General features: G+C 66.0%; 54 protein-coding genes, 3 pseudogenes and 2 riboswitches (1 of these 59 running past the window's edge). Of the genes and pseudogenes, 24 read left to right on the top strand and 33 right to left on the bottom strand.

Annotated elements, in window-relative coordinates; genetic code table 11:
- From HHL27_RS22235 to HHL27_RS20245, 6 genes are all read left to right on the top strand, one after another.
- Window positions 1-165, top strand: partial view of a hypothetical protein gene (locus tag HHL27_RS22235; RefSeq protein ID WP_206069744.1) — the 3' portion only. It extends 78 nt beyond the left edge of the window; only the last 165 of its 243 coding nucleotides appear in the window; its start codon lies off the left edge, out of view; its stop codon occupies window positions 163-165.
- A 299-nt stretch (window positions 166-464) separates the two neighbouring features.
- Window positions 465-617 (top strand): hypothetical protein, encoded by a 153-nt coding sequence (locus tag HHL27_RS20265; protein ID WP_169495212.1) that lies wholly within the window; start codon window positions 465-467, stop codon window positions 615-617.
- Window positions 618-974: 357 nt separating this feature from the next.
- A complete protein-coding gene (locus HHL27_RS20260) occupies window positions 975-2,129 on the top strand; it encodes a tyrosine-type recombinase/integrase (RefSeq protein ID WP_338114975.1) in 1,155 nt (384 codons plus the stop codon).
- The gene (locus tag HHL27_RS20255; protein ID WP_169495210.1) at window positions 2,126-3,316 is read left to right on the top strand and encodes a site-specific integrase; all 1,191 of its coding nucleotides are present in this window, start codon (window positions 2,126-2,128) and stop codon (window positions 3,314-3,316) included. Before HHL27_RS20260 ends, HHL27_RS20255 begins: the two co-directional genes overlap by 4 nt.
- A gap of 69 nt (window positions 3,317-3,385) precedes the next feature.
- Entirely contained in the window at window positions 3,386-3,778 is a 393-nt protein-coding gene (locus HHL27_RS20250; RefSeq protein WP_169495209.1) for a type II toxin-antitoxin system RelE/ParE family toxin, read from the top strand.
- Window positions 3,771-4,088 carry a helix-turn-helix domain-containing protein gene (locus tag HHL27_RS20245; protein ID WP_169495208.1) on the top strand — a complete coding sequence of 106 codons (318 nt, stop codon included), beginning with the start codon at window positions 3,771-3,773 and terminating at the stop codon, window positions 4,086-4,088. The genes HHL27_RS20250 and HHL27_RS20245 overlap by 8 nt, the downstream gene beginning before the upstream one ends.
- Before the next feature lie 261 nt (window positions 4,089-4,349).
- Here the strand turns inward: HHL27_RS20245 and HHL27_RS20240 are convergent, their stop codons facing one another.
- From HHL27_RS20240 to HHL27_RS20215, 6 genes are all read right to left on the bottom strand, one after another.
- Window positions 4,350-4,724, bottom strand: coding sequence for a copper-binding protein (locus HHL27_RS20240; RefSeq protein WP_225010877.1), 375 nt, complete (start codon window positions 4,722-4,724; stop codon window positions 4,350-4,352).
- Window positions 4,721-7,855, bottom strand: a complete 3,135-nt coding sequence (locus HHL27_RS20235) for a CusA/CzcA family heavy metal efflux RND transporter (RefSeq protein ID WP_169495207.1) — start codon at window positions 7,853-7,855, stop codon at window positions 4,721-4,723. The genes HHL27_RS20240 and HHL27_RS20235 overlap by 4 nt, the downstream gene beginning before the upstream one ends.
- On the bottom strand, window positions 7,852-9,087 hold the full coding sequence (locus HHL27_RS20230; RefSeq protein WP_169495206.1) for an efflux RND transporter periplasmic adaptor subunit: 1,236 nt from the start codon (window positions 9,085-9,087) through the stop codon (window positions 7,852-7,854). Before HHL27_RS20230 ends, HHL27_RS20235 begins: the two co-directional genes overlap by 4 nt.
- A complete protein-coding gene (locus HHL27_RS20225) occupies window positions 9,084-10,325 on the bottom strand; it encodes a TolC family protein (RefSeq protein WP_169495205.1) in 1,242 nt (413 codons plus the stop codon). Before HHL27_RS20225 ends, HHL27_RS20230 begins: the two co-directional genes overlap by 4 nt.
- Before the next feature lie 138 nt (window positions 10,326-10,463).
- Complete coding sequence (locus tag HHL27_RS20220) at window positions 10,464-10,730, bottom strand: hypothetical protein (RefSeq protein WP_169495204.1); 267 nt, start codon at window positions 10,728-10,730, stop codon at window positions 10,464-10,466.
- A gap of 70 nt (window positions 10,731-10,800) precedes the next feature.
- Window positions 10,801-11,172 (bottom strand): hypothetical protein, encoded by a 372-nt coding sequence (locus tag HHL27_RS20215; RefSeq protein ID WP_225010881.1) that lies wholly within the window; start codon window positions 11,170-11,172, stop codon window positions 10,801-10,803.
- A 762-nt stretch (window positions 11,173-11,934) separates the two neighbouring features.
- Here HHL27_RS20215 and ligD point away from each other — a divergent pair.
- Together ligD and HHL27_RS20205 are read left to right on the top strand one after the other, a co-directional pair.
- The gene (gene ligD / locus HHL27_RS20210) at window positions 11,935-12,102 is read left to right on the top strand and encodes a non-homologous end-joining DNA ligase LigD (RefSeq protein ID WP_169495203.1); all 168 of its coding nucleotides are present in this window, start codon (window positions 11,935-11,937) and stop codon (window positions 12,100-12,102) included.
- A 12-nt stretch (window positions 12,103-12,114) separates the two neighbouring features.
- A complete protein-coding gene (locus tag HHL27_RS20205; RefSeq protein ID WP_169495202.1) occupies window positions 12,115-12,303 on the top strand; it encodes a hypothetical protein in 189 nt (62 codons plus the stop codon).
- A 31-nt stretch (window positions 12,304-12,334) separates the two neighbouring features.
- Here the strand turns inward: HHL27_RS20205 and HHL27_RS20200 are convergent, their stop codons facing one another.
- The 17 genes from HHL27_RS20200 to cbiE form a co-directional block, all read right to left on the bottom strand.
- Entirely contained in the window at window positions 12,335-13,117 is a 783-nt protein-coding gene (locus HHL27_RS20200; RefSeq protein WP_169495201.1) for a DUF2182 domain-containing protein, read from the bottom strand.
- A 2-nt stretch (window positions 13,118-13,119) separates the two neighbouring features.
- Window positions 13,120-13,752, bottom strand: a complete 633-nt coding sequence (locus HHL27_RS20195) for a DUF1326 domain-containing protein (RefSeq protein WP_169495200.1) — start codon at window positions 13,750-13,752, stop codon at window positions 13,120-13,122.
- A gap of 170 nt (window positions 13,753-13,922) precedes the next feature.
- Complete coding sequence (cobU, locus tag HHL27_RS20190) at window positions 13,923-14,429, bottom strand: bifunctional adenosylcobinamide kinase/adenosylcobinamide-phosphate guanylyltransferase (protein ID WP_169495199.1); 507 nt, start codon at window positions 14,427-14,429, stop codon at window positions 13,923-13,925.
- The gene (locus HHL27_RS20185) at window positions 14,422-15,885 is read right to left on the bottom strand and encodes a cobyric acid synthase (protein ID WP_169495198.1); all 1,464 of its coding nucleotides are present in this window, start codon (window positions 15,883-15,885) and stop codon (window positions 14,422-14,424) included. Before HHL27_RS20185 ends, cobU begins: the two co-directional genes overlap by 8 nt.
- Window positions 15,885-16,826: an adenosylcobinamide-phosphate synthase CbiB gene (gene cbiB / locus HHL27_RS20180; RefSeq protein WP_169495197.1), complete on the bottom strand. Its 942-nt coding sequence runs from the start codon at window positions 16,824-16,826 to the stop codon at window positions 15,885-15,887. Before cbiB ends, HHL27_RS20185 begins: the two co-directional genes overlap by 1 nt.
- On the bottom strand, window positions 16,819-17,799 hold the full coding sequence (gene cobD, locus HHL27_RS20175; RefSeq protein ID WP_169495231.1) for a threonine-phosphate decarboxylase CobD: 981 nt from the start codon (window positions 17,797-17,799) through the stop codon (window positions 16,819-16,821). The genes cbiB and cobD overlap by 8 nt, the downstream gene beginning before the upstream one ends.
- Window positions 17,799-18,515, bottom strand: a complete 717-nt coding sequence (gene cobS / locus HHL27_RS20170) for an adenosylcobinamide-GDP ribazoletransferase (RefSeq protein ID WP_169495196.1) — start codon at window positions 18,513-18,515, stop codon at window positions 17,799-17,801. The genes cobD and cobS overlap by 1 nt, the downstream gene beginning before the upstream one ends.
- Window positions 18,512-19,078: a histidine phosphatase family protein gene (locus tag HHL27_RS20165; RefSeq protein WP_169495195.1), complete on the bottom strand. Its 567-nt coding sequence runs from the start codon at window positions 19,076-19,078 to the stop codon at window positions 18,512-18,514. Before HHL27_RS20165 ends, cobS begins: the two co-directional genes overlap by 4 nt.
- Window positions 19,075-20,091 (bottom strand): nicotinate-nucleotide--dimethylbenzimidazole phosphoribosyltransferase, encoded by a 1,017-nt coding sequence (gene cobT, locus HHL27_RS20160; RefSeq protein WP_169495194.1) that lies wholly within the window; start codon window positions 20,089-20,091, stop codon window positions 19,075-19,077. The genes HHL27_RS20165 and cobT overlap by 4 nt, the downstream gene beginning before the upstream one ends.
- Complete coding sequence (locus tag HHL27_RS20155; RefSeq protein WP_169495193.1) at window positions 20,088-20,495, bottom strand: DUF1636 domain-containing protein; 408 nt, start codon at window positions 20,493-20,495, stop codon at window positions 20,088-20,090. The genes cobT and HHL27_RS20155 overlap by 4 nt, the downstream gene beginning before the upstream one ends.
- 25 nt (window positions 20,496-20,520) lie before the next feature.
- Window positions 20,521-21,162, bottom strand: a complete 642-nt coding sequence (bluB, locus tag HHL27_RS20150) for a 5,6-dimethylbenzimidazole synthase (RefSeq protein ID WP_420874087.1) — start codon at window positions 21,160-21,162, stop codon at window positions 20,521-20,523.
- A 2-nt stretch (window positions 21,163-21,164) separates the two neighbouring features.
- Complete coding sequence (cobO, locus tag HHL27_RS20145; protein ID WP_169495191.1) at window positions 21,165-21,794, bottom strand: cob(I)yrinic acid a,c-diamide adenosyltransferase; 630 nt, start codon at window positions 21,792-21,794, stop codon at window positions 21,165-21,167.
- Complete coding sequence (cobF, locus tag HHL27_RS20140; protein WP_169495190.1) at window positions 21,781-22,548, bottom strand: precorrin-6A synthase (deacetylating); 768 nt, start codon at window positions 22,546-22,548, stop codon at window positions 21,781-21,783. The genes cobO and cobF overlap by 14 nt, the downstream gene beginning before the upstream one ends.
- Window positions 22,545-23,873, bottom strand: a complete 1,329-nt coding sequence (locus HHL27_RS20135; RefSeq protein ID WP_169495189.1) for a cobyrinic acid a,c-diamide synthase CobB — start codon at window positions 23,871-23,873, stop codon at window positions 22,545-22,547. Before HHL27_RS20135 ends, cobF begins: the two co-directional genes overlap by 4 nt.
- On the bottom strand, window positions 23,870-24,655 hold the full coding sequence (gene cobM, locus HHL27_RS20130) for a precorrin-4 C(11)-methyltransferase (protein ID WP_169495188.1): 786 nt from the start codon (window positions 24,653-24,655) through the stop codon (window positions 23,870-23,872). The genes HHL27_RS20135 and cobM overlap by 4 nt, the downstream gene beginning before the upstream one ends.
- The gene (locus HHL27_RS20125; protein WP_169495230.1) at window positions 24,652-25,017 is read right to left on the bottom strand and encodes a cobalamin biosynthesis protein; all 366 of its coding nucleotides are present in this window, start codon (window positions 25,015-25,017) and stop codon (window positions 24,652-24,654) included. Before HHL27_RS20125 ends, cobM begins: the two co-directional genes overlap by 4 nt.
- Window positions 25,014-26,222 (bottom strand): precorrin-6y C5,15-methyltransferase (decarboxylating) subunit CbiE, encoded by a 1,209-nt coding sequence (cbiE, locus tag HHL27_RS20120; RefSeq protein ID WP_206069743.1) that lies wholly within the window; start codon window positions 26,220-26,222, stop codon window positions 25,014-25,016. The genes HHL27_RS20125 and cbiE overlap by 4 nt, the downstream gene beginning before the upstream one ends.
- Between cbiE and HHL27_RS20115 the strand changes: the two genes are divergently transcribed.
- A complete protein-coding gene (locus tag HHL27_RS20115; protein WP_169495186.1) occupies window positions 26,221-26,982 on the top strand; it encodes a cobalt-precorrin-6A reductase in 762 nt (253 codons plus the stop codon). The two genes, cbiE and HHL27_RS20115, sit on opposite strands and share 2 nt — an antisense overlap.
- Here the strand turns inward: HHL27_RS20115 and cobJ are convergent.
- From cobJ to HHL27_RS20075, 8 genes are all read right to left on the bottom strand, one after another.
- Window positions 26,946-27,722, bottom strand: coding sequence for a precorrin-3B C(17)-methyltransferase (cobJ, locus tag HHL27_RS20110; protein ID WP_169495185.1), 777 nt, complete (start codon window positions 27,720-27,722; stop codon window positions 26,946-26,948). The genes HHL27_RS20115 and cobJ overlap by 37 nt on opposite strands.
- Window positions 27,719-28,444 (bottom strand): precorrin-2 C(20)-methyltransferase, encoded by a 726-nt coding sequence (cobI, locus tag HHL27_RS20105; RefSeq protein WP_206069742.1) that lies wholly within the window; start codon window positions 28,442-28,444, stop codon window positions 27,719-27,721. The genes cobJ and cobI overlap by 4 nt, the downstream gene beginning before the upstream one ends.
- Before the next feature lie 8 nt (window positions 28,445-28,452).
- Complete coding sequence (locus HHL27_RS20100) at window positions 28,453-29,082, bottom strand: precorrin-8X methylmutase (RefSeq protein ID WP_169495183.1); 630 nt, start codon at window positions 29,080-29,082, stop codon at window positions 28,453-28,455.
- A complete protein-coding gene (locus tag HHL27_RS20095) occupies window positions 29,082-30,212 on the bottom strand; it encodes a cobalamin biosynthesis protein CobG (protein WP_169495182.1) in 1,131 nt (376 codons plus the stop codon). The genes HHL27_RS20100 and HHL27_RS20095 overlap by 1 nt, the downstream gene beginning before the upstream one ends.
- Complete coding sequence (gene cobN / locus HHL27_RS20090; protein WP_169495181.1) at window positions 30,209-33,490, bottom strand: cobaltochelatase subunit CobN; 3,282 nt, start codon at window positions 33,488-33,490, stop codon at window positions 30,209-30,211. The genes HHL27_RS20095 and cobN overlap by 4 nt, the downstream gene beginning before the upstream one ends.
- Before the next feature lie 10 nt (window positions 33,491-33,500).
- Window positions 33,501-34,538, bottom strand: coding sequence for a cobalamin biosynthesis protein CobW (gene cobW, locus HHL27_RS20085; protein ID WP_169495180.1), 1,038 nt, complete (start codon window positions 34,536-34,538; stop codon window positions 33,501-33,503).
- Between the two features lie 184 nt (window positions 34,539-34,722).
- A riboswitch (cobalamin riboswitch) is annotated at window positions 34,723-34,948 on the bottom strand.
- Between the two features lie 69 nt (window positions 34,949-35,017).
- Window positions 35,018-36,082 (bottom strand): HoxN/HupN/NixA family nickel/cobalt transporter, encoded by a 1,065-nt coding sequence (locus HHL27_RS20080; RefSeq protein ID WP_169495179.1) that lies wholly within the window; start codon window positions 36,080-36,082, stop codon window positions 35,018-35,020.
- A complete protein-coding gene (locus HHL27_RS20075; protein ID WP_420874086.1) occupies window positions 36,082-38,058 on the bottom strand; it encodes a TonB-dependent receptor in 1,977 nt (658 codons plus the stop codon). Before HHL27_RS20075 ends, HHL27_RS20080 begins: the two co-directional genes overlap by 1 nt.
- A 172-nt stretch (window positions 38,059-38,230) precedes the next feature.
- Window positions 38,231-38,472, bottom strand: a riboswitch (cobalamin riboswitch).
- A gap of 595 nt (window positions 38,473-39,067) precedes the next feature.
- Between HHL27_RS20075 and HHL27_RS20070 the strand changes: the two genes are divergently transcribed.
- The 10 genes from HHL27_RS20070 to mobF all read left to right on the top strand — a co-directional run bounded on the left by HHL27_RS20070 (window position 39,068) and on the right by mobF (window position 51,173).
- Window positions 39,068-40,459, top strand: coding sequence for a porin (locus HHL27_RS20070; RefSeq protein WP_169495178.1), 1,392 nt, complete (start codon window positions 39,068-39,070; stop codon window positions 40,457-40,459).
- 16 nt (window positions 40,460-40,475) lie between these two features.
- The gene (locus HHL27_RS20065) at window positions 40,476-41,393 is read left to right on the top strand and encodes a DUF6662 family protein (RefSeq protein WP_206069741.1); all 918 of its coding nucleotides are present in this window, start codon (window positions 40,476-40,478) and stop codon (window positions 41,391-41,393) included.
- Window positions 41,394-41,404: 11 nt separating this feature from the next.
- Entirely contained in the window at window positions 41,405-41,956 is a 552-nt protein-coding gene (locus HHL27_RS20060) for an FMN-binding protein (protein WP_338114973.1), read from the top strand.
- A gap of 14 nt (window positions 41,957-41,970) precedes the next feature.
- Window positions 41,971-42,801 carry an FAD:protein FMN transferase gene (locus tag HHL27_RS20055; protein WP_169495176.1) on the top strand — a complete coding sequence of 277 codons (831 nt, stop codon included), beginning with the start codon at window positions 41,971-41,973 and terminating at the stop codon, window positions 42,799-42,801.
- Window positions 42,801-43,250: a hypothetical protein gene (locus tag HHL27_RS20050; protein ID WP_169495175.1), complete on the top strand. Its 450-nt coding sequence runs from the start codon at window positions 42,801-42,803 to the stop codon at window positions 43,248-43,250. Before HHL27_RS20055 ends, HHL27_RS20050 begins: the two co-directional genes overlap by 1 nt.
- A 232-nt stretch (window positions 43,251-43,482) precedes the next feature.
- Window positions 43,483-44,253, top strand: a complete 771-nt coding sequence (locus HHL27_RS20045) for a HEPN domain-containing protein (RefSeq protein WP_338114972.1) — start codon at window positions 43,483-43,485, stop codon at window positions 44,251-44,253.
- 286 nt (window positions 44,254-44,539) lie between these two features.
- A complete protein-coding gene (locus HHL27_RS20040; RefSeq protein WP_169495173.1) occupies window positions 44,540-44,953 on the top strand; it encodes a single-stranded DNA-binding protein in 414 nt (137 codons plus the stop codon).
- 561 nt (window positions 44,954-45,514) lie between these two features.
- Entirely contained in the window at window positions 45,515-45,805 is a 291-nt protein-coding gene (locus HHL27_RS20035) for a ribbon-helix-helix protein, CopG family (RefSeq protein WP_169495172.1), read from the top strand.
- Window positions 45,798-48,203 (top strand): type IV secretion system DNA-binding domain-containing protein, encoded by a 2,406-nt coding sequence (locus tag HHL27_RS20030; RefSeq protein ID WP_169495227.1) that lies wholly within the window; start codon window positions 45,798-45,800, stop codon window positions 48,201-48,203. Before HHL27_RS20035 ends, HHL27_RS20030 begins: the two co-directional genes overlap by 8 nt.
- A 3-nt stretch (window positions 48,204-48,206) precedes the next feature.
- Window positions 48,207-51,173, top strand: coding sequence for a MobF family relaxase (mobF, locus tag HHL27_RS20025; RefSeq protein WP_169495171.1), 2,967 nt, complete (start codon window positions 48,207-48,209; stop codon window positions 51,171-51,173).
- A 520-nt stretch (window positions 51,174-51,693) separates the two neighbouring features.
- Here the strand turns inward: mobF and HHL27_RS20020 are convergent.
- Window positions 51,694-52,326, bottom strand: coding sequence for a hypothetical protein (locus HHL27_RS20020; RefSeq protein WP_240960106.1), 633 nt, complete (start codon window positions 52,324-52,326; stop codon window positions 51,694-51,696).
- 465 nt (window positions 52,327-52,791) lie between these two features.
- On the opposite strand from HHL27_RS20020, the gene HHL27_RS22825 reads away from it, so the two are divergent.
- The 5 genes and pseudogenes from HHL27_RS22825 to HHL27_RS22965 all read left to right on the top strand — a co-directional run bounded on the left by HHL27_RS22825 (window position 52,792) and on the right by HHL27_RS22965 (window position 55,712).
- Window positions 52,792-53,391 (top strand): MucR family transcriptional regulator, encoded by a 600-nt coding sequence (locus HHL27_RS22825; RefSeq protein ID WP_169495170.1) that lies wholly within the window; start codon window positions 52,792-52,794, stop codon window positions 53,389-53,391.
- Window positions 53,392-53,488: 97 nt separating this feature from the next.
- Window positions 53,489-54,643 (top strand): anti-phage deoxyguanosine triphosphatase, encoded by a 1,155-nt coding sequence (locus HHL27_RS20010; protein ID WP_169495169.1) that lies wholly within the window; start codon window positions 53,489-53,491, stop codon window positions 54,641-54,643.
- A pseudogene (locus HHL27_RS22555) lies at window positions 54,573-54,875 on the top strand (IS110 family transposase); the annotation flags it as partial. The gene HHL27_RS20010 and the pseudogene HHL27_RS22555, both read left to right, overlap by 71 nt.
- A gap of 223 nt (window positions 54,876-55,098) precedes the next feature.
- Window positions 55,099-55,359: pseudogene (locus tag HHL27_RS20000) on the top strand (transposase domain-containing protein); the annotation flags it as partial.
- An 86-nt stretch (window positions 55,360-55,445) separates the two neighbouring features.
- On the top strand, window positions 55,446-55,712 hold the full coding sequence (locus HHL27_RS22965) for a transposase (protein WP_420874084.1): 267 nt from the start codon (window positions 55,446-55,448) through the stop codon (window positions 55,710-55,712).
- Window positions 55,713-56,010: 298 nt separating this feature from the next.
- Here HHL27_RS22965 and HHL27_RS19990 read toward each other — a convergent pair.
- A pseudogene (locus HHL27_RS19990) lies at window positions 56,011-56,212 on the bottom strand (IS110 family transposase); the annotation flags it as partial.
- Window positions 56,213-56,357: the final 145 nt, after the last annotated feature.

Here is a 56,357-nt window from a genome sequence, read left to right as displayed (position 1 = left end):
GGCGGCCAGGTTGACGATCCGCTAGGCCGCCACTTTTCCGGTTATGATCTGCTCGTGGTCGTGAACCTCGACGGCCTGAACGACAAGCTCCGGCTTGGCCGGTACTTCTTCATGGACATCCTCAAGGGTGGCATAGTGCTGCATCGATGGATCTCCGGCACCTGATGACGCGAAACGGCATCGGAACCGGTCATCCTGCGACACGCGGTCACGATACCATCCCGGAAGCGATCATAAGACCGCGAGACCGGCACCTGCAAGCACACATAACAACAGGTCCCCATAGCCGTCCCATCATGGCGGCGGAGCGCGGCCTCCCTCAAGGATGAGCGGTACCCCCAATTTTTCCTGGCGGAAAAATTGGCACCCCCCGCTCCCCGCTTCGCGGCGGCTTCGCCGTCCTTGACCGAGACCGCCCACCACCGCCGTCCGCCTGCCCGTCGATAGCGACACAGGAGGTCATCATGTCCATCACCGCACTTCAGCACGACGATCTGGAGGGCATCATCGCCAGCCTCGAACAGGGCTGGGTTGACGAGAGGCAGACCCTCGCAAGCACCTCCTTCCGGACCGACACAGACATCTCATCCGACACCGGGGAATGGTGGGGCGAATAGCCCCACGCCTCTCTCGCATCGGAACGCGACGGGTAGGCGGACGGCTCCGGGCACGCGCCGCGACGTGTCCCCAGCGCTCATCTGACCTGCCTTTTGACACCCCGGCTCGGACACTGGCGGTCCGCGATCTTCCCTCTGGAAACCCCCATTCTCATGCCTGACGCGCAAGCCCGCCCATGCGGCCGGGACAACCTGTGTTCTGCTGTTGGCGGGGCACACCGTACACGGAAAACCGTTGAGTAACAGTGATATATGCTTGATAATTCAGAAACCGTCGAGCCGTCAAGCAGCTTCAATCTAGCCCGTCCAGATGGCCATTTGGTCACCGCGAATCAGGCCGCAGAACGGGTATCAGCAGTGCCTGAAAACCGCTGCAGACTGACCGGCCATATCGCCCGGAGAAAGGCTCCAGCCCGCCACACCACGTTCTGGGATACTGACGTACCAGGCTTCGGTCTCCGGTGCCGTGCAAGCGGCACCAAAACCTGGATCGTCAAGTACCGGGAGCGCCGGATGATGCGTGTTCGGACGCTAGGCAGTCCGCAGACGATGAAGGTCGACGCCGCGAGGCGGGAAGCGCGCCGGGTTCTTGCCGAAGCCATGTTGGCGGGGCTGCCGACGCGTCCGGTTGCGACCGCTGACGACGCGCTGACTTTCGCCGTCTTCGCCCCGGAGTTCCTCGCATGCTCGGCTCGTCACTGGAAGCCGGCCACTTTGGTCCGCAACCGGCGTGCGATCGAGCGTGATCTGATCCCATTCTTTGGCGAGATGCGGCTGTCCGAGATCGAGCGAACCGATATCGCCCGGTGGCGCGACAGCATGGCTTCGCGCTCGGGGAACTTCAATCGCGCGGTCCCGGTCCTTTCGGCGCTGATGAATGAAGCCGAAGTTTTTGGCCACCGCCGCCGAGGCTCCAATCCCTGTCGCGGCATCGCCCGTTACAAGCGCAAGCAACCCCAACGTTACCTCAGCCCGGCCGAGTACCGCGCCTTGGGCGCGGCGCTCGAGAACGCGGAAGGGGAGATGCCGCGAGCGGTGCCGATTATCCGGTTGCTCATCTATACGGGCGCGCGGCTGAGCGAAATCGCAATGCTGCGCTGGGAATGGGTGAAGCCGCCGCGACTGTTTCTGCCTGACAGCAAGACCGGCCCCAAGGTCATCTACCTCAATGCTCCCGCACGCGCGGTTCTCGCGAAACTCGATACGGGGCAGGGCAAGGGACTGGTCTTTCCCGCGCCGCGTGATCCCGCCAAGTCCTTTGACCCGACATCACACTGGCATCAGTTGCGCGCCCGCGCCGGTCTTGCCGATGTGCGTCTGCACGACTTGCGCCACAGCTTTGCGTCGATGGCAATCCGCGACGGGATCTCGCTGACGTTGATCGGGCGATTGCTTGGTCATGCATTGCCGGAGACGACCGAGCGGTATGCCCATCTTGCTGACGATACTGTGCTGGAGGCGGCACAGCGCGTTTCCGGCGCGATCGCGGTGAAGCTGGGACTGGTCGCATGAACGCTCGCAGCCTTGCTGGTATCGTAGCCGAGGAACTCGCAACCATCGGCATCGAACCGAGTGGCTATCCTTCCGAATCCGACAGCGTACGCCGGACGGAATGGTCGGCGCGCTGGCCCGGATTTGGGGTGCGTCATTACCGCAGTGGCAGGCGCGTGTACGTCGTTCAGGCCCGGATGACGGGCAAGGTGCGCACGGTCACTATCGGCGATGCGCGTGTGGTTACCCGCGCTCAAGCTGCCGACGTTGCCCGGCGGGTGCTGCTGCGTGCTGAGGTTGGCGAGAATCCGGCGGAAGCGCGTGCCAAGGTTCGATCATGCCCGACGTACGAAGCCTTTCTGGACGAGTACTGGTCGAAGGCAGAGCCCACCTGGAAAGCAAGCACGCGAGCCCGCAATTGCTATTACCGGTGCCATCTGGACCGGGCCTTCCGTCGGCGTTTTCTCGATGAGATAACGCCGGCTGACGTCAAACGGTGGTTCGCGCAGATGACCTCCAGCGTGGGACCGGCCGCGGCCAACCGGACCTTCGAACTGCTCCGATCGATGTTTAACAAGGCGGAGGCATGGGGTGTTCTCGCCGAATGCTCTAACCCCTGCACGGGTGTGAAAGCGAACAAGCTGAAGCGACACCAGTGTGTCCTGTCCGAACAGGAATTGAACCGCTTCGGCGAGGCACTTGCCGAAATAGAGGACTCCGACCCGATGGCAGTCGCTGCCATTCGCGTACTGGCGCTGACCGGCTGCCGGAAAAGCGAAATCTGTGACCTTGCATGGAGCGAGGTGAGGGGGCGGCGCTTGCTGTTGCATGATGCGAAGACCGGACCTCGGACGGCCTGGCTCGGTGAGGCTGCGCAGGCGGTTCTGGCGAGGCTGCCACGCCATACCGATCTGGACCATGTGTTCTGGCGCGGCGATGCTCGCCTCACGATTTCCCGGTTGGACGAGTGCTATTATCGCGCTCGGGCCAGGGCGGGGCTTGCCCATGTCCGCTTGCATGACCTGCGACATAGTTTCGCGAGCCATGCGGCCTCCATGTCGGAAACTTTGCCCATGATCTCCAGGCTGCTGGGGCACACGAGCGTCAAGATGACGGCGCGATACGCCCATCTCGATGATGCCTGCGTTGTTGATGCGGCAGAGAGGCTGGGCGAACTGCTGCGCAAGGCGACCGGGGAGGGCTTGTGATCATCGATTTGAGATCATTGTGCCCTTCGTTGAAGGGTCACACTAAGTGTGATATATGGTGGTTTGACAATGACCGGTGAGCAGAAAACCCGGATCTACAAGAATCGCTGGTTTGCCAAGTATGCGAGCCGGGAAGGGATTAGCGACGCGGCGCTCATTGTGGCCGTCGATCAGGTTAACCGGGGCCTGGTCGATGCCGACTTGGGCGGCGGCCTTATAAAGCAGCGCGTCGCGCGCGAAGGCGGAGGTAAGTCTGGCGGTTATCGCACGCTGGTCTTCTTTCGCCATGAGGAGAGGGCCGTGTTCGCTTTTGGTTTCGCCAAAAGCAGCAAGGCCAATCTCAATGCGGTCGAACTGCGGACCTACAAGCAGGCCGCCAGGATCGTGCTCGGGCTGACACAGGCGCAGGTCGATACCGAGGTGCGAGAAGGTAGATTGTTCGAGGTGAATGACGATGCCTAAATCCTATAAGAGCGAGGCGCTGGCCGCCGTTCACGAAATGATGGAAGGCCTCCATGAGGCCGGAGCTATCGATAAACAGACTCTTCGTGAATTCGACGAGGCCTGCATTGCCCCTGTAATACCGTTCCAGCCCGAAGAAATCAGGGCAATCCGGGAGGCGCAGCACGTCTCGCAGCCTGTTTTCGCACGTTACCTCAATGTGTCGAAGAATCTCGTTTCTGACTGGGAGCGGGGCAAGAAGAAGCCTGGTGGACCTGCTCTGCGGCTACTTTCCATTGTTCAGCGCAAAGGGCTTGAAGCTGTGGCCTGACAGCAAAGGCGGTGGCGACTAATTTAGGCATGGACGTTGGCGTAGTGTTTAGGATCTGCGGCAGTCGAACCGAGAAAATCTCGGCGCCGACAGGCGCACTTCCGCTTCGTCGGCGATAATATAATGGATGCCCTTACGGTTTCTGAGAGGTTCAGGTTGATTGGACTGCACGTTGTTGTGCTGGGGCGAGGGTGTGGTCGGACCGATAACTCGCTACCAATCTCGACCACGCCTTTTTCTTCAACCTTCGCTCAATAAAGGTCAGGAGCCAAATTTCTGGATCATCGTGATGGCACCAAGTTTGCCATCCCAATCGATCTCGAATCTCACTTTGTCGCCGATCTTCAATCCCGAAATTTGCTCCGGCTTTGCCGAGAAGCTCATGGTCATCGCGGGCCATTTGAGTGCGGCGATTTCGTGGTGATCGAGCGTTACCGTGCCTTTGGCGGCGTCAATTGCCGCGACGGTGCCGGTACTCGCCCCATGCATCATCGGCCCGGCCATTGGCATGCCCGTCATGCTGCCGGTGTTGGTGGGGGCGGTTTCCGCAGGCTTCGTAGCTTCGGCTTCCTTCTTGCAGGCAGAAAGCAATGCCATCAGTGCCAGGCTGGTCGCAATCATCAGGGACTTCTTCACTGTACTTCTCCTTCAGGTTGAACTTGGGAATGGGATCTGCGGCGCATCAGCAAATAGGCAGCAGGGATGATCAGCATTGAAAGCAGCGGTGCGGTCAGCATACCGCCGATCATCGGCGCCGCGATCCGGCTCATCACTTCCGAGCCGGTGCCGCCGCCCACCAGCACCGGGAACAGGCCAGCAAGGATCACCGCCACCGTCATTGCCTTGGGCCGAACGCGCAGCAGTGCGCCTTCCCGAACAGCGGCGGCGACATCGCCGTCTTCTCGCCCTTCCAAGGCCTGTTTGAGGTAGATCAGCATGACCACGCCGAACTCTGCCGCGACGCCGGCCAACGCGATGAACCCGACCGCGCTTGCCACCGACTGGTTGTAACCAAGCAGGTAGAGCAGCCATAGCCCGCCGGTGAGCGCGAACGGCAGCGTGCCCATGATCAGCAGCGCCTCGTCCCAGCGCCGGAAGGTCAGGTAAAGCAGTGCGAAGATGATCGCGAGCGTCACCGGGATGACCAGCTTCATCCTCTCCTTGGCACGGACGAAGAACTCGTACTGACCAGTGTAGGAGACGCTGACGCCCGGCGGAAGTTGGACCTTGCTGGCAATAGTTTGCTGGATGTCGTCAACCAGCGTCTGCATATCGCGGTCGCGGCCATCGACATAGATCCAGGTCACCGGGCGACCGTTTTCACTCCTGAGCATCGGTGGGCCGTCGCTGATCCGGACAGAAGCGACGGTGCCGAGCGTGATCTGCTGGCCAGACGGTGTCAGCACCGGCAGAGCTGCAAGCTTGTCCGGACTGTCGCGCAACTCGCGCGGGTAGCGCAAGTTGATCGGGTAGCGCGCGAGGCCCTCGACCGTCTGGCCGATATTCTCGCCGCCGATCGCGCCGGCAACCACCGCCTGGACGTCGGCCACATTCAATCCGTAGCGGTCGGCTGAGGCGCGGTCGATATCGACATCGACGTAGCGCCCGCCGGTCAGCCGTTCGGCCAGCGCCGAGGTGACGCCGGGCACGGTCCGTACGACCTGCTCGATCTGCGTGGCGGTACGGTCGATCTCCGCAAGGTTCGAGCCCGCGACCTTGATCCCAACCGGACTCTTGACCCCCGTTGCCAGCATGTCGATGCGGTTGCGGATTGGCGGGATCCAAAAATTGGCGAGACCAGGCACCTTCACCCGCGCGTCCAATTCACCGACCAGCTTTTCAGGCGTCATCCCGGGGCGCCACTGGTCGCGAGGTTTGAAATGAATGGTCGTCTCGAACATTTCCAATGGCGCGGGATCGGTCGCGCTATCGGCGCGGCCCGCCTTGCCGAACACGCTTGCGACCTCGGGCACAGACTTGATCAACCGATCGGTCTGCTGAAGCAGGCGCCCCGCTTCTGCCGCCGACAAGCCGGGCAGCGCCGAGGGCATGTAGAGCAGGTCGCCCTCGTTCATTTGCGGCAGGAACTCGCCGCCGACCTTTGCCATCGGCCAGAGTGTAGTGGCGAATAGCAGCACGGCGATTAGCATCGTCCACTTGGGCCGCTCCAGCACCCAGTCAATTGCCGGGCGATAGGCCCGTACCAACCAGCGGTTGAGCGGGTTGGCCTCCTCGCTAGGGATTTTTCCCTTGATCAGCAGCCCCATCAACACCGGGATCAGCGTGATCGAAAGGAATGCGGCCGCCGCCATCGCGTAGGTCTTGGTGAAGGCGAGCGGTGCAAACAGCCGGCCCTCCTGTCCCTGCAGCGTGAAGATCGGAAGGAACGAAAAGGTAATGATCAGCAGGCTCAGGAACAGCGCCGGGCCGACTTCAGCGGCCGCATTTGTCACGATCCGCCAGCGAGTCGAGCGATCGGGCTCGGTGTCAGGATTGTCGTTATGCCAACGTTCGAGATGCTTGTGGGCGTTCTCGATCATCACCACCGCTGCATCGACCATCGCGCCGATAGCGATGGCAATGCCGCCCAAGGAGAGGATATTGGCGTTGAGGCCCTGCAGGCGCATGACGATGAAGGCGATCAGGATGCCGAGCGGCAAGGTCAGGATCGCGACCATCGCCGAGCGCGCGTGCCAAAGGAACAGCGCACAAACGGCTGCTACGATGACGAACTCCTCGATCAGCTTGTGGTTCAGATTCTGGACCGCGTGATCGATCAAACCCGAACGGTCGTAGGTTGGGACAATCTCAACACCGGGCGGCAGGCTCTTCTTGAGTACCTCGAGCTTGGCCCTGACACCCTCGATCACCGCGCGAGCGTTTTGGCCCTGGCGCATGATGATGACGCCGCCTGCGACTTCACCTTCGCCGTTCAATTCTGCGATGCCGCGTCGCATCTCAGGACCGACCTGTACCGTGGCGACATCGCCAAGCGTCACCGGAATGCCGCTTGCCGCGGTGCGCAGCGGCACAGCACGGAAGTCGTCGAGGGTTTTCAGGTAACCGCTGGCGCGCACGGTATATTCGGCGCCCGCCATCTCCACGCTGGCGCCGCCGGTCTCCTGGTTGGCACGCTTCAGAGCTGCCCCAACTTGATCAGTAGTGACGCCGTAGGCGGCGAGCTTCTGCGGATCGACGATAACCTGATACTGCTTGACCATGCCGCCGATGCTGGCGACCTCGGCAACGCCGGGCACCGCCTTCAATTCAAAGCGCAGGAACCAGTCCTGGAGAGATCGGAGTTGCGCCAGATCGTGCCCACCGGCCTTGTCGACCAGCGCATATTCGTAAATCCACCCCACCCCGGTCGCGTCGGGACCGAGCGAGGCTTTCGCGCCTTCGGGCAGACGGCTCTGCACCTGGCTCAGATATTCGAGCACGCGGCTGCGCGCCCAGTAGAGGTCCGTGCTGTCGTCGAACAGCACATAGACGAAGCTGTCACCGACAAAGGAATATCCGCGCACCACCCGCGCACCGGGAACCGAGAGCATGGTTGAAGTGATGGGATAGGTGACCTGGTTCTCGACGATCTGCGGCGCCTGGCCCGGCCAGCTCGTGCGGATGATCACCTGCACGTCTGACAGATCTGGCAGCGCATCGATCGGTGTAGTCCTGACCGCCACCACCCCGATCGCGGTCAACACCAGCGCCGCCGCAATCACCAGGTTGCGCGCTCTGACTGAGGCACGGATGATGGAGGCGATCACTTGCTGCCCTCCAAAGGCCGCGCCGGAATGCCCGTCAGGCTCGCTTCGGAATCGAGCAGGAACTGGCCGGAAGCTACGACCTTTTCACCGGGAGCCAATCCCGCGATGATCTCGGTCTTTCCGCCGCCCTCTGTCCCCACACGAACCTCAGCCGGTCGATAGCGACCATCGGCGAGCGCCAGCATCACCAGGATGCGCGCACCGGTACGGATCACCGCCTCGCTCGGCACCAGCAGCGCCTGGCGTTGATCGCCTCCGAGCGAAACGCTGGCAAACATGCCGGGCTTGAGGCGTCCGCCACGGTTGGCGAGTTCAATGCGGATAGTCAGGGTGCGGCTGTCCGCCTGCGCGGTGGGTAGGATCGCGACCACGCGGCCCGTGAAAGTCTCACCCGGAAATGCGGATAGCGTCGCCTTCGCGCTCTGGCCGATCTTGATCATGCCTGCCTGCACTTCCGGCACGGCGGCATTGAGCCAGACCGTGCCGATGCCGGTCACCTGCGCAAGCGTCTGGCCCTGCGCCAACGTCACCCCTTGCCGGGCATCGAGCGACTGGATCACCCCCGCGATCGGCGAGGTGATCGTGATCGTGCCACTGGTTCGGCCCGACCGCTCGACGTGCGCAATCAGGCCGTCCGACATGCCGAGCAGTCGCAAGCGTTGCCTTGCGGCCGCGGTAAGGTCGGGCCTGCCGAGCCGTTTGACCGCGAGAAACTCACCCTGCGCGCCGCCCCATTCGGGCAGCTGGATGTCGGCAATCGGTGCGCCCGCGCCGATCACATCGCCCGGCGCGCGGCTATAGACGTGGGTGACGAACCCGCCAGAACGCGCCTGGATGATTGCGACATTGCGCTGGTTGAAGTCGATGGTCCCGGCGACCGATAGCGCCGATGGCAGACTGCCAACCTCGGCCGCGACGACCCGCAGCCCCAGGTTCTGTCCCGCAGCGGGATCGATGCTGATCCCAGGCGTTGCGCCCGTGGCAGAGGTTTCATCCGCGTATTTGGGCTGGGTCTTCATCCCCATCGACGAGAGCGAATTGGGATTGTCGTAGTGCTCGGCCGGCACCATCGGATCGTACCAGTAGAGGATCTTGCGCGCCGCTGGCGTCGATCCAGCTTCCCTCGTGGCTTCCCCGCGCTGGCCAATCCAATAACCGCCTCCACCCGCGATCAGTGCGATTGCCAATGCTCCGGCGCCCCAGCGCACGGCGTGTCTCGCGTCCATGCTCATGGCCGCATCTCCCCATATGTGAAATTGATCCGGATGGCGTCGCGTGCGACGTCGTCCTCGCGCGACAGCGCATCGACCTCGGCTTCGGCCAGCGCCAGCGTCGAGAGCAGCGCACTGCCGAGGTCGAGCTTGCCCGCAGCGTAGCTCGCCATGTCGAGTTCGGCACGGCGTTTGGCGAGCGGCACCAGGGTATTACGCGCATTCATCAGCCGCTGGTGGTGCATGACATGATCGGCAAGATCACCATCGAGCGCGGCGACGATCTGTTGTTCTCCCCCCGTGCGCATCAGCCGCGCCCGTTCGGCTTCGCTCGCTCGCGCGGCGATCCTGGGGTCCTGCCGTCGTTTGGAGAAGAACGGCAAATCGATGCTGATGCCGACTGATACCATGTCGCCATAGGCGGGATCGCGGCGGCCGTAGGAGGTGCTGACCCGCCAATCGGGCCGCTTGTCGGCGCGGGCGAGTTCGGTTTCCGCATCCGCCGCGCCGACACCCGCATCCAGTGCCTGCAAGGTCGGAAGTGAAGCAAGCCCGGCAATCAATCGGGCGCGATCGACTTCAAGGATAGGCGGGTCGCCCGAGACGTCGGCCAAGGGATCGCCGGTAAAGCGCGCCAGTCTCGCCTGCGCCTTGGCGACATCGGCCGTGAGCTCGCTACGCCTGTCCGCAACGGCGGCACGCAGCTGGTCGGGTTCAAGCGCCGCACTGGGCCGCGCCGCGCCGGAGGCGAGCCTTGCCGAAACGGTAGCTTGGAGTTCGCCGAGGCTTTGATCCAGAACCTGCAACTGGGCGAGACGCCGCTTGGCATAATAGAGATCGACCCAGGCAAGCGCGGTCTCAAGCCGGAGGTTCTGTGCTTCAACGGCAAGGTCGGCCTCGGCCACGCCAATGCCAGCCTGTGCGCGGGACCGTTGGGCACGGCGCTTGGCGGGATTGGGGAACGGCTGTTCGATCCCGATCCGTGCCATCGTCATGCTCTCGCGGGTGAAGCTGAAGGCGGGCGGTCCCGAGACGGGGAAATTGTCGATGCCGACCGATAGGGTTGGATCGGGAAGCCGACCGGCGGCGACTGCAGCCGAGCGCGTGGCATCGACGCCGGCCATGCCTGCCTTGAGCGAGGGCGCTTTATTCGTAGCGTGCCGGAGCGCGGCATCGAACGTCAGCGGCTCGGCCAGCGCTGCGCACGGGATCGCCGCGAGCAGCGGCGTCAGAACCATCAAGCGCACAATCAATCGCATGGAAATCTCCTGATCGGGAGAGCCATGGCCAATGCCGAAACGGTAAGCTGGGCGAACGGGCGCCGGCGAAGGGGGCATACTCCGCTGGCGCCACGCGCCCGGCCGTGTTTGTTATCGGCTGTCGGCCAGGCAATCGCCTTAACCGACCGACTGCGCTCCAGCCTTGCCGGGCACGTCCATCATGCAGGCGGCATGGTCGGCCGTCATCATGGCGCAGTCGCAATTGGCCTCGGTGGTTTCAGCGTCCTTGACCCAGACGCGGGTGCGCGAAGGCACGGTCGACTTCGGGCCGAAAGAGGGTCCATTCCGCCATTCCCAATGGCCGCCGACATTGTCATGGGCCGAGGCGATGGATGCGGTAGCGAGCCCCGCCGCGATAGCAGCGAGCGTGAGAATCGTCTTCATGTGAAAGATCCTTGGTTGAACTGTGAGGAGGCACGCGCGAACGAAATGCTCGCAGGTGCGCCGCTAGTGTTCAGCCAAGGTGCGCGGGTGGTTCGGGCTCCGGCCCTGTATTGCGTCCAACCAGCGCGGTCACCGATGTGAGCGGCGGTGCCAGGTCGCGGAATTCCAAAGGTTTACCAAGCGTGACCGATGGAATCAGTGCCATCGGAATAGCGCACCCCATCTTGGCGATGCAGTCCGGCGTCATTCCCTTACACGGCTTTTCAGGCTGCGGGGCCTGCTTGGCGAGACCCATCATTTCAGCACAGTCCGCGCTCATATTAGACGCGACCACCGTTTGCTCGGCTTTCGCCACCGGGATCACGTGCGCAAACGCAGCTTCCTGACTCAAGAGGCCCAGCAGTGCTCCCATCATAAGCAGCAAGGAATACCAACGCTTCACATGCCCCCTTTCGGCTTGCGCTTGGCGACTGTCAATTCCTCTGGTGTGTGCACTGGCTGCGCCCAATTCAACGTGATGGTCCCGTATTTCCACGCTACCACTACGCCGACGTGCAACTTTTGATTGCCTGTCGAAGTGGAGTTCCGAATGGCTTCCGCCTCTGACTGACCGATTAGGTCCGGGGGCGGCGAACCGCTCCCTTGATATTCTCAAGGCGGCGTTCAACAAGGCCGAAGCATGGGGGTACCGGGCAGAGAATTCAAATCCCTACCGATCCATTTGGCATAACCGTCGCGTGCATCGCAAGCGCTTCCTTTCCGGCGAAGAACTTGCGCGTCTGGGCGTACTCGTGCCAGAGAGGAGACAGAGTGATGATCCAATGAAGCGTACGTATGCGTCGGCGATCACCCTGCTGCTTCTGACAGGTTGCCGAACGGGAGAGATCCTGGGGCTCCAATGGGCGGACCTGCGCGGGCTTCGTCTGCACCTGCGAGACAGCAAGACGGCGCCCCGGACTGTGTGGCTGGGGCAGGAGGCGCGCGATGTGATCGATGGATTGCCTCGCAAGGGAGCGAACCCATACATGTTCTGGAACTGGCGCTTTCGCCGACCCATAGGAACGCTTCGCATCGCGTTTCGCCCTTTGCCGGTCTCGCGCGCCCGTGCCGATCACGGAAATGGACGGCCAGGTTGAGGATTACGCACACATATTGGATGCCGAGGGCCTGCTCGCCTGCGTTCGAATCGGCACCATCGAATTCCATGCCTCGGGTAGTCGGGTGCGACGATGTCGAAGCGCCCGATCGGATAATCGTCGATCTGGAGCCCCACGAACAGCTGAACTGGGCCGATGTATGCGCCGCCGCGCGGCACTTGCTCGACCGGCTGGCCGACCTCGGTCATTCCAGCTTCGCGATGCTGTCGGGCTAGAAGGGAATGCATGTGGTGGTGCCGCTGACGCCGGGGCATTCCTGGCAGGCGCACAAGGATTTCGCGCATTGCTTCGCCGAGGCGCTGGCGATCGAGGAACACCCGTTTCCCATACGGGACATCGATCCGCTGCAACGCTGCGCCAGCGACAAGGCGCTGGCAGGGTGGGGCTTTGCCAGCCAGCGGCTGCCGGACCTTTGAACCGCAGCGATGCTCGCGACGCTGTGCCTTCTCAGGGCCACAGCATCAGTCCGCCGCCGAGAAGGCAGGCCAGTCCGACGATGACCGAAATCACCCGGTCGAGCGGAAGCAGCTTCTCGGATGCGACGATGATCGTCAGCAGCGCGACCCACACCACATTCATGACGCCCGCGACGAACAGCAGCGCCATGAGCAGCCAGCAGCAGCCGACGCATATCGCTCCGTGAAGCGCCCCCATGCGCAACGCGCCGAAGGTGCCGTCGCGATAGTGGCGGCTCAGGAATGCGGCGGGATTTTGACAGTGGCGCAGGCAAGCCGATTTGAGCGGGCTGAGCTGATACGCTCCTGCGGCGATCAGGAGCATTCCGGAAAGCCGGTGACTCTGCGAAGCCATCGTCAGCGGGGCAATCAGGGCCCAGCGCGTAAGCCAAAACTGCATCAGGGTGGCGATGGCCGAAAACAGGCCCCATGCCAGCAGATAGCCGCACAGGAATCCGGCGACAGCAGGCGTGCGTCCTTGCGGGACGTTGCGCGCGACCCGTTCGTACAGGAGGATGGTCGGGGCAGCAGATGGCAGCATCATCGCGACCATCATCGTCCACCACATCGAAAAGACGATCGCCAGCCGATCGATCGACCACGAGGCGGATGGTTCCATCACCATGCCGCCCATCGTGGCCTCGTCGGGCGGCGCGCCGTGCCCCATGGCGGCACCGCCCAGAATCCATGCCCAGGCCGCCGCGATCAATATGCCCAGCGCGACAATGGTGATGATCCGGGGCCGTGCCAGTATCGCGTTGACCCCAGTGTACATCGTCAACTCCTCACGACGCCATGGCTGTCGAGGTGCAAGTGGGCGAATTGCCCGTAGCTGGCCGCGTGTTCCAGCTGCATCGGGCTGAACGACCGACTGGAACCCGATCCGATCTCGGCCACTTCGTATTCGAAGCCATCCGGCAAGCGAATCTGCGCCCGGACTTCCGCACCGTTGACCGGACTGCGGATGGGCTCCCCATCCATCTCGAGGTGGCCGGGCACGCGCAGCCGCCCGCGGCGGCCTTCCACGTCGACATCGAAGGCAATCGGCACGAAGCCGGGTTCGTGCATGGTCTCGATGGTGGACGCGAAGACGGCAAAGACCGTGGCGAAGGGATCAGTGTCGCCGCCGGTCATGATGGTGAGCAAGGCATCGCGCTGTGCCGGCCCTGCACGTTCATCGACAAAGGCGGCACATTCGCCCTTGCCCTCGTGGATCGGTCCGGGCCAGCGGAACACCGCCGCGATGTTCAGCCCCGAAAGGTCCGTCTCTCCACGGTGGCCTTCGTCAATCGCCATGCCGAACACGGCCTGGCAGCCGCCTTTGTCAGGCAAGCCGCCGAACTGGCAGTTGCAGCCGTATTCGCAGTTGCAGTTGGCGAATTCCCTGCCGCGCAGTTTCCAGTAGGTCATGGTACCGCCTCCGCCGTAGTGCGGGTCTACCCTCCCTCCTGCCAGTTACGGCAGGTTGCCAAGTTATAGCAGCAAACCCCGGTCATGTCAGTGTTCATGCGAGGCCATGGGAGACGGTCGGCGGGCTTCGTCGTGCGTTGCTGAAACGCTGAGTTCCGGGGGCGGTTGCTCTACTTGAACCTCAGGTTCAGGCCCGCCGCGACGAACTGGACCTCGTCCGCACAGGCTGCGATCCGTTGGTTTACCCGGCCCGCTTCATCACGAAACCGGCGTGCGAGCGCATTTTCGGGTACGATGCCCAGGCCGACTTCGTTGCTGACCAGAATGATGTGCCCCCGGGCATTAGCGATCGCGGCCGTCAGGCGGGCGGTGGCTGCGGGGATGTCGCGATCCGACAACAGCAGGTTCGAGACCCACAGGGTGAGGCAATCGACGAGCAGCGCCGTGTCGGGCGCGTCGTGGGCCTCGATCGTTTCGGGCAGGGCGATGGGGCTCTCGATTGTCGACCATGCGCCGCCGCGATCGTGCTGGTGGAGGCGGATGCGCTCGCGCATTTCATCATCCCAGGCTTCGGCCGTGGCAATGTAGGCGAGCGAAAGCCCGGTCGCTTCGGCGCGGGCCTGAGCATAGCGGCTCTTGCCCGAACGTGCGCCACCAAGAACGAACAGGCTAGGCAAGCGGGGCCTCCTGCGCGAGCTTGAGCAGCGCGTCGACGTCGAGGTGGGTTTCGAGATCGTTGGCGATGGCATCGAGCGCGGCATCGACGCTGGCGGTATGGTCCGTGCGGTCCGAGTGGACGCCGAGCATGGCCAGCAGTGCCGCGCGCAGCCCGGTGCTGGCCAGCGCGCCGTGGACATAACTGCCCATCACCCGACCATCCGCGCTGACCGCGCCGTCGGCGCGCGCGCCGTCGAGCAGCGCGAAGGGGCGTTGGCCATCTGGCCCGCTGGTCTCGCCCATGTGCATCTCGAAGCCGTCGAAGGCCTGCTCCAGCGCTGTACCGTGGACGCGGCGCAGGGCCTTGTCGGGCGTCAGCACGGTTTCCACGTCGAGCAGTCCGAGGCCGTCGATCTCGCGCTGCGGTCCTTCTATGCCGTGCGGGTCGTGGATGTGGCGGCCGAGCATCTGGAAGCCGCCACAAATGCCCAGGATGCGCCCGCCGCGGCGGTGATGGGCAAGGATGTCGATGTCCCAGCCCTGTTCGCGCAGGGCGGCCATGTCTGCGATGGTGGCCTTCGAGCCGGGCAGCACGATCAGCGCGCAATCGGCGGGGATCGGCTGGCCGGGCGGCACCATGACCAGGCTGATGCCGCTTTCGGCCTTGAGCGGATCGAGATCGTCGAAGTTGGCGATGCGCGGCAGGATCGGACATGCGACCCTGATCGTACCCGCCCCGTCGCGGGCATGGCGTTCCAGCACCACGGCGTCTTCGCTCGGCAGGCGCGCGCTGGCGGCCAGCCAGGGGACCACGCCATGGCCGCGCCAGCCCGACAGCGCCTCGATCTGGCGGTAGCCGTCTTCGAACAGCGCAGGATCGCCGCGGAACTTGTTGATGATGAAGCCGTGGATCATGGCGGCGTCGGCCGGGTCGATCACCGCGCGGGTGCCGACGATCGCCGCGATCACGCCGCCCCGGTCGATATCCCCCACCAGCACCACCGGCACGTTGGCGGCGCGGGCGAAGCCCATGTTGGCGATATCGCCCGCGCGCAAGTTGATCTCTGCGGGTGAGCCTGCGCCTTCGACCACGACAACATCGCATTGCGCGCGCAGCCGCTGCCAGCTTTCCAGCACATCGGGCAGCAAGGTGCCGCGCGCGGCACGGAAATTGCTCCCGCCCAGCGTGCCGCGGACCCGCCCGTGCACCACCAGTTGCGAGGTGTGGTCGGCCTGCGGCTTGAGCAGGACCGGGTTCATGTCGGTGTGCGGCTCTACCCGGCAGGCCATGGCCTGCAAGGCCTGCGCCCGGCCGATCTCTCCACCATCGACGGTGACGGCGGCATTGTTCGACATGTTCTGCGGCTTGAACGGGCGCACCCGCAGGCCGCGATTGGCAAAGGCGCGGCATAGCCCCGCGACCAGCACCGACTTGCCGACGTCCGATCCCGTGCCTTGCAGCATCAGCGCACCCATCACCATCCTCCCAGGGCCAGAGCGGCGGCCATCGCGCCGAGTAACACGCACGACCGGACATGAACCGCCAGCGCGCGTCGCACGTCGGCGGCCGTGGCATCGGCGCGGCCCTCGCCGATCCACGCCTTGGAATGGATCAGCCCGTCGTACGAGACCGGTCCGGCCAGACGCAGGTGCAGCACCCCGGCCATGGCGGCTTCGGTCCAGCCGGCATTGGGAGAAGCATGGCGGGCATGATCGCGCCACATTGTCGCCCAGCCGCCACGGCCCACCAGGCAGATAACCACCGCGCCGATCCGTGCGGGCAACAGGTTCAGCGCATCGTCAGTCCGCGCCGCGGCCCAGCCGAAGGCGCGCCACCGCGGTTCGCGGTGACCGATCAGGCTGTCGGCGGTGTTTATCGCCTTGTAGATCCAGACACCAGGCAGGCCGCCCACGATCAGCCAGAAAAGCGGTGCGGCGATGCCGTCGCAGAAGCTTTCGGCGAGGCTTTCGATCGCCGCGCGGGCGAGGGCGGCAGCATCGAGATCGCGCGTGTCGCGCCCGCAGATCATCGACACCGCGTGCCGCGCCGCCGCGATGTCCCCGGCTTCCAGCGCGACCGCGACAGGACGGACGTGGTCGTACAGGCTACGCTGCGCGAGGGCGGGCCACGCGAGCGCGGCCACCGCCACCCACGACCAAGGCCCCAGCGCGGCGATGCAGAGCGCCTGCAGGGCGAGCGTGATGCCGCCCGCCGTCGCCACCAGCATCAGCACCGTCATCACACCCAGCAGCCGCCGTGTCGGGTCGCCCCGCGACGGCTGGTTCCAGCGCCGTTCGCAGGCTTCGATGATGCGCGCGAACGCCCCCACCGGATGACCCAGCCGACGATAGAGCGCATCGGGCCAGCCGATCACGGCGTCGAGCGCCAGTGCGGCAAGAGCGACGGGGTCAGCCATGGTCATCCAGCGCGGCGATGAAGCGGGCCAGCGCCTCGCGGCTTCCGGGCAGGCCGAGACGGAGCCAGCCGGGGTGCTGCTCGAACGGGCGGGTCAGGATGCCTCGCCGGGCCAGTCGTTCGAACAGGGCGCTGCCATCGCCGCATTCGATCAGCCGGAACAGCGGACACGCACCCGTCACCGCGTAGCCGCGCGCGCCAAGATGGGCGTCGAGTTCGGCCGCCTCTGCCCTGAGCCGTTCGCGCATCGCCACGATCCATCCGCTGTCGCGATAGGCGGCCGTTCCGATGGCAATGGCGGCGGCCGAGACCGGCCAAGCCCCCAGCGTCGCGCGCAGCCGCGCGAGCAGGTCGCGCGGCCCCAGCACGAAGCCGAGGCGCAGCCCGGCGAGGCCGAAGAACTTGCCGAACGAGCGGAAGACGACGAGGCGGTGGTCGTCTTCCACCATGTCGGCCAGCGTATGGCCGGGGTGGGCATCGGCAAAGGCTTCATCGAGGAGCAGCCACCCCGACCTGCCGCGCCGGGCAAGGATGCCGAGCAACGTCGCGCGGTCGAGCAGGCGGCCATCGGGGTTGTTGGGATTGGCCAGGATCAGGCTTTCTCCATCGGCCTGCGCCAGGGCGTCGAAGGTGATGGGCGAACTGCCTACCAGCATCTCCGTATGCGTGCGATAGGTGGGGTTCAGGTGTCGTCCGGTGTCGTTCCGTAGCGCGCCTGTCAGTCTGAGGCCGACTTCGGTGCCGGGCACTGCGCAGACGTGATCGGGATCACACCCGAAGTGCGTCGCTGCCGCCTGCTCCACTTCGCGCAGGGCCTGTTCGTCGGGCAAACCACGCCAGTCGACGGGCGTGACGGCGGCATGGGGCCAGGCGTGCGGGTTGATGCCGGTGGACAGGTCGAGCCAGTCCTCCTGCCCGAAGTGCGCGCGGGCGGCGGAAAGGCCGCCGCCGTGCCAGGTCCAGCGGTTCGGCATCATGCCTTCGCTCCTGCGCAAAACGCCAGCAGCAGCGCGGTTTCGATCAGCTCGATCCCGGCGCCGTGGCCATCGCCCGATATCCCGCCCATGCGCTGTGCGATCCAGCGGCCCCAAAGCGCGGCGGCGGGGATCGCCACCAGCAGCGCGGGGAAAGACCACGCTGCGGCGAGCAGTACCGTTGCCCAGATGCCAAGGTCGATGGGCCGGATCGCTCCTCGAAATCGTGCGCCGAGACCATCGTGCAGGGGCGCGATCCAGCGCGCCCAGAACAGCGGCGCGATGCGCGCCGCGAATGGAACCAGCACCAGCGCGGCGGTATCGCCGTGCGCGATCATCGCGTGCAGCAGCACCAGCTTGGCGAGCAGTTGCAGCGCGATGGCGGTCACGCCGAAACTGCCGACATGGGGATCGGACAGCACCGCCAGCAGCCGCGCTCGATCCTTGTGTGCCGCGCCGCTGGCGTCCGCGATATCGCCCAGTCCATCAAGGTGGAGCGCGCCCGTCACCAGCACCCATGCGGCCAGCGCCGTCAGCGCGCCGGTCCAGCTGTCGATGTGCGCACCGACCCAGCCTGCGCCCGCGACCAGGGCGCCCACGATCAGGCCCACGGCCGGGAACCACCGCATCGACGCGGCAAAGGCTTCGTCGGAGGCGGCGAACGATGGCGCGGGCAGACGGGTCAGAAACTGCACCGCGATGCACAGGCCCTTCATGGCCAAAGCCCCACGATCTGCGCGGTGCGCGGCGCGCCGGGCCAGATCCGCAGGCTGACCACGCAGGCATAGGGCAGGTCGAAGGCCCACAACTGCTGCTGGCCAAAGCCAAACAGGCAGGCCAGCGCAGCGCGGATCGCGCCGCCATGGGTAACGACCAGCGTATCGCGGTCGATGCCACCGAGCGCCGCGTCGATCCTCGCCGTCAGCGCGCTCCAGCGCTCGCCGCCCGGGGGCGGATTGGCGTCGGGATCGGCCCAGAACCGGGCGAGCGCCGCGCTGTCCACCTCGGCGCTGGCCAGCCCATCCCATGCGCCGAAATCCAGCTCGCGCCAGCGTGGGTCGGGCGTGACGGCCAGATTGCGCGGGGCGGCGATGGCCTCTGCCGCATGCGCGCAGCGGACGAGATCGGAGGAGACCACGGCGGCAAAGGGCAGGTCCGCGACCTGTTGCACGCAGGCGGCAAGGCCTTCCGGTGTGGTCGGCGCGTCGGTGTGGCCCAGCAGCCGTCCCGGCGCGTGCGGTGCGCCGTGGCGCATCAAATGGACGTGGAATGCGTTCACAGGCTGCCTGCCACCCCAGCTTCGGCAAAGGTCGCCATCTGCGCATGGGCGGCCAGCGCGGCGCGGATCACCGGCACGGCCAGCGCCGCGCCGCTGCCTTCGCCCAGCCGCAGGCCGAGATTCAGCAGCGGCGCAAGGCCAAGGCGGTTGAGCAGGCGCACATGGCCCGGCTCTGCCGAACAGTGGCCTGCGATGCAGTGGTCGGTGATGGCCGCGACCGCCGCGGCGAGTGGTGCAATGGCGGCGCAGGTGATGAAACCGTCGAGCACCACCGGAATGCGCAACTGACGTGCCTTCACCACGGCCCCCGCGATTGCCGCGATCTCGCGCCCGCCCAGTCGCCGCAGCGTTTCGAACGGCGTGTGCGGTGCGTCGGCATGGTGGCCAAGCGCGCGTTCGATCACCGCGATCTTGCGCGCGATGCCAGCGCTGTCGACGCCGGTGCCGGGGCCAGTCCATTCGGCCACGCTGCCGCCAAGGCTGCGCGCGCAGAGCGCAGCGGCGGCCGTGGTATTGCCGATGCCCATTTCGCCGACGATCAGGATCTGGAGATCGGGCGTTACCACCTCGGCCCCCGACGACAGCGCGGCGAGGCATTCGTCCGCGTGCATGGCGGGTGCGATCGTGAAATCGACCGTCGGGCGATCGAGCTCCAGCGCAACGATCTTCAGGTCCAGCCCGGCGGCCTGGGCCAGCGCGTTGATCGCGGCGCCCCCAGCGCTGAAATTGGCGACCATCGATGCCGTCACGCTGGCGGGAAAGGCGCTGACTCCGTGGATGGTGAAGCCGTGGTTGCCCGCAAAGATTGCGGCGCGACCGCGTGTCAGCGTCGGGCAGGCGGTGCCCTGCCAGCCGGCCATGAACACCGCGATATCCTCCAGCCGCCCCAGCGAGCCGGGTGGCTTGGTCAGTTCGCCTTGCCGTGCGCGCGCGGCGGCGATGGCGGACGTATTGGCGGCCGGCAGCGCGCCAAGCGCCGCCTCGAACGCCGCGATGGAGGAAAAGTCGGTCATTCCGCCACGAACCCCGGTGGGGGCGTGCGGCAGATGAAGTGCCCCTTCACGCCCTGCGGCCACTGCTTGAACGGCACGCGACCATGTTCGCTCGCCGCGTGGTGGACTGCATAATCGAGGATGGCCGTGGCGGCGTCCTCATCGGGCGTGAAGCGACCGAGGACATAGCCGACCTTGCCCGGCGCACGCACGTGGACCGAGCAGAACTCGGCGCAGGAGAACAGGCAGGGCATTTCCTGCACCGCGATCCCGGCATAGCGCGCGTCGCCCTGTTGCACCGCGCGCAGGGCGGCGACCAGCTGTGCGCCTCCGCGCTGGCCGTCGGCGTCGGTCTGCGATTCCTTCGAATGGCGGCAGGTGTTGCAGGCCACGATGGCCGGGCCATCCTCGGCTGGGATCAGCATCGCATTGCGCTCCTTTGGGGAAAGTTCATCGTTCGAACACGCGGTCGGCCAGCGGCTCGCGCGATTGCCAGCCGCGCTGTTCGAGTTCGGGCATATCGGAAGGTTCTGCGGGATAGCCGATGCACAGCAGCGCGATCAGCGACCACTGGGGCGGTACGTCGAGCATGGCCGTCACCGTCTGCGGATCGAGAATCGAAACCCAGCCAAGGCCGATGCCGCGAAGGCGCGCGGCCAGCCACAGCGTCTGGATCGCAGCCACGCAGGAATAGCGCAGCATTTCCGGCATCGTCGCAATGCCGAGCCGGTGACCCGCCAGCGCCTGTTCATCGCAGAACACCGCCATCAGCTCTGGCGCTTCGCGGATGCCATGCAGCTTGAGCGCGGTGTAATCCTCGTACCGCGGCTGTCCGGCATAGGTCCGGGCCGCCAGCGCGTTCTGCTCGTCGACATGGGCGGCCAGCGCCTCGCGCAGGGCAGGGGTGCGCAGGTGCACGAAGCGCCAGGGCTGTGCATTGCCGACCGAGGGGGCCAGCGCCGCCTGCGCCAGCAGATCGGCCATGTCCTGTTCGGCGACCGGCTGCGTCGCGAAGTGGCGCACATCGCGACGCCAGCGCAGCAGCGCGTCGAAGCGCTGCGCGAATTCGGCATCGAACAGGGGCGGCGGCAGGATCAAAACTCGATGCCTGCCTGCGCTTTCACGCCCGACCGGAACGGGTGCTTCACCATCGTCATCTCGGTGACGAGGTCGGCAGCTTCCATCAGCGCATCGGGCGCATTGCGGCCGGTGACGATCACGTGCTTCATCTCGGCCTTGGCGGTCAGCACCTCCAGCACTTCGTCGAGCGGCAGGTAATCGTAGCGGAGCACGATGTTCAGCTCGTCGGCCAGCACCATGTGGTAGGCCGGGTCCGCGATCATGCGCTTCACTTCTTCCCACGCGGCGCGGGCAGAGGCGATGTCGCGCGAACGGTCCTGCGTGTTCCAGGTGAAGCCTTCACCCATCGGCCGGAACTCCACGTTGTCGGGAAAGGCGTCGAACACCGCCTTTTCGCCGGTGACCATCGCCCCTTTCACGAACTGGACGACGCCGACCTTCATGCCGTGACCGATCGCGCGCACCACCATGCCCAGCGCGGCGCTGGTCTTGCCCTTGCCCTTGCCGGTGTGGACGATCAGCAGGCCCTTTTCGCGGGTCTTGTTGGCCATGATCGTTTCGCGCGCGGCCTGCTTCTTGCGCATCTTGTCGGCGTGGCGGGCGTCGCCGGCCACGGCCTGCGGTGCGGCATCAACGGTTTCCATCAGCCTGTTCCTTTCGCATCAGATAGACGTCCATGATCCAGCCGTGCCGGGCGCGCAGCGCGGCCCGGCGCGTGGCGATACGCGGTGCGGCTTCGGCCAGCGATCCGTGCTCCAGCGCCTCGTGCGCCATGCCGAGGTAGGCCCCCCACCAGATCGAGATACCTTCGGGGTTCAGCACCTCGAAGGCGCATCCGCTGTCGAGCATGACCACGATCGTGTCCGCATCGGCGGGCCAGCCGTGGGCGCGAAGCGCGCGGCCGGTCGTCACGGTAACAGGGCCGGCCAGCGGGTTCAGCGGGATGGCATGGGCCGCCGTCAGGGCCTGGATGCTGGTGATGCCGGGCACGACCCGGACGGCCACGTCCATGCCGGCGCGCGTCAGCCGCCCGGCAATGCGCAGCGTGCTGTCGTAGAGCGAAGGATCGCCCCACACCAACAGCGCGACCCGGCCGCCCTGTGGCAGATGCAGCCCGATCTGGTCGCGCCAGACGGACGCGATGGCGTCGTGCCATGCGTTGACGGCTTGCGCGTAATCCCCTTCCGCATCGCGGACCGGCATATCGAACTCGGCGATCTGGACCGGACGCGCGAGGACCGCTGCGCAGATCGTGCGGCGCAAGTCGGCCAGATCGGACTTTGCGCTGCCTTTGCGCGGCAGCAGGATCAGGTCAGCCTCGTTCAGCACGCGGCTGGCCTGCGCGGTCAGGTGGTCGGGATTACCGGTGCCGATGCCGATCAGGTCGAGCCGGATCATGCGGCACCACCGGCACCGCATGGCGCGATCATGTGGAAGAAGGTTCCCGTGACATGGCCGCGCCGCGATCCGGTCTCCGCAACCGCATCGCCGTTGGCATCGGTCACGCGGGCCAGCGGTTCGTCGCGCTGCGCCACGATGGTGGAATAGTGGAACTCGTGCCCGCGCAGGGCACTGCCTGTCGGAATGCCCGCGATGGGGGCCAGCAGCGTGGCATGGCGATAGCCGAGGTGCATCCGGCGCTGGGCATGGCTGGTTTCCAGCCCCAGCAGGCCCGCCATACGATGTCGCGTGCCCGCCTTGTCGACCAGCGCCTCGCCCAGCACCATGTAGCCGCCGCATTCGCCATGGACGGGCCGCGTCTCGGCATGGCGGCGCAGGCCCGCGAGGAACGTGGAGGCCGCCGCGATCGCCCCGGCGTGCAGCTCGGGATAGCCGCCGGGCAGCCACACCAGGTCCGCGTCGGTGGGCGGCGCCTGATCGGCCAGCGGGGAGAACGGCAGGATCTGCGCTCCGGCACGCCGCCAGCCTTCCAGAAGGTGCGGATAGAGGAACGAAAACGCGGCGTCCCGGGCAATGGCGATCCGCTGCGCCGGGGGGGCGGGCATCGGACCCGGTTCCGATGCGGCGGCGAGGGCCGCCCGGGCTGCATCGCGGATGGCCGCCAGATCGGCGTGTTCGCGCAGGAACGCGGCATATTCGGCCACCGCCCGCTCAAGGTCGGGATGCTCCATTGCCTGCACCAGGCCCAGATGGCGTTCGGGCAGGGCAAGGTCGCCGCGCCGGGGCAGGGCCCCCAGCACCGGCATGCCGATCGCCTCCAGCCCCTTGCGCACAAGGCTTTCGTGGCGCGGGCTGGCCACGCGGTTGAGGATGACCCCGGCAATCTGCAAGCGCGGATCGAAGTCGCGGAAGCCGAGCGCGGTGGCGGCGGCTGACTGCGCCTGCCCCGACGCATCGATCACCAGCACCACCGGCCAGCCCATGCGCCGGGCAAGGTCGGCGCTGGCGCCATTGCCGCTCGCGCCGGGCAGCGCCACGCCGTCGAACAGGCCCATCGACCCTTCGGCCAGGATCATGTCCGCGCCCGCCGCCTGCGTGGCGATGGCGGCGATCAGCGCCGGTTCCATCGCCCAGCTATCGAGGTTGAACGACGCGCGGCCGCAGGCAGCGCGGTGGAACGCGGGATCGATGTAGTCCGGCCCGCTCTTGAACGGCTGCACGGCAAGGCCATCCTCCACCAGCGCGCGCAACAGGCCGAGCATGACCGTGGTCTTGCCCGTGCCCGAAGCGGGCGCCGCAACCAGCAGGCCGGGAACGTTCATTCGGTCACGCCCATGAACCGCGAGGCTGCATCCTGCGGGCGGAACCGCCGGTCATAGCCGCGCGCGTATAGGCTGCTTTCGCCAAAGCCTTCGGCGGCCAGAACGCGGCCGACGAGGATCAGCGCCGTGCGTTCCATGCTGCCGGCGACGGCCTTTTCCACCGTGCCAAGCGTGGCGCGCACCACGCGTTCGTCGGGCCAGCTTGCGCGCCATACCACCGCAACCGGACAGTCCGCGCCATAGGCAGGGGTCAGATCGGCAACCACGGTGGCGAGGTTGTGGATCGAGAGGTGGATCGCCAGCGTCGCGCCGGTAACGGCGAAGTTGGCGAGGCTCTCTTGCGCCGGCATCGTGCTGGCGCGGCCGGGGGTGCGCGTCAGCACCAGCGACTGGCCCAGTTCGGGCAGCGTCAGTTCCGCTTCCAGCGTCGCGGCGGCGGCGGCGAAGGCCGGGACGCCGGGGGTGACGGTGAAGGGGATGTCGATTGCCCGCAGGCGGCGCAACTGTTCGCCCATCGCCGACCAGACAGACAGGTCGCCCGAATGCAGCCGCGCCACGTCGTGCCCTGCGGCATGGGCGTCGGCCATCTCCGCGATGATCTCGTCCAGCGCCATTGGCGCGGTGTTCACGATCCGCGCGCCCGGCGGGCAATGCGCCAGCACTGCCGCTGGAACCAGCGATCCTGCATAGAGACACACCGGGCTTGCCGCGATCAGGTCGCGGCCGCGCAGGGTGAGAAGGTCGGACGCGCCGGGGCCGGCGCCGATGAAGTGGACGGTCATGCGGAAAGTCCTTGGGCTATGGCGCATACGGCCATGCGGTCTGGGGAAATCTGGCGGGAGCACAGCAGTCGGGCGCGCGCGCCTGCGGCGGCGAGCGCGGCGGCTTCGGCCACGCTGCCGGTTCCGCGCGCCTTTCGGCTGGCGGCGGACCGGGTAGCCGTGGGGATGGCGCACAGCCGTTCCGCCTCCACCGCCAGCAGCGGCAGGCGCAAGGCTTCGGCCAGTGGCCGCAAGGCGGGGGCCTTGTCGCCGGCGGTGGCGAGGTGGGTCACATCGGGCAGGCCGGACTGGGCGAGCGCCAGCGCCGCGCGCAGCGATTCAATCGTCGCGCCCGAACGGAAGCCAAAGCCTGCCACGATCACAGCGTCACGCTCCACTGCACAACCGGATAGCGCGCCTTCCAGCCATGGCGGCTACCGATCGGCGCGGCGTCGGCCAGTTCCACCCGCAGCAGGCTGCCGCCTTTTGCGCCCTGCCAGTGGGTCAGCACCGCTTCGGATTCCAGAGTCACCGCGTTGGCCACCAGCCGGGTTCCTGCGGGCAGGCGCGCCCACAACATCTCCAGCAGGGCAGGGGACAGACCGCCGCCGATGAACACCGCATCGGGCGCGGGACCATCGGGAAGGCGCTCGGGCGCACGCGCTTCGATCACGCGCAACCGGTCTACGCCCAACGCCGCCGCGTTGACGCGTGCGCGGGCGGCGCGCACGGGATCGGCTTCCAGCGCGATGGCCGCGTTGGCCGGGTGCGACAGCAGCCATTCGATCCCGATCGAGCCGGACCCCGCGCCGATGTCCCACAGCGTTTCGCCCGCGCGCGGGGCCAGCGCCGACAGCGTCAGCGCGCGGATCGGGCGCTTGGTGATCTGGCCATCGGACGCGAACAGGTCGTCGGGCAGGCCTGAAGTCACGGGCAAGACTTCCCCTTCGCCCGCTGTCGCGATCCCCACGGCCACGGGATGCGCCACGTCGCGCAATGGCGGCGCATCGGCGCGGACGTGGCGTACCCGCGCGCGCGGTCCGCCCAGCGCTTCCATCACGTGCAGCCTCGAAGGACCGAAGCCAAGGTCGGTGAGGTAGGCGGCCAGATCGGCCACGGCCGCGCCATCGCGCAGAAGGGCGATGATCTGACGGCCAGGAGCAAGGTGTGGGCGCAGCCGTTGCAGCGGCGCGGCGTGCAGGCCCAGGCACATACTGTCCTGCAAGGCCCAGCCCAGCTCGGCTGCGGCCAGCGCAAAGGTCGATGGCGCGGCGTGCGCTTTCCATTCGTGGCGATCGAGGTGCTTCACGACGCTGCTTCCCCCGCCGAACCAGAACGGATCGCCGGAAACCAGCATGATCACGCGACGTCCGCGATGGGCCAGCAAGCGGGCGATTCCATCGGCGAAAGGCGCTGGCCATTCGATGGTCGGACACGTAAGCGCGGGCAGGAGCGACAGGTGGCGCGGAGGCCCCATCACCAGTTCGGCGTCGGCCAGCGCCGCGCGGCTGGCGGCGGACAGGCCATCGAGGCCGTCTTCGCCGATGCCAATGATCGTCAACCAGCCAGCAGGAACCGGATCAGCCATGCCAAACGTCCTTGTTCTGGGTGGCACCACCGAAGCCAGCGCGCTGGCCCGCCTTCTGGCCGGACATGGCATCGCCGCTACGCTCAGCTATGCTGGCCGCACCGAAAACCCGCGCGCGCAACCGGTGCCGGTGCGTGTCGGCGGGTTCGGCGGCGTGGACGGGCTTGCCGATCACTTGCGCCAAACGGGTGTGACCCATCTGGTCGACGCGACCCACCCGTTCGCCGCGACGATGAGCGTCAACGCCCTCGCGGCGGCCCGGCGCGCCAACGTGGCGCACATCGCGCTGACGCGTCCGGCGTGGCAGCCGGTGGAGGGGGATTGCTGGCGCAGCGTGGCCGATATCGACGCTGCCGTGGCCGCGCTTTCGGGCCCCGGCAGGCGCGTCCTGCTGGCGCTGGGGCGGATGCATGTCGCTGCCTTCGCCGCCCAGCCACAGCACCACTACCTGCTGCGCTTCGTGGATGCGCCGGAACAGACGCCGCCGCTGCCCCATCATGCGCTGGTGGTCGATCGCGGTCCGTTCACCGTCGCGGGCGATCGCGCCTTGCTGCAGCATCACGCCATCGACCTTGTCGTCAGCAAGAACGCGGGCGGCGCGGGCGCCGAAGCGAAACTCGTCGCCGCGCGCGAGCTGGGGTTGCCGGTGCTGATGATCGACCGCCCCCCCGTTCCCCAGCGGCACGAGGTCCATCGCCCGGAAGATGTGCTGGCGTGGCTGGGTCACGCGGCAGTCTCGGGCACGGAGCGGGGCGTATAGAGCACCGGCCCACCGGCGCGCGCGATTGTCCGGGTGCGGCTGGACCCGACGATGACCATCGTGCGCATGTCGGCCATGGCGGGCTCGGCCTTGTCGAGCGGCACGATGCGCAGCTCCTCGTCGGGCGTGGACACCGCGCGCGCGAACAGCACCGGGCGATCGTCACCGCAGGCCTCCTGCAATACGGCCAGCGCGCGTGCGAAGCCTTCGGGCCGCGATTTCGAGCGCGGGTTGTAGAACGCCATGGCGAAGTCGGCCTCGGCGGCCAGCCGCAGGCGCTTTTCGATCAGTGCCCACGGCTTCAGGTTGTCCGACAGGTTGATCGCGCAGAAATCGTGCCCCAGCGGCGCGCCGGCGCGGGCGCTGGCGGCCAGCATGGCGGTGATCCCCGGCAACACGCGGATGTCCACGTTCAGCCATTCGGGCGCGCCTGCCTCCAGCGCTTCGAACACGGCGGCAGCCATGGCGAAGACGCCGGGATCGCCTGACGATACCACCACAACCCTGCGGCCCTGCGCGGCAAGGTTCAGGGCCAGAGCCGCGCGGTCCAGCTCCACGCGGTTGTCCGATGGGTGGCGCACCAGCCCTTCGCGCGCGGCTACGCGTGCTACATAAGGGACATAGCCGATGACGTCGGTCGCCTCTGCTAGCGTCGCGGTGACTTCGGGCGTGATCAGCCCTTCGTCACCCGGTCCCAGCCCGGCGACGGCCAGCCAGCCGGTATCTGCGCCATCGCTCATGGACGACGCCCCTGTCCGTGGATCAGCAGGATCGAAAAGTAGGGCGTGACGTCGGTGGCCTGCGCCAGCGGCGTGACGCGCTGGGTCGGCATGGCGGCATATTCGACCAGCCATGCGGCCTGTTCGCGTCCTGCCGCCGCCACTGCCCGGCGCAGCTTGGGCAAGTTGCGGCCGATCTTCATCACCACCAGCGCATCGGTATCGCGGATGCGGCGGACGAGTTCCGCTTCGGGCAGGGTCGCCATCGCCACCGTCAGCACGTCGTCGCCCCAGGTGATCGGCATTCCGGTGGCGTTCCACGCGCCCGCCATGCCCGTGATGCCGGGCACGACCTCGACCGGCGCGATGTCTGCCAGCCGCGAATGCAGATGCATGAACGAGCCGTAGAAGAACGGGTCGCCCTCACACAGCACCACGATGTCCTCGCCCGCGCTCGCCAGCTGCGCCAGCCGCTCGGTGCATTCGGCATAGAACGCCGAAAGGCATTCGTTGTAGCGCGGATCGGACACGGGAATTTCGGTCGTTACCGGGTATTCCATCGCGATCTCGACGGCGTCGTCGCGCAACAACCCTTCAGCGATGCGGCGCGCCTGGCCGGGGCGTCCGGCCTTGCGGAAATAGGCGATATGGCGGGTTCCCCGCACCAGTCGGTCGGCGCGCACGCTCAACAGGTCGGGCGCACCGGGGCCGAGGCCGACGCCGTGGATGGTTCCCATCTGCATCGAGGCGCTCATTCCGCGTGGCTCGCCAGCGCGTTGACGGCGGCCACGGTGATCGCGCTTCCGCCGAGACGGCCCTCCACGATGCAGCAGGGAACGGGCTGCGCTTCCCACAATGCGGCCTTGGATTCCACCGCGCCGACAAAGCCCACCGGACAGCCGATGATCGCGGCGGGGCGCGGGCAATCGGGGTCTTCCATCATGTTCAGCAGGTGGAACAGCGCAGTCGGCGCATTGCCGATGGCGACCACGGCCCCGGCCAGATGCGGACGCCACAGTTCCAGCGCGGCGGCGGACCGGGTGTTGGCCATGGCTTGTGCCAGCGGGGGCACCTGCGGATCGTGCAGCGTGCACAGCACCGCGTTGTCGGCCGGCAGGCGCGGCCGGGTGATCCCTTCGGACACCATGCGCGCATCGCACAGGATCGGCGCGCCTGCGGCCAGCGCGGCGCGCGCCGCGTCGGCAAAGCCGGGCGAAAAGCGGATGTCCCGCGCCAGGTCCACCATGCCGGCGGCGTGGATCATCCGCACGGCGACCGGCTCCTCCGAAGCGGAAAAGCGGGTCAGGTCTGCTTCTGCGCGGATGGTGGCGAACGATTGGCGATAGATCGCCGCGCCACAGGTTTCATAGGCATGGGGCATCAGGCGACTCCAAAATGCGCAAGAACCGTGCAGGGTTCGAGATCGGTTCTTTCGGCGGCGGAACCGGCGCGGGCTTCGCGCGCCAGATCGAACCGGCCATCGCGGCCGGTGAGCGTGAAGGCGGTCGCGTGCGTGCAGGCACAGCCCTTGGCGCAGCCCGAAACGTGCAGCGAACCGGCGATGGCAGGCGCCAGCCGCCGCGCCAGATCGCGCGTGGCAACGCTGGCCTGCGCGCAGAACGGTGCGCCGGGGCAGGCATGCACGCGCAGCACCGGATCGGCCGGATCGTCGATCAGACCGGGGATGCCGCCTTGTCGCGCGCCTTCGATCACCAGCATGCGCCAGGGCGTCACGCGCAGGCCGGTGGCGGCCGGATCGGCCAGCGCTTGCGCCAGCACCGCCGCTTCCACCTGACCGAACGGTGCGCCCAGCGCCATGCCCAGTCGGACCGGGCCGGGCGTGATCGGAGCCTGGGGAGGCGCCGGCGGGATCGCCCCCGTGGCCCAATCGGGCAAGGGGGCGGCGTGTCTTTCCATGCGCCCGGACCGTGTTCCGCCGCTCATGTCGAACCAGTGCGCCAGCGCGACAAGCATCGGGGCCTCGTCGCCGGCGGAAGCGGCCACGCCGGTTTCGTGCCCTGCCGCGCGCAGGATCAGCCCGCCGCCCGCGCCCCGCTCGATGCGGAAGTCGCCTGCCTCGTCCAGCATCGCAGGGGCGGTCCCGGCGTCGATCACGAAGCCGACCTTTCCGGGCAATTCGGGCAATCGGTCGAGTTTCGCGGCAAGATCGCAGGCGATGCGGTGGCTGTCGTCGCCGTCGGTCCAGTCGGGCACCATCAGGACGTTGCGCCGCCGTTCCATCTGCGCATCGGCATCGACCAGTTCCAACGCCATCAGCTCGGCCACCAGTGCGCGCCAGCCGGCTTGGTCGACTCCGCGAATCTGGAAATTGGCCCGGCGCGAGACGTCGATAATGCCGTTGCCGAACCTGTCTGCCAGCGCGCACAACGCCAGCACCTGATCGCGCGCCAGTCGCGCCAGTCGGGGCTTGATGCGCACCAGCAGGCCGTCACCCGTTGCCATCGGGCGCCAGGCATCGGGGCACCAGCCCTTGACTACGAAGCCGCTCATGCGCCGTCCTCCGCTCCGGCGGACAATGGCAGGCTGGCCAGAATGGAATTGCGCCGCGTGGACCACAGCCCGGCGGCGTGAAGCGCGGCGAAGCGCGCTTCCATCGCCGCCAGCGCCGCGGGGTTCTCGCGCTTGAGGAAGGCGCACACGTCGTCCTGCCCCAGCGTGGCGTCGTGGTAGAGGTCGAACAGGTGCGGGGGCACGCTGCCCGAAAGATGGGCGAAGGCGGCCAGGTGATCGAGCGTGGCCGCCAGTTCGGCGCCCCCCCGAAAGCCGTGGCGCATCATCCCCGCGATCCAGCCGGGATGGGCGGCGCGCGCGCGCATCACGCGGGCGATTTCCTCGGTCAGGGCGCGGGCGACGGGTCGCGCGGGATCGCGGGTGTCGAGGTGATAGAGTGCCGCGCCGCCGCCGGTCACGGCCTGCGCGGCGGCAAATCCCGCTTCGTGCGCGGCGTAGTCCGCTGCCAGAAGCAGGTCCGTTTCCGCCAGATCCTGCACGTGGACGAACGCATCGGCCCGCGCCACGCGCTGGCGCAGGCCTTCGCCGTCGCGGCGTGGGTCCAGAGCGTCGAGCGCATGGTCCGACGCGGCCAGCCATGCCTCACCCGCCGCCTGGCGCGCCGCTTCGGTATAGACTTCCGCCGCCGCGCCCATGCCCAGCCCATAGCGACCCGGCTGCGGGCCATAGACGCGGGGCATCGCCTGCGTGTTAGCGAGCGAGTTCCATTCAGGATCCTCGTCGCGCTCGCACAGCGCGCGTACGGCCTGCCCGAACAGCACCGGCAATGTGGGGAAGGCGTCACGAAACAGGCCGGAGACCCGCAATGTCACGTCGATGCGCGGCCGGTCGAGCATGGCGAGGGGAAGTATCTCGATCCCGGTCACGCGCTCCGATGCGGGATCCCACATCGGTTTCGCGCCCAGCAGGTGCAGCGCCATGGCGAATTCCTCGCCGGCGGTCCGCATCGTGGCCGAACCCCACAGGTCCACCACCAGGCCGCGTGGATAGTCGCCGTGGTCCTGCAAGTGCCGGCGCACCAGCTCCTCGGCCAGCACCACGCCCTGCGCATGGGCAGAGCGCGACGGCACCGCGCGCGGATCGATGGCGTAGAGGTTGCGACCCGTCGGCAGCACATCGGTTCGCCCGCGATGGGGCGAGCCGGCAGGCCCGGCGGGGACGCGGCGCCCCGCCAGCGCGGCCAGAAGGCCCGCCCGCTCCGCCGCGCCCTGTTCGCCTCGTCCGAACACGTGGAGGCCATCGCCGAACTGGCTTTCCTTCACGTCGCACACGAACCGGTCGATGCGGGTGATCGCCTCGACCAGCGAGGTGGCCGTGTCGAGGCCCAGTTCCGCCTCCAGCCCCAGCGCCCGTGCTTCGTCGCGGATCGTGCCTTGCAGCCGGTCGCGCCGCGCAGGGTCCAGGCCGCCAGCATTGGAGAACTCGTCGAGCAGCGTCTCGATCCGCGCCAGTCCCGCGCCGTGCGCGGTGGGGGTCAGCGGTGGTGGCGCGTGGCCCAGCGTGACAGCGCCGATGCGCCGCTTGGCTTGCGCAGCTTCGCCCGGATCGTTGACGATGAAGGGGTAGATCACCGGCAGTCCTGCCGTCAGCGCTTCGGGCCAGCAGCCGTCCGACAGCGCCACGGCTTTGCCCGGCAGCCATTCCAGCGTGCCATGCGCGCCGACGTGGACCATCGCGTTGATGCCTTGCGCCCGGAGCCACAGGTAGAACGCGACATAGCCGTGACGCGGGCAGAGGCCGACGTCGTGATAGGTGCCGTCGCGGTCGGCCACGGCCCCGCGCTCGGGTTGCAGCGCCACCAGCGCGTTGCCGACAGACACGGCGGAAAAGCGGAACGCGCCTTCGACCACGGCGGGATCGTCCTCCGGCTCGCCCCAATTTTCCCGCAGTGCGGTGCGCAAGGCTTCGGGCAGCATGGCCAGCGCGTCGCGGTAGGCGGCGAGCGGCCAGTTCAGGCTTTCGTTCGCCAGCGCGGCGACAAGATCGGGCACCGCGCCGGTGATGAAGCCTGCTTCCGCCATGTCGCTCAGGATCGCTTCGGCAGAGGCGAGCGCATCCAGCCCCACGGCGTGCGCCATCAGGTGGGGCTTGCCCGGGTAGGTCGACAGCACCAGCGCCGCGCGCCGTTCTGCCGCAGGCTTGCCGGCCAAGGCGATCCATCCCGCTACGCGCCCTACGATCCCCGCGATCCGCTCGCCATCGGCGCTGTGGCGGTTCTGGGCAAAGCCCAGTGCCGGATCGTGCAGGGCCGCTTCCTTGAAGCTGGCGACGCCAGCAAACACGCGGCCGTCGATTTCCGGCAGCACCACGTGCATCGCAAGGTCCGCCGGCGAAAGTCCGCGAGACGCGGCGGTCCATCCCGCGCGCGATCCGGTCGCCAGCGCCACTTGGAAAACCGGGGTGCCCGCCGCATCGAGTGGGCTATGGCCCTGTTCATCGCGCGCCGAAAAGGCGGTGGCGTTGACGATCGCGGCGGGGGCCAGCGCGCGTACCCAGCCATCGACCTGCGCGCGCGCCTGCGGCTCCTTGAGCGAAGGCACGAACAGCGACAGCGTGGAAAGGCCGGCCTTTTCGAAGCCCCTGTGCAGCGCCACGAACGGATCGAGATCGTGTGCGGCGAGATACGACCGGTAGAACACGATCAGCACCAGCGGGCGCGCGGCATCCAGCGCCGTCGCCAGCGGGTCGCACAGGCCCCGATCGGGATGCCAGCCACCCGCCACGGGAAAGGCGGCGCTGCTGTCCATCGTCGACACGGCGAGCCCTGCAGCATCGGCCAGCAAGGACAGCGTGGCCTGTGCTGCCTCCGCGCCGCCCGTTTCACACAACCGGTCCAGTTCGCGCAGGGTTGCGACGGGAACCGTCGATGCCGCATCCAGCCGTCGATCGGGTCGTCCGTCGCCCGGCAGCACCGCCAGCGCGATCCCGCGCGAGCGCGCCAGTGCTTCGACCTGCTGCAGGCCGTAGCTCCAGTATGGGGTGCCGCCGATCAGCCTGATCAGGATGCCCTTGGTGCCGCTCAGCGTGCGCTCGACGTACGTGTCGACCGACAAGGGGTGCGTCAGCGCGCCCAGGTTGGCGAGGCGCAGCGTCGGGAATGCCGGGTCCGCCAACCGCGCCCGATGCCAGCCGCCCGCGAACGCGCCAAGGTCGCTGTCGGAGAACGACAGCACCACCAGGTCCGCAGGCTCCTGCCCCAGATCCTGCGGGATGGAGGTTTCCTCCATCCCGTGCGTTTCGCGGAAGATGACGTGCATAGCGCGGAGCTCAGCGGATGAGAACGGCCTCGATGGCGGCCACGTCCACATGGTCGCGCTCGGCGATCGCGACCAGCGTGGTGCGACGGGTTTCATCCGCGCGCCAGGGGCGATCGTACTGATGCCGCACGCGCGACCCAACCGCCTGCACCAGCAGTCGCATCGGCTTGCCCGTCACGGCGGCATGGCCCTTCACGCGCAGGATGCGGTGATCGCGCGCCAGTGTTTCGATCCGGGCGACGAGGTCGGCCGGATCGGAAATCTCGCCCAGCGTGACCACCGTGCTGTCGAAATCGTCGTGCTCGTGATCGTCCTCGCCGTCGTGGTGCGAGGGCCGCGCGTCGATGTCATCTTCGGCGGCGGCATCAAGGCCGAGGATCACGCGCGGATCGACCACACCGTCGACCAGTTCGATCACCGGCACGGGGCGGGGGGCCTCTGCCGCGATCACCGCGCGCGCGGCAGCGACGCCCTCCGGCCCCGCCAGGTCCACCTTGGTCAGCAGGACCATGTCGGCGCAGGCGAGCTGGTCCTCGAACACTTCGGACAGCGGGGTTTCGTGATCGATGCCCGGATCGGCCGCGCGCTGCGCGTCCAGCGCCGCCACATCAGGCGCGAACCGCCCCTCGGCCACGGCTTCCGCATCGGCCAGCGCCAGCACGCCGTCGACCGTGATCCGGCTGCGGATCGCAGGCCAGTCGAAGGCCTTGAGCAGCGGCTTGGGCAAGGCCAGCCCCGATGTTTCGATCAGGATGTGATCGGGACGCGGATCGAGCGCGAGCAGCTTTTCCACGGTGGGGATGAAATCGTCCGCCACGGTGCAGCAGATGCAGCCGTTGGCCAGTTCGACGATGTTTTCGGCCGGGCAATCGGGAATGGCGCACGACTGGAGGATGTCGCCGTCCACGCCCAGCGTGCCGAATTCGTTGACCACCACGGCCAGCCTGCGCCCCCCGGCATTGCGGATCAGGTGGCTGATGAGCGTGGTCTTCCCAGCGCCGAGAAAGCCGGTGACGATGGTGACGGGCACCTTCGAAAGATCGGACACGTACAACTCTCCCGCGCGCCAGAGCGAGACAGGGCGGGGCTTGCCGGACAGGTCCGGTGGATGCGCGACGACGGGCGGGCGCGACGATGCGCCCGTGACCACGCAACCCGTGCAGCCCCAGCCACACAGCTTCGTCGCTCAGACGGAGAGTTACCGTGCCGTGACCATCCCCTGGACCAAGGCAAGAGCGACCAGAGCGCCGGCAGGTCTCCTGGCTCGCGGGTCACAGCTTGATGCACACCTTCCCAGACCGGCGCCTGCGCCGTCCAGTGGCTGCCCCTCGAAGGAGGCCAGTGCATCGCGCTATCCGCTTACAGTTGCAGGGACAGCCGCGGATTTGGGAAGGTTCGCTTCCCGCACCGCATTCCCGATTAAGCCCGTTTCCGGGCACCGGCGCGATCATGTGAAGGTCAGGCCAAGGCCATGCCTTCACGGGGCGATCTAGCGGGGGATCGCGGCCGATGCAATCACCTCGCAAGCTAAGGCGTCGTCGAAACCTCTATTTCGTCCAGCCGCTTCCAGCGATAGATGGCGAAGCTGGCCACCCAGCAGGCCACGAACAGGGCGATGATGGCAAAGCCAAGGCTGTTGAAATGCGTGCCCAGATCGGCGGCGAAGCTCCATGGCCAACCGGTCAGCGCAAACCTGCTGCCGATCAGCGCGATTGTTTCGATGCCGCCGATCACGATCGCGACCGCTGCGGAAATCAGCGTGATGGTGATGTTGTAGTACAGCTTGCGGATCGGTTTCACGAACGCCCACTCATAAGCTCCGAGCATGACCACGCCGTCGACCGTGTCGATCAGCGCCATGCCGGCGGCGAACAGCGCGGGCAGCACCAGAATGGTCGCAATGGAAAGGCCGTTGGCCGCCTGGCTGGCCGACATGCCAAGGATGGCGACTTCGGTCGCGGTATCGAACCCCAGCCCGAACAGGAACCCCAGCGGGGCCATGTGCCATGGCTTTGCCACCAGCCGGAACAGGCGTCCGAACACGCGCGACAGCACGCCGCGCGATCCGGTCAGGATGTCCAGATCCTCCTCGACGTAGGTTCCCCCGGCGCGGACGTGCCGGAACGTCCGCCAGACCGAGCGCAGGATCACGAGGTTCATCGCCGCGATGGTGAATAGGAACAGGGCGGAGGCCGATGTCGCGATCAGCGCGCCGATGTCCTTGAAGGCGCTGAACTGCGCCAATGCGGTGGTGGTCAGCGCAATGGTGGTCGATGCCACGGCGATGATCGCGGAGTGCCCGATGGCGAACCAGAACCCGACCGAGATCGGGCGCTGGCCCTGCTGCATCAGCTTGCGGGTGACGTTGTCGATCGCCGCGATGTGGTCGGCGTCGACCGCATGGCGCAGGCCCAGCCCCCAGGCCAGCAGCGCCGTGCCGAGCATCAGCGGCTGTGCATGAAACAGGCTGAACGCCCACATCCACGCCAGCAGATTGGCGCCGACCAGCCCGGCAAACAGCCAGCCGATCCTGCGGCGAAGGGAAGGGGTGGAAGCCGGAGCGCGGTCGCGCGGCTTGAGAAGCGCGGCCATCAGAAGTTGACCTTTGCGCCAAAGCGCAGCGTTCGCGGTTCCACCACGCGGCTCAATCGACCGGCCGCAGGGCCATCGGCATCAAAGGCCGGGATATAGGATTCGTAGTAGTAGGCGATGTCCTTGTCCTTGCTGGCCAGCACGTTGAGCACTTCGCCGTAAAGCTCGATGCGTTTGCCGGTCCATGCGGCGCGGGCATTGACCACCGTGCTGCCGCGATCGCGGATGCTGTTGTCCTCGATCAGCGGCGAAGGCCCGAGGTGGCGGACCCGTACGCTGGCCTTCCAGGGGTCAAGGATCACGGCCACGCCCGCCGACGCGGCGCTTTCAAAGGCATTGGGGATGTGGTCGCCGTTGTCGTAGCGCGCATGGCTGATGGTGTAGTTGCCATCCAGCGCAAGCCATGGAAGCGCCCGCCAGAAGGCCGTGGCCTCATACCCTTTGCGGCGGCTGGCCCCCGACGGTTCCACAGCGTTGGAATCGCCGACGAAGCGGAGTTCGCTGTCCACGCCCAGCCACCAACGGGTCAGTGTCAGCGTTACGCCGGAAAACTGCGCCCGCGCGCCCAGTTCGCGACCCGATCCGCGTACCAGCGCCGGAACCGGCGTTGTCGCGTTGACGGTGCCGCGCACGTCGTTGGAGTGAAAGCCACGCCCCCAGTTGCCATAGACTTCCAGATGCGGTGTCACGACCCAGGACACGGACGCCTTGGGCGAGACCAGGAATGCCGATCCATCCCCCTGGCCCAGCGCCGCCGCGGCGGCATCGCGCGCCTTGATGGAATAGCGGTAGTAGTCGCCACGCAGGCCGCCCGTCAGACGCAGTCCGGCGAGCGGTGCCCAGGTCGCTTCGCCATAGAGCGCGGTCGACAGTTCCTTGACCCGGTAGTGGCCCAGCGATGCCAGGAAGCGCCGGTCGACCGTCCGGTTCACGCCGACGTTGCCGATCGCATCGTACCGGCTCTCGATGCCGGTCGACAGCGTCAGCGCGGGGCCGATCGACCAGTTCTTCTGTGCGGTAAGCCCCATGACCCAGCGCCGGTCGAATTGCGCGATCTGCGCGCTGGTCCCGTCGGGATCGGCATAAGTCGGGTTGGAGAACATCGACCAGTCGTAGAACTGGGCATAGGCGTTGGCGTGCCAGGTCGGCTGCTGCACCGCGATGTTGCCGATCAGGCGCGTGGTTTCGCCCCGCGCGGATGGATCGGGCGAGCAGAAGGCGTCGGGGCAGAGCGGCGTGCCGATGATGCGCTCGGGGATCTGCTCGGTCGGCCGCCAGGTGGCGCGATAGGCGTGCAGCGATGCTTCTAGCGTTCCCTTGCCTGCCGGCGCTCGATACTTGGCGAAGCCGGCATAGTGGCGCAGCCGCTCGGGCTCCTGCCACGGTCCGTCATAGATCTTGGCCTGTCCCACCAGCGTCAGGTCGCCTGCGCCCAGATGGTGCATGGTTCCGCCCGCCGCCAGCCTGCGCCAGCCATACGATCCGCTTTCAAACGAGGCCCAAGGCCTGTCGTAGCCGTCAACGGTGGCCATGTATGCGGCTCCGGCCAGCGCGAGATCACCGCCATCGGCGCGATAGGGGCCTTTGCCGAAGTCCTCGCGCGCGACGACTTCGGGAATCAGGCCGTTGAGATCGAGATAGCCTTGCCCATGCCCGTGCGTGCGAAAGTTCATCTGCACGCCGTCGATATAGGTGGTGAAGTCCGATCCGTGGTCGAGGTTGAAGCCGCGCAGGAAGTACTGGTTGGCCTTGCCGCTGCCGGAATGCTGCGCGGCGACCATGCCGGGCACTGCCTCCAACAGTTCGGCCACGCGCAGCAGCGGGCGCACGAGCAGGTCGGCCCCGCCGACGCTGCCTTCGCTGGCGGCATGGGCGGTGCCGATCATGGTTTCGCCGCGTCCGAACACGACGATGCCGGTGGCTGCCGCGTCGTCTTCGGCTGCGTTGGCAAGGCATGGCGTGGTGCAAAGGGACAGCGCCAGCGCGCTGGCGGGAAGAATAGGCTCGATCACGATACGAAGTGCTCCGGCATCTTGCGACTGAACCGGACGCCCGCGCGCGCGACGTTGCCGTCGCCCGACGAGTGCCGGCGGTTGAGCGTCGCTCAGACGGAGTTCACCGTGCCTTGGCCATCCCCTGGGCCAGGGCAAGAGCGACCAGACGCAGGCAGGTCTCCTGGCTCGCGGGTCATCGCTTGATGCATGCCTTCCCAGGCCTCGCATGGTTCTGCGTCCGGCCCAGTGGCTACTTCCCCGTGATTCCAGGGGAAGCGGTTGCATCGCGCTCGCCGCTTACAGTTGCAGGGACAGCCTCGGCTTCGGACCGGCGCGAAGCCGATCCTCACCGCGTTCCCGTTTAAGCCCTTTCGGGCACCGGCGCGATCATTTGTGCCTGCGGAAATTCTCCGCAGACAGGGGGTGTCTAGTTGAAATGATAAGCGATGCAAGCCCACATTGTCGGCCTGCGTCCCCGTTTTCGATGCCCCTGCGCTGTCACCGTTGGCCGACGTCATACGCGCCCCTGGAGTGCGTCATCCGCATTTGGTAAAACTTTTGGCCCAGTCGCGCGTGATGAAAAAAGGCTTATCTTTCTAGGTTTTTGCCACTCCGTGGAATCCCCTTCATTCCGTGGCGGCTGATTGGGCGCGCCAGACCGTTTCGCCTTGCTGGCAGCCTGGGATGCCGCGGTGTCGCATTGCCAAGGATGAATGATGTTGAGCGGATTGTGGGGGAAGGCGTCCAGAAATCTAAGGGGCTGCTCACTCTGGCACGGCCAACGGCTCGCGGCCTGATCGTAAAATCGCAATCGAAGTCGCAGATTTCTGCGTTCCGGAAGTCTCGGATGAGCCTGTGCAAGTTAGGTCGCAGGGTTGAATGGCATGATCCGGGGTTGGTGGAAGGAGACACATTTCGATACCATTGAGCAATGCGATATTGCGAACGATTATCAGTCGCGTTAGGAGGGCGCGACTCGGAGGGGGACGGAATGAAGAAGATTGCAGCATTGCTCGCGGCGACATGCCTGGCGACTGGCACGCCTGCGATTGCCGCGGACGCCTCGCTTGAAGCGCAGGTCGCGCAGCTGAAGGCGCAAGTGGCGGCACAGAATGACCTGCTGGTCGCGCAGGCCGCGCGTCTCGCACAGATCGAAGCGCGGTTGCAGGCGGCCCAGCCGCTCGCCGCGCCTGTCGCGGTTGCAGCGGCTCCTGCCGATGCAGGCGTGGTTCCAGCAGATGCGCCGACGCAGGCGCTGGCCGCCAACACCGGCAGGGTCGGATCCGGCAGCGGTTTTGGCGCAGGCTCGGACACCCCCATCGGCGGTTACGGCGAGATCACCTACAACGGCTACGTCAAGGACAGCAGCCGCAACCAGGCCGATCTCAAGCGGCTGGTCCTGTTCGTGGGTCACCGTTTCAGCGACAAGTTGAGCTTCACCAGCGAGATCGAGGTCGAGCACGCGGTTGCCAGCGCGGGCGATGAAGGCGAGGTCGCGATCGAGCAGGCCTATCTCGATTATGCGTTCAACCCGGCGTTGAACCTCAAGGCCGGATTGTTTCTGATGCCGTTTGGCTTCCTCAACCGCAATCACGAGCCGCCGGTGTTCTATGGCGTCGAGCGCAACGAGGTCGAGACGCGGATCATCCCGTCGACATGGCGCGAAGGCGGGGTAGGCGTGTATGGCAGCACGTCGTTCGGCCTGAACTACGACGTCGGGATCACGACGGGGTTCGATATTGCCAAGCTTGACGATGCGGGCGCGCCGCTGGCCGGATCGCATCAGGAATTGCAGCTGGCCAAGGCGTCCAGCCTGTCGTTCTATGGATCGCTGGAATATCAGGGCGTGCCCGGCCTGCTCGTCGGCGGTGCGGTGTTCAGCGGCAATGCGACGCACAACAACGCCGATTTCAAGGCGGACAACGCCCTGCCAGACTTCTCCGGGATCACGTCGCGCATCACCTTGTGGGACGTGCATGGCCGCTGGCAGCACAAGGGCTTCGACTTCCAGGCGCTTTATGCGCGTGGCACGGTCAGCCGCGCCGCGGCGCTCGATGGCGTGCTGGCCGCCTATAACACCGCCAATGGCACCGATCTGACGCTGGCGCCTTCGGCCTTCTACGGTTGGTACGCGCAAGGTGCCTACAGCATCGCGCTGAGCGGCGAGGCGACGCTCGATCCGTTCGTGCGCTACGAGAAGTTCGACACGCAGGCCGTGCTGCCGCTGGGCCTGCTGTCCGACCCCGCCAACCGCGACCGGGTGCTGACGACAGGCCTGTCGTTCCACCCGCTGCGTTCGGTCGTGGTCAAGGTCGATTACCAGAAATTCTTCCAAAACAGCGATAACGATCGGGTCAATCTCGGTCTGGGTTATATGTTCTGAACTGAAGGTCTTCCCGATGCATAATATTGATGGACGGTCCTGCCGCAGCCTGCGGACGGGAATGCTGGCCGGCGCCTGTGCGCTGCTTCTGCCGACGGCAGCCCATGCCGACGAGAACCTCTTCGGCTACAACACCGGGGCGGAGACGCTGCCCAAAGGATCCGGTGAAATCTACGTGTTCAACACGCTGCGCACCGACAAGGGGCAAGGCAGTTACAACGCGCTCGATACCGAAATCGAAGGGGAATACGGCGTTACCGACCGGATCACCCTGTCGGCGGCGGCAAGCTTCCTCACTATCGACACGCACGGCCTGCTGATCGATGGTTACCTGCCGGCCGCCATCGACAAGGGCCCGCGCTTTTCGGGTGTCGAGGTCAAGGCCAAGTTCAACGTGCTGAGCCCGGCGCTCGACAACTTCGGGCTGGCGGTCATCACCTCGGCCGAGGTCAAGAAGCTTGATCCGCACAGCGGGCAGGACAAGACCGAATACGAAGGCAAGGTGGTTCTCGCCGCGCAGAAGTATTTCCGGCAAGGGCAGATCGTGTGGGTCGCCAACCTGGGGCTGAAGGCCGGGCACGAAACCCGCAAGGCGATTGCCAACCTGCCGGACGGCTTCGACTGGCCGACCACGCCGGAAATGGAAATCGAGCTGACGGCTGGTACGGGCCTTACCTACCGCGTGGCGCCCAACTGGTTTGTCGGCGCGGAAACGCAATATACCTCGGAATACGAAACCGAGGTCGGGCAGGAGCGCTGGTCGGTGTTCGCAGGGCCGACTATCCATTATGGTGGTCAGAAGTTCTGGGCGACGGCAACATGGTTTCCGCAACTCAAGGGCGGGGGCGAGCGTTATCCGGGGCAGACCGGCAATCTGCACCTAATCGAAAAGACCAAAACCGAATTCCGGCTGAAGCTAGGCATGAATTTCTGAGGAGCCGCATTGTGTCACATCGCAAATGGCCTGTGCTGGCCGCGCTTCCCGTGCTGGCGGTAGTCGCCGCCCCCGCATGGGCTGCCGATTATCTGACGGTCGAACAGGCCCAACGCGCGCTCATCCCGCAAGCGCAAGCTTTCACCGCCGTCCCGCTGACCTTGACGCAGGCTCAGATGGTCAGGATTCGGCAGATATCGGGGACCCCGCAGCGCACCGCGCAGCCGAAGGTGTGGCGGGCGCAGCGCGGCACGGCCACGCTGGGCTGGATCATCGTGGACGAGGTGATCGGCAAGCACGAATACATCACGTATGCGACCGGGATTTCACCCGATGGCCACGTGCTCGGCGTCGAGATCCTGAGCTATCGGGAATCCAAGGGCGGGCAAGTGCGCGATCCGCGCTGGCGCGACAAGTTCCGGGGCAAGACGCTCGCCGATCCCTTCCGGCTCAATCAGGACATTCCCAACATCTCCGGGGCGACCCTGTCGAGCCGCAATGTCACCGACGGGGTCAAGCGCCTGCTGGCGATCCACGCTGTGGCGCTGGCCCACGCGGGCTGATTGCTGCGCCGCGCATGATTACCCGTTGTCGTCCACTGCTGGGCACGTTCGTCGAGATCACGATCCCGGAGGGATACGTATCGGCGGTGGACGCGGCCTTTGCGGCCATCGCACATGTGCACGCGCGCATGTCGTTCCATCAGGACGACAGCGATCTGGCGCTGCTGCGGAAGGCCAGCGCGGGCGAGGTGGTGCGCCTCGATGCCGGGACGATCCGGGTGCTGCGCCTTGCGCTGGACCTGCACGGGGAAAGCGGGGGTCTGTTCGATGTGGCGGTGGTGGGGCCGGCGCTTGTCCGCAGCGGGTTTCTGCCGCGCTGCGACATCGCGCGACTTTCCGACTATCGGGGGACCAGCGCCGACCTTGCCATCCTGGATGACCAGCACGTACGCGTGGAAAAGCGCATACTGGTCGATCTGGGCGGCATCGCCAAGGGCCATGCCGTGGACTGTGCCGTGGATGTCCTGCAAGGCATGGGCGTGCCCGAAGGGCTGGTGAACGCAGGTGGCGATCTGCGCGCGTTTGGCGATCGGGATTGGCCGGTGGCGTTGCGCGATGCCGACGATGTTGCGCGCATTTCGGTGGCCGCGCGCCATTGCGCCATCGCGAGCTCGGCCAATCTCCTCAACCGCCGCCGCCATCGTGGCCAGCCGCAGTCGCCGCATATCGGCGTGCAGGGGCGTTCCGTGCTGTGCGACGAGCGTGTCACCGTGGTCGCGCCCCTGTGCGCCATCGCCGACGCCATGACCAAGGTCGCGATGGCCGATATGCCCCTCGCGCAGCGCCTTCTGCCCACCTACGGCGGCCATGTCCTGCAAACGCCTCACCACGAAAGTCATCCCTGATGGTTCATCGTCGATCGGCCAAACTAGCGTTCTGGCAGATATGGCTTCTCACGCTCAGCGGCATGAGCCTGTGGCTGTCGGGCTGCGGGTGGCTGCTGCTGCACTATTATGGCCAGAAGCAGGGTGAATTCGGGCCCGAGATGAACCCTGTCGAACCGTGGATGATGAAGGCGCACGGGCTGTTCCTCATCCCGGCGCTGCTGGGCATCGGCGGGATGTTCATTGCCCACATTCCCAAGGGCTGGGTACACCAGCATCAGCGGATCGCCGGGGTTGCGCTGTGCGCGGTTCTCGCCGCGCTGATCGCGAGCGGGTACATGCTGTATTACGCCGGCGACGAAGACTTGCGGGCCTGGACCAGCCTTGCGCACTGGACGATCGGCCTCGGGCTGCCGGTGATCTTCCTGTGGCACTACCTCAACGGCCTTCGCGCGCGTCGCCGGATCTGACGAAGAGTTTTAGTCGTCGACCAATCACCCTCCATGTGCAGCAGTCACTTTGCCCTTGGCAGCGACGTCGAAACCGGCGATTCTAGATGTCATGCAATCCGGTCTCAATCATCTCCCCGAAGGCAAGCGGCGTGAACTCGGACACGTCGTTGAGACAGTTCGCGCAGGTTTTGTCGAAGCAATCGCGCATCGTACGCAGCCACGCTATCGCGCAGGTAAGCTGCTCCGGATTGTGCTGTTTGGTTCCTATGCGCGCGGCGACTGGGTCGAGGACCCGGTTGGGCGCTACTTCTCCGATTACGACCTGCTCGTGGTCGTCAACCACGATGATCTCACCGACATCGCCGAGTTCTGGGAAGCGACCGAAAGCAGGCTGCTTGCCGACCTGTCCGCTGGGACTGTGCTGCGCACGCCGGTCAGCTTGATCTATCACAGTCTCGACGACGTGAACGAGAAGCTCCGGCTTGGCCGGTACTTTTTCATGGACATCCTCAAGGATGGCATTGTCCTGTTCGAGGAACCGGATTTCCCCTTTGCAGAGCCGCTCCCGCTGTCGCGTGAGCAGGCGCTGCGGGAGACGCAGGACTACTTCGACGATTGGTTCGAAAGCGCATCGGACTTCCTAGAGAGCGCCAATGAAGCTGGGGCGCGCGGCAAGTCGAAGCTTGCAGCATTCCTCCTTCACCAAGCCACCGAGCGCTTCTATCACTGCCTGTTTCTCACGCGCACCTTGTGGAGTCCCAAGACCCACGCGCTCAATCGCCTCAGGGACATGGCCGAGGAACTTGAGCCAGAGTTGAAGGATGTCTGGCCGCGCACCGGGCGCTTCGAGAAGCGGTGCTATGCCCTGCTGCGCGATGCTTATGTGAAGGCGCGGTACTCGCCTTCGTACCGCATTTCGGCCGACGAACTCGTCTGGATTGCCGAGCGGGTGAAGGTGCTCCAGGACTTGGTGAGGAGCGCCTGCAAGGCGCGCATTGAGGATCTTGCCAAGGCTGCCTGAGAGCAATTCTGGTTCTTCAAGGCACACCATTGTGAACGCTCGCCCGCGTCCAAAACCATCCCCTTCCGAGACTGAAACACGCCCCTGTCCGAAGCCGAAGAGGACACGCAACCCGCGCCGATGCGGACCGTGTTGCCGCGCCTTGCGCGGCTGCCCGCACCACTCCTTCCGGCGGGGTTTCCCTGCGCTGCGCTCCGGTGCGGTCCCCTCCGTCCCCGGACCTTTCGGGGCTCAGTCGAAGGGATGGTCCCTTGGACACTCAGCAGAGCTTCGAAAGGAAATCCCCATGAAGAACACCGTCATCCTCGCAGGCTTCGTCGGCAGCAATCCGGAAGTCCGCACCACCCAGAATGGGGCTTCGATCACCAGCCTCTCCATCGCCACCACCCGCAGCTTCAAGGACGGCGAGGGCCACCGCCAGACCGAGACCGAATGGCATCGCCTCACCTGCTTCAACGGCGTCGGCAAGTCAGTGGCTGAGCACGTCACCAAGGGCGCGCTGGTCATGGTCACGGGCCGAATCCACTACACCCGCTGGACCGACAAGGCCGGCCAGTTCCGCTACGGCTGCGAGATCATCGCTGAGCAGGTCGACTTCCTCGCCAAGGCGAAGGAGAAGGCAGCAGGCGATGCCGAACTCCCGCTGGAGGAAACCGCAGAACCGGCTCCTGCCAAGACCACCCGGCGGCGCTCGAAGTAGCGCCGCTTCGATCACCATACCGATCCCAAACCGGCCCCGGCGGACCCATCCGCAGGGGCCTTTTTTCTGTTCAGTTTCACCCCTCCAGATCGCGTTGAAGCGACGTTGGCAGCGCCTTTTGAAGACGCTGATTCTCTTGGCAATTTGTCCCCTCGTGATGGCTATTTGGTAGCCAGGACGGAACAAAGCCGGAAAATCTGCTTCCGGCCTACTCGCCTTTTAGCGCTCGGCGGGCTATAGCACCTGCCGGAAAGCCCCTGTTTCCGGGCATCTCCGTCAAGAATCGCAACCTCCGTGCACCGGTCCTCTGAAGCTGTTTTGGAAGGCACACCGTACACGGCGGGGCCGTAGCCCGCAAAGCCCTGGAAAACCTGCATTTCTGGCGTGCAGGATCGAACTGCAGCCGGCTGCAGTTCGGCACCATTCTCTCCAGCCCCTTGTATTGCAGCGGTTTCCAACTGCAGCGGGCTGCAGGCGGCTTTGCGTTCGACAGCCTCCCGTCCTTGGCGTACACTCCGCCTTGCGATGGCCGAACCACGTTCCTTCTCGAAAGGAACGCTGGTGAAGGAATACCGATATCTGGGCGTTGCGCTGGCCGAGGCACAGCTTCGCCGGGTCGATGCCATGGCGCAGGACCTGGGCACATCGCGCTCGGCCATGATCCGCCAGTTGCTCGATGTCGCGCTGCCGTTCGTCGAGGCGGGGCACGGGGTCAACCTTACCCGTCTGATCGCGATCATCGAGAGCACGCAGGCCGCGACCGACCGGCTGCTGACGCTCGCCGATCCCGATTTTGCCGAACGGCTTCCGGTGCTCACCATCGAACGCTTGAATGCTTACCACGATGCGTGAGCGCGGCATCCGCTTCGACGGTCGGCCGGCGACAGTTCGCCATCACTCGGCGCGCGGCAAGGTCGTGCGCAATGCAGGGCACTTCACCCGCGGGTCGCAACTCCTGACCCACGAAGTGCTGATGACCTGGCAGGGGGTGAAGATGCCGCTGGTGATCGGCTTCTTTGCCTTCACGATCCTCGGCTCGCTGATCCTCACGTTCCGGATGGAGGACCACGAGATCCAGCTCGTGCTGATGAAGCTCTATGCGCTGGCCTGGGACATGGTCGATTTCGACTCGCATCACGCGATCAACCTGACGCTGCCCTCAGACCGGATGATCCGCATTCCGATTGGGGCGGTGCCCTACAACGGCGCGGTCCGCATCGCCTGGGACAAGGCGATGCGCTGCCTCCTGGCCGCCGGGATCGGGGCTACCTTTCTCACCGTGCCGCTCACGATCTGGTTCATCGACATTTCGCGCAGGCGGGGCCTCGAAATCCTCAAGGAGCGGCACGAGCGCGGCGCGATGCTGGTCGAGCGCCCGGTGCTCCTCCGCGAAATCGCGGACCACAACCACGCCGAGCTGGCGCGCGAACTGGCCGCGATCGATCCGGCGCTCGATGCCCGCCGGGTGGCGCAGATTGCGCCCGCCCGGCGGATCGCGCTGGGTGTGCCAGCGCCCTACGACATGGCGGGACTTCCGTATCCCTGGCGGCTCGAGCAGAGCCACGCGATGCTGATCGGCACCACAGGAGCTGGCAAGACCACGCAGCTGCGCGATCTGGTTCGGCAGGCGCGGTTGCGCGGCCATCGTTGCGTGATTTTCGACCTGACAGGTGCCTTCGTCGAGGCGTTCTACGATCCTGTGCGCGATCACATCCTCAACCCTATGGACGAACGCTGCCCGCCCTGGACGATCTTCAACGACTGCGAGAACTACGCCGACTTTACCGCGGCGGCCACCGCGCTGATCCCGAGCGATGGCGCGAGCGCCGAGCCGTTCTGGGCCATGGCCGCGCGAACGCTGTTCGTCGAGATGTGCGTGCGGCTCGCCAGCGACGGCCTGACGTCGAACGGCGCCATCGCGCACCACCTGATGCACGCCGACCTCTCGGCGGTGCACCGCATGCTCGAGAACACGATCGCCGATCCGCTGACCGCGACGCAGGCGGCGCGCATGGCGGAATCGATCCGCGCGGTGTTCAACACCAATGCGCAGGTTCTGCGCTTCCTCCCCGATCCGACCGAGGACGGTCTGCCGTCGTTCTCGATCAACCGCTGGATGCGCGAGGAACGGCGGGACGGTTCGATCCTGTTCATCACCTCCACCCACACCGACCTGACGCTCAACCGGGCATTGCTGACGCTGTGGATGGACATGGGGGTCAACGCGCTGATGCGGCTCGAGCGCACGCGTGATTTGCGCACCTGGTTCTTGTTCGATGAGGTCCATGCGCTCCATCGCCTGCCGGCAATCGAGCATGGCCTCCAGACCGCGCGCGCGTTCGGTGGCGCCTTCGTGCTCGGCATGCACAGCTTCGACAAGCTCGCCGAGACCTATGGCGAGCAGGGCGCGATCAACCTCGCGGCGCTTGCGCGCACCAAGCTCATTCTCACCACCGGTGATCCCGAGACGGCACGGGTGTGCTCGGAGTTCATCGGCGATCGCGAGGTTCGCGAAATGGATGAGGCCTATTCCTACGGCTACAACAACACCCGCGATGCCTCGACGCTGACCCCGCGCACCGATGTGAAACCGCTGGTCATCCCCGCCGACATCATGAACCTTCCTGCGCTTTACGGCTTCCTCAAGTTCCCCGACGGGTTTCCGGCGACGCGGATCCGGCTCGAGTGGCGTCACTACCCCGAGGTTGCCGCGCCGTATCGGCGGCGCAGGACACTGACGCCGGTTACCTGGCTGCCGCCGGGCGGTCCGCAAGAGGCAGTCGAAGGCGAAGGCGGGACCGAAAATGTCGCGCGCGCCGGTCCGGCGATCGAGAACGTCGGATCGGACAGGAGGTCATCGGCGCTGCCAAGCGGGGGCAACGACGATCTGTTCACTGCGGGAGATCGCCGCGACGTCGCGGCCCACGAGCGGGAGGCGGAACCGCGTAGCCTGGGCGAGGGGACTCGTCCCGTTGACGAACAATCACCCAGGCCCGCTTCGGGTCTTGCCGGCCGCATCGGTGCGATGCGCACGCAGGCGGGCGCCGAAGTCCGCGCCGCGGACAGCCAGCGCGCTACAGGACAATCGCGCCGGGGCGGGCCGTCTGCACCGCGCAAGGCAGTCAACGCGTCGCCGGTCGAACGCGAGGACCAGCTCGGGTTTGGGTACGACGAGCGGCAGGGGCGGCGCGGGGGCACCGAGCACGCGCCGTCGCCCGATCGCGACGACGGCCCCCAGCTGGGCGATTGAGCGATGCTGTCGATCGCGCCGGTGCGCTCGGCGGGCGGTGCCGCGAGCTATTTTGCCAAGGACGACTACTACACCGGCGAGCACGCGTCCGAGATGAGCGAATGGGGCGGGGAGGGCGCTTCGGCCCTCGGTCTGTCCGGAGACGTGGGCAAGGCCACGTTCGAGACCTTGCTCAACGGCGCGCTCCCCGACGGGACCGTGGTCAATGCACACGAACACCGTCGGGCCGGGATCGATCTCACCTTCTCGATGCCCAAGTCGGCGAGTGTGCTCGCCTATGTCGCGGGGGACGAACGCTTGCTTATCGCGCATCGCACGGCGGTGCGCCAGACCATGGCCTGGCTCGAAAAGACCTTCGCCGAAGCGCGCACTTACGATCACGACCGCAATGGCGATGCGGTGCGCACCGGCAATCTTGTCTATGCGATGTTCCAGCACGACACGAGCCGCAAGCTCGATCCACAGGCGCATATCCATGTCGTGGTCGCTGCGATCACGCGCATGGCCTCGGGGCAGTGGCGTGCGCTGTGGAACGGCGAACTCTGGAAGAACAATGCTGCGATCGGCAGCGCCTATCATGCCGCCTTGCGGCACGAAATTGAAAAGCTCGGCTACGACACGCGCATCACGGGCAAGCACGGCCAGTTTGAAATCGAGGGCGTGCCCAAGGGCGTGATCGAGGCGTTCAGCCAGCGGCGCCAGGACATCCTCGCCAAGGCGGCGGAACTGGGGCGCGGCGCCGATGAACCGCGCTCCCTCCGCGAAATCACCAAGCGCACGCGCGACGACAAGATTGACCTTGAGGATCGCACCGCCTTGCGCGCGGCATGGCGCGAACGGGCTGACGGCCTGGGCTTTACCGGCAGCGCACTGGTCGCGGCCGCGCGCGAGCGGAGCGCGGGCGGTCCCCCGCGCGACGGGCTGGTCGCAACGCTGCAGCAAGCCGGCGCGATCCTGCGCAACATCCGCGACAGCGTGGGGGCCTACCTTCTCCCCGATGATCCGCTGGTGACGAATGGCCTCGCACGCCTGACCCTCTCGCCGGTGCAGATGCGCACCGAGCTGGCGGTGGCGTCGGCGCTGCGCATCCTTGCGCAACGCGAGGCCGCCTTCGCCTTGGGCGATCTCGCCAGCACGGCGCTCAATCTCGGCATCATTGGTGTGACCATCGACAGGGTCGAGGCACGGCTTGGCGTCCTGCGCGATGAGGCCCAACTGATTCCGGGCCGCTCGACGCGCGCCGATGGCCTTGTCACCCATGTGACGACACCGGCGCACATCGCGGGTGAGGGTCGCCTGCTTGACGGGATCGATGCCGGCCGGGGGCAGGGGCGCGTCATCGTGGCTGCGGGCGACGCGGTCGCGCGTTTGCAGCAGGGCGTGGGTGACCATCCCCTGACCGGCGAGCAACTGGCTGCTGGCGTGCTGGCGCTGTCGAGTGCGGACCGGTTCGTCGTGGTCCAGGGTGTCGCGGGGGCGGGCAAGACCACGTTGATCCGCAGCATCGCCGTACTGGCGGCGGAAGAGGGGAGGGGCGTGACGGGCCTCGCGATGGCCAACAAGATGGTCGACATGTTGCGCGACGAGGCCACCATCCCCGCCGGGACGGTCGCGGCCTTCGTGCAGGAACACCGCGCGGTTCTGCGCGGCGAGACGGGTGTGCGTTTCGAGGAATCGCGCGTGCGCCTGGCCGGGCAGATCCTGCTTCTTGACGAAGCCTCGCTGGTGCCGACCGAGGCGATGAACGATCTGGTCACGATCGCCAATCGGCTCGGCATCGAACGCATGGTGCTGATCGGCGACCGCCAGCAGTTGCAGCCTGTCGATGCCGGCAAAGCCTTCAGCCTCGTTCAGGCGCACGAGCCTGCGATCGCGCATCTCGAACAAAGCCAGCGGCAGCGCACCGAGCCCATGAAGGTTGTGGCCTCGCTGACCCGCGCGGGTGCGTTCCGCGAGGCTTTCGATGTGCTGGGCGAGCGCGTGGTTGGTGCGGGCGACGACTATCGCGCGGTCGCGGCCCGGCGCTGGCTGGCGCTTTCATCTGACCAACGCGCGCGGACGGCCTTGTACGCCTCGGGCCGTGAAACGCGCAGCGAGTTGAACGTGCTGGTCCAGCAGGGCCTCAAGGCCGAGGGCGCGCTGACAGGCGAGGGGCTGACGCTCGCCACGCTGGAAAAGGTCAATGCCACGCGCGAGGAGCTGCGTCTGGCGGCGACCTACAAGAAGGGGCAGGTCGTCGAGGTCTTCCGGCGTGATCGGCCTGCGGGGCTCGAGGCCGGACGCTACGAGGTCGCCTCCATCAATGCGAAAGGGCAGGTTACTCTGCGCGATGCGCAAGGCGGCCGGGTGCGCTTCCGCCCTGGCGACATTGCCGCAGGGGAGACGCGCGACGCCCTGACGCTCCATGAGGTCAGCCAGATCCGCCTTCACGACGGAGATCGCATCCGCTGGTGCGCGAACGACAAGGATCGGGGGTTGTTCAATTCGGCGCTGGCGCGGGTGGTCGCGATCGAGCCGGACGGCGTGCGTATCGAAACCGCGCACGGAGATATCCTGACCTTGCCGCGCGACGATCCCATGCTCGAGCGTCTCGGGCTCGCCTATGCCATCAACATGCACCAGGCGCAGGGGATGACCACCGATCGCGGCATTGGCGTGATGCACAGCAGCGAGCGGCACCTGTCGAGCCAGCGGCTCACGTACGTGTTGGCAACGCGGGTGCGCGATGACCTCGAAATCGTCACCAACGACCGCGATGCGCTGCTGCGTACGATCGAGGGCAATCGCGGCGACAAGGCCAGCGCGCTCGAAGCGATCGGGGAGAAGCAGGTCGACCAGCCGGCCAGGCCGCAATCGGAATCCATTTCGCGAGGCGTGAGCTTAACGCCGTCATCGTTGCGGGCCGAACCCGACAAGCACAAGGGGATCGAGGCGCACGTTCCGGAAAAGCGCCTGAATCTGGGTCTCTAGTAGATTGACCGGAACGAAAGGTTTCGACTGGGGGCCAGCGGGTAGCGGTCGAACGAGTCCGGAAGCATGCGCGATGGCATCCCTTTTACCCTATACGCTGCGGACCGTCAGCGATTGAGCGACACGGCCCGGCTCTAATTCCAGTCGGCGGAAAGCTGGATCTCACGGCAATCTACTCCCTTGTATCAAGCCTTTCGTGCTGTACTCATCCGAAGCCCAGATTAGGCATGTTGCGCCTGCTTGACCTTGCTGTTCGCCGAGAACTGGAAGCTTCCGATGCCAGACATTGCCCGTTGCCATGAGAAGTGTCCCGTTAGCGCGGAATGCTATCGTCACCCCGATAGCTGGCCGAAACTTCCACGTGAGCAGTCATGGGCGCACTTCGACCTGCAGGCGGGAATTAAATGCGCTGGTTTCTGGCGAGTTCGGGCCATGAGCGGTGAGCAGCGTCGGCTATCAGGCACAGTTTGACGCAGGCGCAGTCAGTCAATGCAGCTGCGCAAATGGCGTCATTTTCAGCCTATCCGCCGCGCAGCGTCAGCAATTGCGCGACATTGCGACGGCGCCCGAAAGTCTGCAGAAGCATATCTGTCGCGCTCGCCATCAGCTGTAGGCAGGCCTGGGTTTGTTCAGTTGAAAACGAACTCGCTCTGCCGTTCCAGCCGCCGCGGCTTGGCTGGCGCAGGGTGCAGCAGGCACCGTGCCTGGCCCGCCAGCGTGTAGACGGCGTGGCGGTGTCCCCCCGGTTCTGATGATCGACACGGAAGCCCACATAGTGCCGCCGTACCAGGCCGGCACGGACGAGTTCGGACACCGCGCGGCTGAGATTGGTCTTGGTCGAGATGCGGATGCGGTCGCGCACTTCCTGCTCGAGCAGCTGGGCGGCTTCGGCCGGATCGCGCGCAAGCTTGCCTTCACGCTGCAATTCGTCACGTACCCGATCGGCGAGGGCGAGACGGCGAGGATCGCGCGCGCCCATCGGGGTCAGGCTGTCGCTCAGCCAGTCGCGCAAGCTGTGACTGTGATTGCCGCGCCGCACAAACGGGCCGGCCTTGCCGTCGCTGTCTGCGGCCTCGGCAATCAGGGTAAGCACCATGAACGCATAGCGCGGGCGCAGACTGGCCTCGGCGACCGCATGGAGCAGAACGGCCATGTCGTTGCCGCCCTGGGCGGAAGGAGAGAACGAAGCCTGAAACATAACAGGGGAGAAAGAAGCACAAACACTGAATCTTGTGAATCCCCCGAGGCTTGGCGCATGTCGTTTTGTCAGCCCTGACACATTGCCCGGAGGTAAAGTGTCAGGAGCTGTTTCCGACCGGATTACAGGGTGCCTTCAATGATGTTCCCGCCGATTGCGACCGCTCCTGGGAGCGTCGTGGATGCGCGCGCCGTCGGTCTTCAGTCCCCTGGGCGCGCTCGGGCAGAGTGTCAGGCCTGACAGCGCCGAAAGCGTGGCCCTGCGAAGGGTGTGGGGCAGGGCATCTGGTTAGTTCCGAAGTCTGCATCCACGGCGCGACGATGTTTATCGGACGCTTTTGCAGCCTGCCGATCCTTCGTTGCGCACAGGTGCACAAACCGGCAGGAGAATGCCGAAGTTCACAAAGTGAAAGTCGTCGTGATGGCCGATGAAACCCTGCTCTCCCACGTTGCCGATATCGTGACTGCCCACGTCAGCAACAATGCTGTGGCACCGAATGATTTGGCGGGACTGATCCAGTCGGTCCATGGGGCGCTTGCGGGACTTGGGGTGCCGGTCGAACCGATCGAGGAAAAGCGCACGCCTGCAGTCTCGGTGCGCGCATCGATCAAGTCGGATGCCATCACGTGCTTTGATTGCGGCACCAAGATCAAGGTGCTCAAGCGGCATCTGTCGAGCGAGCATGGTTTGACGCCAGAAGATTATCGCGCGCGCTGGAACCTGCCCCGCGATTACCCGATGGTCGCTCCCGAATACACGGCACGCCGCAAGGAACTCGCGCTGAGCCTCGGTTCGGGGAGGAAGCCCAAGGTCGTGGAAGCCGCACCCGCCCCCGAGGCGGTGGCCCCTACAAAGCCGGCCGCAAAGCGCAAGGCTGCGCCGGTCAAGGCAGTAGCCGTTCCTGCGGCGGAGGAGGCGGCTGTTGCCACGCCCAAGACCAGGCCTCGCAAGAAGCTCAAGGTGGCATTCGGCGATAACTTGCCAGACACTGCGGCAGCGGACGTTTCCGCAGAGGGCTGACCTCGCGCTTGCCTGCTTGCCTCGGAATCGCGCCGTAGGGATTTGAATGCGCCGCGCAGGCGTGCCAACTGCACCGGACGTTCAAACCGGAGACACTATGAGCTGGCATGCGCGGCGTGATGGCTGGAACCCTCAGGCCGAGGACGCGCGCGACGATGGTGACGTGGATTATTCGCGCGTCATTCATTCCGCCTCGTTCCGGCGACTGCAGGGCAAGACCCAGATCCTGAACCTTGGCGACAGCGACTTCTACCGGACGCGCCTGACCCATTCGCTTGAAGTGGCGCAGATCGCGGGGGGCATCGCCCGCCAACTTGAAAAGTCGTTCCCGGATCATCCGGCAAGCGCCATCCTGCCCGACCGCGGCACCATCCATTCGATTGGTTGCACGCACGATTTTGGCCATCCGCCCTTCGGGCATGGCGGCGAAATCGCCCTCAACTACTGCATGCGGGACCATGGCGGTTTCGAGGGCAATGGCCAGACGCTGCGCATCCTCGGCCGCCTCGAAACCTTTTCCGCCAATGCAGGCGCTAATCTTATGCGCCGCACCATGCTTGGCGTGCTCAAGTATCCTGTCGCCTACAGCCTGGTACGCGATCCGGCCCGGATTCCCGGCCTGATCGCGGGCCCGACCACGATCAAGGTGCTAGATGGGCAGGCCTGCAAGCCGCCCAAATGCTACCACGACAGCGAGCAGGACGTGGTCGACTGGATCCTCGAGACCCTGTCGGATACCGACCGCGCCGAGTTCCAGTCGTTTGGGTTGGTGCCGCACAAGCACGGCAAACCGCTGCACAAGTCGCTCGACTGTTCGATCATGGATGCAGCCGACGACATCGCGTACGGCGTCCACGATCTCGAAGATGCCATCGCCCTCGACCTTGTTACGCGCGAGGGCTTCGCTGCCGCGGTCCAGGACCGTTGCCCGACCTTCCTCGATGCGCTCAAGGCCAAGTACCCGGGCGAGAGCGCCAATGACGTCTTCTCGCACAAGGTCGATGGCCTGTTCGGCGGGCCTGCCACGCGCAAGCGCTTCATCGGCCGCCTCGTCCATCACTTCCTGACGGCGGTCGAATACGTCGAGCTTGCGCCGTTTGCAGAGCCGTTGCTGCGCTATCGGGTCCGCGTACGCGAGGGCGAGCGCCAAGCTCGAGGCGCATTTGCGCGAACAGGCGCCATGCATCGTCGCGATGGAAGCCTGCGCTACGAGCCACTTCTGGGGGCGTTTCGCGCAAGCGCTGGGGCATGATGTCCGCCTGATACCGCCGATCTACGTAAAGCCGTTCGTCAAACGGCAGAAGAATGATGCGGCGGACGCCGCAGCGATCGCGGAAGCGGCTGTTCGACCGAACCTGCATTATGTGGCGGTGAAGAGTGCCGAGCATCAGGCCCGTGCCGTAGCTTTCCGGACATATCAGTCCTTTGTCGGCCAGCGCACTCAACTGATCAATGCATTGCGCGGTCAGCCTCTTCAAATCGGACAGAGCCGCGACATCAACTTGAGGGCCGCCAACCTCAACTGGGCGCAGATGACCGGATCCACCATCCAGCCCGGCATTGAAACGACGATGCGAGATGGGCCTTCGACCTTGAGGAAACGGCCGATTGCTCGTTCTTCTACCCGCCGGACGCGGATCTTCTGCCCGAAATAGGGGTGCCAGCGATAATGGACCTCCCGCTCATCACCGACATGGGCAGAATGAACGGGCAATGGCCCTTGGGCGCAAGTCGTGGCTCTTCTGCGGCTCGGATCGCGGCGGCCAGCGCGCGGCCGTTGCCTATTCGCTGATCCAGACCTGCCGGCTCAACGACGTCGATCCGCAGGCATGGCTCGCCGATACCCTAGCCCGCATCGCAGACCATCCGGTCAACCAACTCGACGCGCTGCGGCCTTCGGCGTATGCTTACGGCGATCCTCTATCGCGGTGCGGCATTCTTCAGTATCGCCTTGGGCCGTTTCCGTAAGACGATGGGGCAGATGGCCTAAGAGCCGGCGCGAAAAGTGGTTGAGCGATATCAGTAGGTTGTGATTCAGCGTCGTTGTCGAGACGATGGAGAAGCACATGCCCTGGACTGATACCGCTCGCCGCGAGCAAAGGCGGGATGGTGGTAGCTATTCAAGCGATTTGCGCGATGCGGAGTGGGCGTTGATCGCGCCGATGCTACCGGCCCCCCGGAGCGGTGACCGGCAGCGCAAGACCTGCCTTCGCCGGGTGATGAACGCGATCATGTATATTGCGTCGAACGGTGGTGCGTGGCAGATGCTGCGGAGATGCTTCCCGCCGGTTTCGACCGTACGCGGGTATTTCTACGTTTGACGCAACTCGCCTCGGCGGCTACCTTGGTCGACGGTACGATCCGCGCCCGGCAACATGGTCATGTGGCGAGGTTGGTCTCGGATTTTGGACATCCAGCTTCGCGCGGAACTCGCCGCTGTACCACTTGTGGGTAATTGAAAGCCTCACCGGACGGTTACATCTGGCCGTTTCGACCGCCGGGCAACCATTCGATCACCTGTTCTATCACTTCCGGCTGCCTTGCGACGGCTTCGAGCATGGGCACGTCATCTTGGGCGGCGAAAGTTTCGTCGCCTTGGCCGAAGGGCTGCAAGTTCGCATGGACCGGTCGATACCACCCCCATCAGCAGCAGGTGTGGGATCCCGCGTGCATCCTTTCGGTTGGCTTTCACCGTCATCGCTGAAAGTACTGCGTTCACGTGTCGCGTCTCCAGCAAAACCACGTCACGGCCTGCAGCCACGAGCGCCGCATGTAGCTACTGCGAGAGCGGGCCGGCCTCGAAGCCGATCCGGGTGATCGGCAACCCGAGCCTATGGAAATAACTAGAGCAAAATCCGACCGGATAGAATCGCTGGGCTTTCCCTGAGCTGGAAAATCTGATTCACCCTGTGTGCTGGGCGAGGAGGCCAGCACAGATGGCTAAATCCTTGTCTGAGGACCTACGG

Source organism: Novosphingobium olei, from assembly GCF_012927405.1.
Taxonomy (GTDB): Bacteria; Pseudomonadota; Alphaproteobacteria; order Sphingomonadales; family Sphingomonadaceae; genus Novosphingobium; species Novosphingobium olei.
This window is presented reverse-complemented; position numbering and strand designations above follow the sequence as displayed.

What these genes read in the sequence shown, in the direction of transcription:
- HHL27_RS20265 (WP_169495212.1), top strand. Translation starts at nt 465, where the DNA reads ATGTCCATCACCGCACTTCAGCACGACGATCTGGAGGGCATCATCGCC.
- HHL27_RS20255 (WP_169495210.1), top strand. Translation starts at nt 2,126, where the DNA reads ATGAACGCTCGCAGCCTTGCTGGTATCGTAGCCGAGGAACTCGCAACC.
- HHL27_RS20250 (WP_169495209.1), top strand. Translation starts at nt 3,386, where the DNA reads ATGACCGGTGAGCAGAAAACCCGGATCTACAAGAATCGCTGGTTTGCC.
- HHL27_RS20245 (WP_169495208.1), top strand. Translation starts at nt 3,771, where the DNA reads ATGCCTAAATCCTATAAGAGCGAGGCGCTGGCCGCCGTTCACGAAATG.
- HHL27_RS20230 (WP_169495206.1), bottom strand. Translation starts at nt 9,087, where the DNA reads ATGAGCATGGACGCGAGACACGCCGTGCGCTGGGGCGCCGGAGCATTG.
- HHL27_RS20225 (WP_169495205.1), bottom strand. Translation starts at nt 10,325, where the DNA reads ATGCGATTGATTGTGCGCTTGATGGTTCTGACGCCGCTGCTCGCGGCG.
- HHL27_RS20220 (WP_169495204.1), bottom strand. Translation starts at nt 10,730, where the DNA reads ATGAAGACGATTCTCACGCTCGCTGCTATCGCGGCGGGGCTCGCTACC.
- ligD (WP_169495203.1), top strand. Translation starts at nt 11,935, where the DNA reads ATGCCTCGGGTAGTCGGGTGCGACGATGTCGAAGCGCCCGATCGGATA.
- HHL27_RS20200 (WP_169495201.1), bottom strand. Translation starts at nt 13,117, where the DNA reads ATGTACACTGGGGTCAACGCGATACTGGCACGGCCCCGGATCATCACC.
- HHL27_RS20195 (WP_169495200.1), bottom strand. Translation starts at nt 13,752, where the DNA reads ATGACCTACTGGAAACTGCGCGGCAGGGAATTCGCCAACTGCAACTGC.
- HHL27_RS20185 (WP_169495198.1), bottom strand. Translation starts at nt 15,885, where the DNA reads ATGGGTGCGCTGATGCTGCAAGGCACGGGATCGGACGTCGGCAAGTCG.
- cbiB (WP_169495197.1), bottom strand. Translation starts at nt 16,826, where the DNA reads ATGGCTGACCCCGTCGCTCTTGCCGCACTGGCGCTCGACGCCGTGATC.
- cobD (WP_169495231.1), bottom strand. Translation starts at nt 17,799, where the DNA reads ATGCCGAACCGCTGGACCTGGCACGGCGGCGGCCTTTCCGCCGCCCGC.
- cobS (WP_169495196.1), bottom strand. Translation starts at nt 18,515, where the DNA reads ATGAAGGGCCTGTGCATCGCGGTGCAGTTTCTGACCCGTCTGCCCGCG.
- cobT (WP_169495194.1), bottom strand. Translation starts at nt 20,091, where the DNA reads ATGACCGACTTTTCCTCCATCGCGGCGTTCGAGGCGGCGCTTGGCGCG.
- HHL27_RS20155 (WP_169495193.1), bottom strand. Translation starts at nt 20,495, where the DNA reads ATGCTGATCCCAGCCGAGGATGGCCCGGCCATCGTGGCCTGCAACACC.
- cobO (WP_169495191.1), bottom strand. Translation starts at nt 21,794, where the DNA reads ATGGAAACCGTTGATGCCGCACCGCAGGCCGTGGCCGGCGACGCCCGC.
- cobF (WP_169495190.1), bottom strand. Translation starts at nt 22,548, where the DNA reads ATGATCCGGCTCGACCTGATCGGCATCGGCACCGGTAATCCCGACCAC.
- HHL27_RS20135 (WP_169495189.1), bottom strand. Translation starts at nt 23,873, where the DNA reads ATGAACGTTCCCGGCCTGCTGGTTGCGGCGCCCGCTTCGGGCACGGGC.
- cobM (WP_169495188.1), bottom strand. Translation starts at nt 24,655, where the DNA reads ATGACCGTCCACTTCATCGGCGCCGGCCCCGGCGCGTCCGACCTTCTC.
- HHL27_RS20115 (WP_169495186.1), top strand. Translation starts at nt 26,221, where the DNA reads ATGCCAAACGTCCTTGTTCTGGGTGGCACCACCGAAGCCAGCGCGCTG.
- cbiE (WP_206069743.1), bottom strand. Translation starts at nt 26,222, where the DNA reads ATGGCTGATCCGGTTCCTGCTGGCTGGTTGACGATCATTGGCATCGGC.
- cobJ (WP_169495185.1), bottom strand. Translation starts at nt 27,722, where the DNA reads ATGAGCGATGGCGCAGATACCGGCTGGCTGGCCGTCGCCGGGCTGGGA.
- cobI (WP_206069742.1), bottom strand. Translation starts at nt 28,444, where the DNA reads ATGCAGATGGGAACCATCCACGGCGTCGGCCTCGGCCCCGGTGCGCCC.
- HHL27_RS20100 (WP_169495183.1), bottom strand. Translation starts at nt 29,082, where the DNA reads ATGCCCCATGCCTATGAAACCTGTGGCGCGGCGATCTATCGCCAATCG.
- HHL27_RS20095 (WP_169495182.1), bottom strand. Translation starts at nt 30,212, where the DNA reads ATGAGCGGCTTCGTAGTCAAGGGCTGGTGCCCCGATGCCTGGCGCCCG.
- cobN (WP_169495181.1), bottom strand. Translation starts at nt 33,490, where the DNA reads ATGCACGTCATCTTCCGCGAAACGCACGGGATGGAGGAAACCTCCATC.
- HHL27_RS20080 (WP_169495179.1), bottom strand. Translation starts at nt 36,082, where the DNA reads ATGGCCGCGCTTCTCAAGCCGCGCGACCGCGCTCCGGCTTCCACCCCT.
- HHL27_RS20070 (WP_169495178.1), top strand. Translation starts at nt 39,068, where the DNA reads ATGAAGAAGATTGCAGCATTGCTCGCGGCGACATGCCTGGCGACTGGC.
- HHL27_RS20065 (WP_206069741.1), top strand. Translation starts at nt 40,476, where the DNA reads ATGCATAATATTGATGGACGGTCCTGCCGCAGCCTGCGGACGGGAATG.
- HHL27_RS20055 (WP_169495176.1), top strand. Translation starts at nt 41,971, where the DNA reads ATGATTACCCGTTGTCGTCCACTGCTGGGCACGTTCGTCGAGATCACG.
- HHL27_RS20050 (WP_169495175.1), top strand. Translation starts at nt 42,801, where the DNA reads ATGGTTCATCGTCGATCGGCCAAACTAGCGTTCTGGCAGATATGGCTT.
- HHL27_RS20040 (WP_169495173.1), top strand. Translation starts at nt 44,540, where the DNA reads ATGAAGAACACCGTCATCCTCGCAGGCTTCGTCGGCAGCAATCCGGAA.
- HHL27_RS20030 (WP_169495227.1), top strand. Translation starts at nt 45,798, where the DNA reads ATGCGTGAGCGCGGCATCCGCTTCGACGGTCGGCCGGCGACAGTTCGC.
- mobF (WP_169495171.1), top strand. Translation starts at nt 48,207, where the DNA reads ATGCTGTCGATCGCGCCGGTGCGCTCGGCGGGCGGTGCCGCGAGCTAT.
- HHL27_RS20020 (WP_240960106.1), bottom strand. Translation starts at nt 52,326, where the DNA reads ATGGCCGTTCTGCTCCATGCGGTCGCCGAGGCCAGTCTGCGCCCGCGC.
- HHL27_RS22825 (WP_169495170.1), top strand. Translation starts at nt 52,792, where the DNA reads ATGGCCGATGAAACCCTGCTCTCCCACGTTGCCGATATCGTGACTGCC.
- HHL27_RS20010 (WP_169495169.1), top strand. Translation starts at nt 53,489, where the DNA reads ATGAGCTGGCATGCGCGGCGTGATGGCTGGAACCCTCAGGCCGAGGAC.
- HHL27_RS22965 (WP_420874084.1), top strand. Translation starts at nt 55,446, where the DNA reads ATGGAGAAGCACATGCCCTGGACTGATACCGCTCGCCGCGAGCAAAGG.